This is a genomic window from Pseudomonas gingeri, from assembly GCF_013386165.1.
Lineage (GTDB): Bacteria > Pseudomonadota > Gammaproteobacteria > Pseudomonadales > Pseudomonadaceae > Aquipseudomonas > Aquipseudomonas gingeri_C.
Genome location: NZ_JACAOS010000015.1, coordinates 440512 through 498182, shown reverse-complemented (window position 1 = coordinate 498182; position 57671 = coordinate 440512). Strand labels below are relative to the sequence as shown.

The 57671-nt window shown below is 59.3% G+C and carries 46 protein-coding genes, 1 other RNA gene and 1 pseudogene (2 of these 48 only partly in view); 25 read left to right on the top strand and 23 right to left on the bottom strand.

The window, feature by feature from the left end:
* The 3 genes from wecB to HX866_RS14880 form a co-directional block, all read right to left on the bottom strand.
* Positions 1 to 480: the beginning of a non-hydrolyzing UDP-N-acetylglucosamine 2-epimerase gene (gene wecB, locus HX866_RS14890; RefSeq protein WP_177140047.1), read on the bottom strand. 630 nt of this gene lie to the left of the window's left edge; only the first 480 of its 1110 coding nucleotides appear in the window; its start codon is at positions 478 to 480; its stop codon lies off the left edge, out of view.
* A gap of 30 nt (positions 481 to 510) precedes the next feature.
* Positions 511 to 2970, bottom strand: a complete 2460-nt coding sequence (locus tag HX866_RS14885; protein WP_177140046.1) for a glycosyltransferase — start codon at positions 2968 to 2970, stop codon at positions 511 to 513.
* Positions 2971 to 3155: 185 nt separating this feature from the next.
* Positions 3156 to 3974, bottom strand: coding sequence for an ABC transporter permease (locus HX866_RS14880; RefSeq protein ID WP_177092490.1), 819 nt, complete (start codon positions 3972 to 3974; stop codon positions 3156 to 3158).
* Positions 3975 to 4216: 242 nt separating this feature from the next.
* On the opposite strand from HX866_RS14880, the gene HX866_RS14875 reads away from it, so the two are divergent.
* The 4 genes from HX866_RS14875 to HX866_RS14860 all read left to right on the top strand — a co-directional run bounded on the left by HX866_RS14875 (position 4217) and on the right by HX866_RS14860 (position 9300).
* Entirely contained in the window at positions 4217 to 5212 is a 996-nt protein-coding gene (locus HX866_RS14875) for a glycosyltransferase family 2 protein (protein ID WP_177140045.1), read from the top strand.
* Between the two features lies 1 nt (position 5213).
* Complete coding sequence (locus HX866_RS14870; protein WP_177140044.1) at positions 5214 to 6059, top strand: NAD-dependent epimerase/dehydratase family protein; 846 nt, start codon at positions 5214 to 5216, stop codon at positions 6057 to 6059.
* A gap of 148 nt (positions 6060 to 6207) precedes the next feature.
* On the top strand, positions 6208 to 7227 hold the full coding sequence (locus tag HX866_RS14865) for an MraY family glycosyltransferase (protein WP_177140043.1): 1020 nt from the start codon (positions 6208 to 6210) through the stop codon (positions 7225 to 7227).
* Positions 7228 to 7305: 78 nt separating this feature from the next.
* Positions 7306 to 9300 carry a polysaccharide biosynthesis protein gene (locus HX866_RS14860; RefSeq protein ID WP_177140042.1) on the top strand — a complete coding sequence of 665 codons (1995 nt, stop codon included), beginning with the start codon at positions 7306 to 7308 and terminating at the stop codon, positions 9298 to 9300.
* 37 nt (positions 9301 to 9337) lie between these two features.
* Here HX866_RS14860 and HX866_RS14855 read toward each other — a convergent pair whose 3' ends face one another.
* Complete coding sequence (locus tag HX866_RS14855; protein WP_177140041.1) at positions 9338 to 10798, bottom strand: hypothetical protein; 1461 nt, start codon at positions 10796 to 10798, stop codon at positions 9338 to 9340.
* Positions 10799 to 11070: 272 nt separating this feature from the next.
* Here HX866_RS14855 and HX866_RS14850 point away from each other — a divergent pair, with 272 nt between their 5' ends.
* A complete protein-coding gene (locus HX866_RS14850; RefSeq protein WP_177092484.1) occupies positions 11071 to 11409 on the top strand; it encodes a ComEA family DNA-binding protein in 339 nt (112 codons plus the stop codon).
* 65 nt (positions 11410 to 11474) lie between these two features.
* Here the strand turns inward: HX866_RS14850 and HX866_RS14845 are convergent, their stop codons facing one another.
* The 3 genes from HX866_RS14845 to eat form a co-directional block, all read right to left on the bottom strand.
* Positions 11475 to 12035 (bottom strand): TetR/AcrR family transcriptional regulator, encoded by a 561-nt coding sequence (locus tag HX866_RS14845; protein ID WP_177092483.1) that lies wholly within the window; start codon positions 12033 to 12035, stop codon positions 11475 to 11477.
* 307 nt (positions 12036 to 12342) lie between these two features.
* Positions 12343 to 12510 carry a DUF2897 family protein gene (locus tag HX866_RS14840; RefSeq protein WP_177092482.1) on the bottom strand — a complete coding sequence of 56 codons (168 nt, stop codon included), beginning with the start codon at positions 12508 to 12510 and terminating at the stop codon, positions 12343 to 12345.
* Between the two features lie 121 nt (positions 12511 to 12631).
* Positions 12632 to 13996, bottom strand: coding sequence for an ethanolamine permease (eat, locus tag HX866_RS14835; protein WP_177140040.1), 1365 nt, complete (start codon positions 13994 to 13996; stop codon positions 12632 to 12634).
* A 262-nt stretch (positions 13997 to 14258) separates the two neighbouring features.
* Between eat and pyrF the strand changes: the two genes are divergently transcribed.
* Entirely contained in the window at positions 14259 to 14957 is a 699-nt protein-coding gene (gene pyrF, locus HX866_RS14830; RefSeq protein ID WP_164886152.1) for an orotidine-5'-phosphate decarboxylase, read from the top strand.
* An 83-nt stretch (positions 14958 to 15040) separates the two neighbouring features.
* On the opposite strand, the gene HX866_RS14825 is transcribed toward pyrF, so the two are convergent.
* On the bottom strand, positions 15041 to 16045 hold the full coding sequence (locus HX866_RS14825; protein WP_177140039.1) for an NADP-dependent oxidoreductase: 1005 nt from the start codon (positions 16043 to 16045) through the stop codon (positions 15041 to 15043).
* A 235-nt stretch (positions 16046 to 16280) separates the two neighbouring features.
* Between HX866_RS14825 and HX866_RS14820 the strand changes: the two genes are divergently transcribed.
* The 4 genes and pseudogenes from HX866_RS14820 to HX866_RS34790 all read left to right on the top strand — a co-directional run bounded on the left by HX866_RS14820 (position 16281) and on the right by HX866_RS34790 (position 20802).
* Positions 16281 to 17042: an SDR family oxidoreductase gene (locus HX866_RS14820; RefSeq protein ID WP_177100263.1), complete on the top strand. Its 762-nt coding sequence runs from the start codon at positions 16281 to 16283 to the stop codon at positions 17040 to 17042.
* Between the two features lie 250 nt (positions 17043 to 17292).
* Positions 17293 to 18717 carry an aminotransferase-like domain-containing protein gene (locus HX866_RS14815; RefSeq protein WP_177092478.1) on the top strand — a complete coding sequence of 475 codons (1425 nt, stop codon included), beginning with the start codon at positions 17293 to 17295 and terminating at the stop codon, positions 18715 to 18717.
* 117 nt (positions 18718 to 18834) lie between these two features.
* Positions 18835 to 19941: pseudogene (locus HX866_RS34795) on the top strand (HAMP domain-containing protein); the annotation flags it as partial.
* A complete protein-coding gene (locus HX866_RS34790) occupies positions 19921 to 20802 on the top strand; it encodes a methyl-accepting chemotaxis protein (protein WP_371318796.1) in 882 nt (293 codons plus the stop codon). The pseudogene HX866_RS34795 and the gene HX866_RS34790, both read left to right, overlap by 21 nt.
* Positions 20803 to 20938: 136 nt before the next feature.
* Here the strand turns inward: HX866_RS34790 and HX866_RS14805 are convergent, their stop codons facing one another.
* On the bottom strand, positions 20939 to 22129 hold the full coding sequence (locus HX866_RS14805; RefSeq protein WP_177092476.1) for a benzoate/H(+) symporter BenE family transporter: 1191 nt from the start codon (positions 22127 to 22129) through the stop codon (positions 20939 to 20941).
* A gap of 227 nt (positions 22130 to 22356) precedes the next feature.
* Between HX866_RS14805 and HX866_RS14800 the strand changes: the two genes are divergently transcribed.
* Positions 22357 to 23121, top strand: a complete 765-nt coding sequence (locus HX866_RS14800) for a GntR family transcriptional regulator (RefSeq protein WP_177140038.1) — start codon at positions 22357 to 22359, stop codon at positions 23119 to 23121.
* Positions 23122 to 23285: 164 nt separating this feature from the next.
* Here the strand turns inward: HX866_RS14800 and guaD are convergent, their stop codons facing one another.
* The 4 genes from guaD to xdhA form a co-directional block, all read right to left on the bottom strand.
* Positions 23286 to 24593 (bottom strand): guanine deaminase, encoded by a 1308-nt coding sequence (gene guaD, locus HX866_RS14795; RefSeq protein WP_177092474.1) that lies wholly within the window; start codon positions 24591 to 24593, stop codon positions 23286 to 23288.
* Positions 24594 to 24601: 8 nt separating this feature from the next.
* Positions 24602 to 25444, bottom strand: a complete 843-nt coding sequence (gene xdhC / locus HX866_RS14790) for a xanthine dehydrogenase accessory protein XdhC (protein ID WP_177125800.1) — start codon at positions 25442 to 25444, stop codon at positions 24602 to 24604.
* Positions 25445 to 25613: 169 nt separating this feature from the next.
* Entirely contained in the window at positions 25614 to 28013 is a 2400-nt protein-coding gene (gene xdhB / locus HX866_RS14785) for a xanthine dehydrogenase molybdopterin binding subunit (RefSeq protein WP_177140037.1), read from the bottom strand.
* Positions 28006 to 29460, bottom strand: coding sequence for a xanthine dehydrogenase small subunit (gene xdhA / locus HX866_RS14780; protein WP_177140036.1), 1455 nt, complete (start codon positions 29458 to 29460; stop codon positions 28006 to 28008). The genes xdhB and xdhA overlap by 8 nt, the downstream gene beginning before the upstream one ends.
* Before the next feature lie 256 nt (positions 29461 to 29716).
* On the opposite strand from xdhA, the gene HX866_RS14775 reads away from it, so the two are divergent.
* The 5 genes from HX866_RS14775 to HX866_RS14755 all read left to right on the top strand — a co-directional run bounded on the left by HX866_RS14775 (position 29717) and on the right by HX866_RS14755 (position 38967).
* The gene (locus HX866_RS14775; RefSeq protein WP_177092470.1) at positions 29717 to 30376 is read left to right on the top strand and encodes a GntR family transcriptional regulator; all 660 of its coding nucleotides are present in this window, start codon (positions 29717 to 29719) and stop codon (positions 30374 to 30376) included.
* Between the two features lie 2 nt (positions 30377 to 30378).
* Positions 30379 to 33867 carry a chromosome segregation protein SMC gene (smc, locus tag HX866_RS14770; protein ID WP_177140035.1) on the top strand — a complete coding sequence of 1163 codons (3489 nt, stop codon included), beginning with the start codon at positions 30379 to 30381 and terminating at the stop codon, positions 33865 to 33867.
* A 262-nt stretch (positions 33868 to 34129) separates the two neighbouring features.
* On the top strand, positions 34130 to 34981 hold the full coding sequence (gene zipA, locus HX866_RS14765) for a cell division protein ZipA (RefSeq protein ID WP_177092468.1): 852 nt from the start codon (positions 34130 to 34132) through the stop codon (positions 34979 to 34981).
* Positions 34982 to 35165: 184 nt separating this feature from the next.
* Complete coding sequence (gene ligA / locus HX866_RS14760; RefSeq protein WP_177140034.1) at positions 35166 to 37523, top strand: NAD-dependent DNA ligase LigA; 2358 nt, start codon at positions 35166 to 35168, stop codon at positions 37521 to 37523.
* Positions 37524 to 37797: 274 nt separating this feature from the next.
* The gene (locus tag HX866_RS14755) at positions 37798 to 38967 is read left to right on the top strand and encodes a zinc-binding metallopeptidase family protein (RefSeq protein ID WP_177140033.1); all 1170 of its coding nucleotides are present in this window, start codon (positions 37798 to 37800) and stop codon (positions 38965 to 38967) included.
* Positions 38968 to 39061: 94 nt separating this feature from the next.
* Here the strand turns inward: HX866_RS14755 and HX866_RS14750 are convergent, their stop codons facing one another.
* Positions 39062 to 39460 (bottom strand): type VI secretion system amidase immunity protein Tai4, encoded by a 399-nt coding sequence (locus HX866_RS14750; RefSeq protein ID WP_177093339.1) that lies wholly within the window; start codon positions 39458 to 39460, stop codon positions 39062 to 39064.
* 38 nt (positions 39461 to 39498) lie between these two features.
* A complete protein-coding gene (locus HX866_RS14745) occupies positions 39499 to 39999 on the bottom strand; it encodes a type VI secretion system amidase effector protein Tae4 (protein WP_177125794.1) in 501 nt (166 codons plus the stop codon).
* A 621-nt stretch (positions 40000 to 40620) separates the two neighbouring features.
* On the opposite strand from HX866_RS14745, the gene HX866_RS14740 reads away from it, so the two are divergent.
* The 4 genes from HX866_RS14740 to ffs all read left to right on the top strand — a co-directional run bounded on the left by HX866_RS14740 (position 40621) and on the right by ffs (position 43221).
* Positions 40621 to 40941: a DUF6124 family protein gene (locus HX866_RS14740; RefSeq protein WP_177092464.1), complete on the top strand. Its 321-nt coding sequence runs from the start codon at positions 40621 to 40623 to the stop codon at positions 40939 to 40941.
* A gap of 318 nt (positions 40942 to 41259) precedes the next feature.
* Positions 41260 to 42306: an N-acetylmuramidase family protein gene (locus tag HX866_RS14735; RefSeq protein ID WP_177092463.1), complete on the top strand. Its 1047-nt coding sequence runs from the start codon at positions 41260 to 41262 to the stop codon at positions 42304 to 42306.
* 1 nt (position 42307) lies between these two features.
* On the top strand, positions 42308 to 42931 hold the full coding sequence (locus HX866_RS14730) for a hypothetical protein (protein WP_177092462.1): 624 nt from the start codon (positions 42308 to 42310) through the stop codon (positions 42929 to 42931).
* Between the two features lie 193 nt (positions 42932 to 43124).
* Positions 43125 to 43221: signal recognition particle sRNA small type (gene ffs / locus HX866_RS14725), an RNA gene on the top strand.
* 714 nt (positions 43222 to 43935) lie between these two features.
* On the opposite strand, the gene HX866_RS14720 is transcribed toward ffs, so the two are convergent.
* The 6 genes from HX866_RS14720 to HX866_RS14695 all read right to left on the bottom strand — a co-directional run bounded on the left by HX866_RS14720 (position 43936) and on the right by HX866_RS14695 (position 50198).
* Entirely contained in the window at positions 43936 to 44577 is a 642-nt protein-coding gene (locus HX866_RS14720; protein ID WP_177125791.1) for a hypothetical protein, read from the bottom strand.
* 201 nt (positions 44578 to 44778) lie between these two features.
* Positions 44779 to 45600 (bottom strand): helix-turn-helix transcriptional regulator, encoded by an 822-nt coding sequence (locus HX866_RS14715; protein WP_177125790.1) that lies wholly within the window; start codon positions 45598 to 45600, stop codon positions 44779 to 44781.
* A gap of 5 nt (positions 45601 to 45605) precedes the next feature.
* Entirely contained in the window at positions 45606 to 46157 is a 552-nt protein-coding gene (locus HX866_RS14710) for a kinase inhibitor (RefSeq protein ID WP_177125789.1), read from the bottom strand.
* A 1043-nt stretch (positions 46158 to 47200) separates the two neighbouring features.
* Positions 47201 to 48145 (bottom strand): hypothetical protein, encoded by a 945-nt coding sequence (locus tag HX866_RS14705; protein ID WP_177092458.1) that lies wholly within the window; start codon positions 48143 to 48145, stop codon positions 47201 to 47203.
* Between the two features lie 172 nt (positions 48146 to 48317).
* A complete protein-coding gene (locus HX866_RS14700) occupies positions 48318 to 49223 on the bottom strand; it encodes a DUF2167 domain-containing protein (protein ID WP_177125788.1) in 906 nt (301 codons plus the stop codon).
* Between the two features lie 84 nt (positions 49224 to 49307).
* A complete protein-coding gene (locus tag HX866_RS14695; RefSeq protein ID WP_177140032.1) occupies positions 49308 to 50198 on the bottom strand; it encodes a LysR family transcriptional regulator in 891 nt (296 codons plus the stop codon).
* Positions 50199 to 50304: 106 nt separating this feature from the next.
* Here HX866_RS14695 and HX866_RS14690 point away from each other — a divergent pair, with 106 nt between their 5' ends.
* Complete coding sequence (locus HX866_RS14690; RefSeq protein ID WP_177140031.1) at positions 50305 to 51237, top strand: DMT family transporter; 933 nt, start codon at positions 50305 to 50307, stop codon at positions 51235 to 51237.
* Between the two features lie 135 nt (positions 51238 to 51372).
* On the opposite strand, the gene HX866_RS14685 is transcribed toward HX866_RS14690, so the two are convergent.
* The gene (locus tag HX866_RS14685; protein ID WP_100939143.1) at positions 51373 to 51687 is read right to left on the bottom strand and encodes a helix-turn-helix domain-containing protein; all 315 of its coding nucleotides are present in this window, start codon (positions 51685 to 51687) and stop codon (positions 51373 to 51375) included.
* A gap of 374 nt (positions 51688 to 52061) precedes the next feature.
* On the opposite strand from HX866_RS14685, the gene HX866_RS14680 reads away from it, so the two are divergent.
* Entirely contained in the window at positions 52062 to 53753 is a 1692-nt protein-coding gene (locus tag HX866_RS14680) for a putative bifunctional diguanylate cyclase/phosphodiesterase (RefSeq protein ID WP_177092454.1), read from the top strand.
* A 13-nt stretch (positions 53754 to 53766) separates the two neighbouring features.
* Here the strand turns inward: HX866_RS14680 and HX866_RS14675 are convergent, their stop codons facing one another.
* Positions 53767 to 54507, bottom strand: a complete 741-nt coding sequence (locus HX866_RS14675) for a substrate-binding periplasmic protein (RefSeq protein WP_177092453.1) — start codon at positions 54505 to 54507, stop codon at positions 53767 to 53769.
* A 144-nt stretch (positions 54508 to 54651) separates the two neighbouring features.
* Here HX866_RS14675 and dnaX point away from each other — a divergent pair, with 144 nt between their 5' ends.
* From dnaX to recR, 3 genes are all read left to right on the top strand, one after another.
* Positions 54652 to 56796 carry a DNA polymerase III subunit gamma/tau gene (dnaX, locus tag HX866_RS14670; protein WP_177092452.1) on the top strand — a complete coding sequence of 715 codons (2145 nt, stop codon included), beginning with the start codon at positions 54652 to 54654 and terminating at the stop codon, positions 56794 to 56796.
* A 70-nt stretch (positions 56797 to 56866) separates the two neighbouring features.
* Entirely contained in the window at positions 56867 to 57193 is a 327-nt protein-coding gene (locus tag HX866_RS14665; RefSeq protein WP_177092451.1) for a YbaB/EbfC family nucleoid-associated protein, read from the top strand.
* A 148-nt stretch (positions 57194 to 57341) separates the two neighbouring features.
* Positions 57342 to 57671: the 5' portion of a recombination mediator RecR gene (recR, locus tag HX866_RS14660; RefSeq protein ID WP_177092450.1), read on the top strand. The gene runs 273 nt beyond the window's last position; only the first 330 of its 603 coding nucleotides appear in the window; it begins with the start codon at positions 57342 to 57344; its stop codon lies off the right edge, out of view.

Below are 57671 nucleotides of genomic sequence, written 5' to 3'. Positions count from 1 at the left end.
CTGCAACAGGTTTTCCATGGCACCTCGGGTTGGAGCAAAATGCCAGCGTGCCAGCCTGCCGACGATGACTCGATTCGCCTCCTCGGGGAATGGGTTATAAATATCGGCAGTACGCAATCCGGCTTCAATATGCCCAAATGGAATACGTTGGTAGAAGCAAGCCAGTGCGGCACCCATGACCGTTGTGGTATCGCCTTGAGCCAGTACGACATCCGGTTTTTCGGCAAGCAGTACTTCGTCGAGCCCTTCCAGCAGGCGTGCGGTCAAGGTCGCCAGGGACTGGTTGGGGCGCATGATGTCCAGATCGATATCTGGGGTGATATCAAAAAAATCAAGGACCTGGTCCAGCATATGGCGATGCTGGGCGGTGGCCAGGACTCGGCAGTCGATACTGCCGTCTGCTTGCAACGCCTTGATCACGGGAGCCATTTTGATGGCTTCGGGGCGTGTGCCGATAATGCAGAGCACCTTCTGGGTCATTCCGTTATAGATCCTGTTCTCTGTCTGTTTTCAGGCGTCGCGGTATCGGTGGGGGGTCCAGGCTCCCCACTTGCGCTCATAAATGGCTCTGTTTTTTTCGAAAAGCGCTTGTTTTTTTTCTGCGCCAAGCTTGTTGAAGGACGCTGACAGGTGATGATGCACAAAGACGTCTTCGGCACAGGCCGCGCGCAGACCGTGATGTTGAACACGGCGGCAGTAGTCATCGTCCTCGAAAAAGCCTAATCCATAGTCTTCACACAGACCGCCGATTTGCTCGTAGCATGAGCGCGGTATCATCACGCAGAAAAATGCCAGCGTATTGATTTCGAACCACTGTCCCATTTGTTTGCGGGTAATGCTCGAGGCTTCAGCGTGCATGGCCGCCAGATGGCTATAGCGCGTGGTGATGCGCGCCTCATTGCCAATGTTGTTGGTGACGGGGCCGATAATGCCAATATCATCATTATCGATCAGATGGCGCATCAGGCCTTTGATCCAGCCAGCCGTGACAATCGTGTCATTGTTCAATACGACCAGGTAGTCGCCGCTGGCGGCCGCCAACCCCTGGTTGTTGCCGGCGGCGAAGCCTTTGTTGTCCTGGTTGAGAATGATGATGCGGTCTGGGCCTGCTTCGGCCCACTCGGCCAGAAAGGCTGGTGTATCGTCGGTGGAGTGGTTGTCAACGACGACAATCTCGAGATTTGCATAGTCGCTTTCATTTAACAGGCTATCGAGGCAGGCCTTGGTCAACTCCAGGTTGTTATAGGTCAGGACTACGACGCTGACTTTTGGCACTGGCAGGCTGTCGATCGCTTGGCGCAAGGCGATGGCCCGATGTTTCCATGTCTGGGTTTTCGCGAACTGCTGGCGAGCCAGGCTTGCCGACTCGGGTTCGGGGAGTTGTTCCAGAATGCCCTGAACGGCGGCGATAAACTCCGTCGGGTTTTCAGCGGTATTGGCCAGGCTGCCGAACTGATCCAGTTCAGGTAGCTTGACCGAGACCACGGGCTTACCGGCACTCAGGTACTCATACACTTTCACCGGGTTGGTCGCCAGTGTCAGCGGTATCACTTTGAACGGCAGCAGGCACACATCCATTGCATGGAGATAATACGGCAGGGACGTGTACGGAACCTCTCCGTGCATGACAATGTTCGGGCAGCCCTTGAAGTATTTTTTTGCATTGACCGTATCGTTGCCTATGAGCAAGACCAGGTGTTGGGGAAAGGCCTGGGCAAGTTGCTTGACGAGTTGAAGGTCGAACCACTCCGCGATCGCGCCGTAGTAACCGATGATTTTCCTGTTTTGGGTATCCCGATAGATTTGTTCGGGTACTTGGCAGAAGGCGCTGTATTCTGCGGCGTTGCGTATCACGCAGACATTCGGGTTTTCACGTTTGCCGTGCTGTTCGATCCAACTTGAGGTGGCAACCAGCAGGTCTGCTCGACGCATCAGTGCTTTTTCCAGGTCCAGTAGCTCCTGGGCGACGTTGCCAAACCCCTCGTGATGGTCCATACAGTCATAGATCAGGGTGGAGTTGGGAACGCACCTGGCGAGTGGGAACCAATAGGCATGCTGGACAATACAGTGCACTGTCCCGGTGTTTGCCCATTGCATCAGCTCTGACAGACTCAGGCGCAACTGTTTTATCGCGGCGCTGGTGGGGGGGGCGTGATAGATGGCTGGTGCCCCCGATACATTCAATCTGATCTGGAACAATCCACTCGCGCCTTCAAGGGGTTCAACGTTGAAGCCGGGGCTATCGTTATCAATGAAGTGGTTGGAAATGTAGAACGTCACCTGGCCGGTTCGTGCCAGCTCTTTGGCCAGGTTCTGTGGGCGCTGGATGCGGAAGTGCCAGTCAATGACCGCAAAGATAAAGGTGGCATTCTGCTTTTCGGAAAGCGCCGCTTCGATGCTGTCCGTGGATATCGTCATCAGGGTTGAAAGTGGCTGGTTTTGAGTCGCTGCCACGCCAGCGCCTTTCAACCAGCGACGTGCCCTATGAGCCAACCTGCTCTTCTGGCTGGGAGCAAGTGGCAAGTGGGCGTACACATAACGAGCCGAATGAAACAGTATCTTGCGTACCAGATGGCGCAAGGGGGCGCGATCCATGGTTGTTGCCCAGTCCGAAAGATTCAGTAGTTCGGTTTGTTTTGATGTCAGTTGCTGATGCAACTGAGCGACTTGCTCTGACAGTGTCCCGGCCGCAGCTTTTTGCTCCTGAAGCCGGGCCTCGGTTTCCTTGAGCTTTTGCGACATCGCGTGCATCTGTTGGCGGTTGTGCCGCATTTGCCCCACCAGGCGCCCTAATTCGGACGTTCGTGTCGACAGGCCATCCTTGAGCCGTTTTTTCTCGGCGCATAGCTGGTCAATGGCCTGGTCTCTGCTCTCGATGTCCCTGAGCAATTGCGCGCTTTCGCCTGACTTGCGCTCCACCGCGCAGGTCAGTTTGTCCATGCGCTCGAGAAGGCGATCAATCTGTTCCATGCTTTTATCTTCCTGTGGGCAAAACGGCCGGCCTGAGGGGATGTTATTAGGTAGGCAGTGCAACGCTTTTTTTTATCTGTGCTTTCTACTGTCTGCCCCGACCGGTAAACATTTGAAGCAAACGCTGAAGGGGCCTTTCATAGCGGTGATAGTGCTTTGACATCCCCTCAACACTAATCGCCATTTCAGATGACATCGGCAAATCCCTTGCGTGTTTTTTGAAACCAGATGAAGCCTAGCCAAGCCACCAGGGACGTGACGATATAATAGATTGCCAGACCTTTCCAGTGTGGCCAGGATCCCCAGAATAGAACGTCGCGGGCCATTTCTACCGGGAAGGTCAGGGGGTTGGATTTAAGGAAAATATGATAGCTATCGGGAAGTGCTGATACAGGATAAAAAATGGGTGACATGAAAAGCAGGGCGGTGGTCAGAATACCGATCAGCTGGCTAATATCACGCAGGTATACGCTCAGGGCTGCGAGAAACCAACTGATCCCAAGTATCAGTAAGGTCAGCGGTAGAACGATCAATGGCAGTGAAAGGGCCGTCACCGGTGGAATGCCAAACAGCACGATATAAAAAAGCAGCCATACCATAAGGCTGATAGCGCTATGAAATAACGCGGCGCCGAGCGATACGACCGGGAGGATCTCCAGGGGGAAGACAATTTTCTTCACGTAATTGGGGTTGCTCAAAATCAGGCCGGGTGCACGGTTGACGCATTCGGAGAACAGGTTGAAGAGTAATAGTCCGGCAAACAATACCAGTGCAAATTCGCTCTTCGAGTCACTGCCTCCTGACCAGCGGGCTTTGAAGACAACACTAAAAAAAAACGTATAGACCAATAACATGAAGAGAGGCGTGATGAAAGACCAGAAAAGGCCAAATATTGAACCTTTATAGCGGCCTGTGATCTCCCGGAGGATGAGGGCGCGGATCAGGCTCTTGTTGTTCAGGATGCTGCTCAGCATTGAGGAGGGAGATGAGTTGAACGGCTGCATCAGGCTAGCGTCTCGAAATAATCAGGCATCTACTCATGCGTGACGTGTTTATTAGTAGATATTGAGTGTTTTTTTTTAATCGGCGTCATTCTTGCGGCGTCATTCTTGTGACGTTGTGCGGATCGATGATGGGCTATTCTCTCGACGCGCGAGTACTATATATTGCACTGTGGTGGTAGGGAAGCGTTCGCATTGATCGTCGCTTTGAAGATTGTAGCGTTAGGTATCAGGGTTGTTACCAAATGATTCGCGGATTGGAAGCTGGTTTGAACTCTATATCGATCTGCAGTGAACAGGTTTCGTTTGCGCAGTGCTCTTCAGGTACATCGCCTGCGCATTCAGATGGTGCTTGCGATATTGTTATTGTTAACTACAATGCAGGCGGATTTCTGTCTGAAAGTGTATTGTCCTCATGGGCGGCCGGTGCGTCTCGTGTCATTGTCGTGGACAATGCTTCAAGGGACGACAGTCTGGAGAGCTTGATGCTGCTTCAAGGAGGAGAATTGTGCATCGTGCGCAACGCGTCCAACCTTGGATTTTCTGCGGCGTGCAATATTGGCGCGCACCATACATCGGCCCCTTATGTCTTATTTCTCAACCCGGATTGCGTGCTGGCTGCCGATGCGTTGAGTCGGATGATTCAGGCTTTGGTGACTTATCCGCGTACAGGGATGGTAGGGGGGTTCCTCTGTAATCCTGACGGCACCGAGCAGCCGGGCGGTCGGCGAGTTTTTCCGACACCCAAGAGGGCTTTTTTGCGAGCATTCGGGCTCTCTCGGCTTTCGAAGTTCCTGCCGGCTTCATTTTCAGACTTCTTGCTGCATGAACAACCGTTGCCACGTGAACCTATGCTGGTGGAAGCCATTTCCGGTGCCTGCATGCTTGTCCGGCGTGAAGCCATCGAGGATGTCGGGCTGTGGGATGAGGGGTATTTTCTCCATTGCGAGGATCTGGATTGGTGCATGCGTTTTCGTCAGGCGGGTTGGGATGTCTTGTATGTGCCGGGCGCCAGGGTCAGTCATCAGTTTGGTGCGTGTAGTCGTAGTCGCCCCTATTTCGTGGCGTGGCACAAGCACCGCGGCATGTTGCGGTTTTATCAAAAGTTCTTTCGTCACCAATATCCCGGGGTTTTGTGGGGCTGCGTAATGATTGGGGTCTGGCTGCGCTTCAGCCTGGTGGTTGTTCGCCGTTCGATGATGGACGTGGTCGCCTTTTTTAAACAGAAAAGAGGTGGGTGACATGCATATCGCGATCTTGGGGGGCGCGAGCTTTCTCGGGGAGCGGCTGATCCCCCTGTTGCGGGAGTCCGGTTTTCAGGTGACCGCCTTTACGCGTGATCGGTCTCGACTTTCCTCCTTCCCGGCGGCGTGGCGGCACATTGATGACTGGTCATCCCTGGAATTTGATGCCGTGGTTTCCCTGGCGCCGATCTGGGCCTTTCCCGAATACCTGGAGTGCTTGGCGCAAAGCAAGGTCAAGCGTATCGTCGCCCTCTCCTCAACCAGTCGATATACCAAGTGCGAGTCGCCGGACCTGGCGGAGCGAGTGCTGGCTGAGCGGCTGGCAGCGAGCGAGACTCTGCTGGCGCGTTGGGCCGAGGAGCGTGGGGTCGAGTGGGTCGTATTGCGTCCAACGATGATCTATGGCTTGGGGCGGGATAAGAATGTCTTTGAGGTCGCTCGTTTCATCCGTAGATTTGGCTTTTTCCCGTTAGCGGGCGGTGGTACGGGATTGCGACAACCCATACATGCCGACGACGTTGTCCAGATTTGCCTGCGGGCATTGACGGCACCTGCTGTCGTAGCGGGAGGCTACAACCTGTCCGGGGGAGAAGTGCTTTCCTATCGGGCCATGGTGATACGTATATTTGAAGCGCAGCGGTTGCCTGTACGTGTTGTCAGCATTCCGGTGGTTTTCCTGAACCTGATCATTTCAGTGGCGCGTTGTCTGCCTCGTTATCGACATCTGTCTGCTGCCATGGCCTCGCGAATGGCGGAGGACCTGGTGTTTGATCATTGCGCGGCTCAACGCCAATTCGATTTCCTGCCCCGCCCCTTTGAGCTGGGTGAGGCCGATTTACCTTGAGGCTTGGCATCTGACAACCAGCGCCTGTTGATGGCAGGCAGAGCCTGACGCGCTATTGCGATGTTGCGTAGAATAGTGGATTGGGTTCGTGGGCTTCGCTCTTTGCCTTGGCTTGTTTGTGGCCAATGTTTCAGGAAATTTGAACTAGATGATGATTTTGCTGCTGTGTGCGTTCGTACTGGTCTCCTCGATAGTGTTGACCGGTGCGTTACGTCGATATGCGTTGGCTCGCAGTTTGATGGATGTCCCGAATGGGCGTAGTTCGCATTCCGTTGCAACACCACGGGGTGGTGGTGTGGCAATCGTGCTCGGTTTCTTGATCGCTCTGCCGGTTCTAGCCTGGGCAGGCATGATTTCCGGGATGGTATTTTTGGCACTTTTTGCGGCCGGCGCGGTTGTTGCTGTCGTCGGCTTTCTTGATGACCATGGGCATATAGCCGCCCGCTGGCGTTTATTGGCGCACTTTTCTGCTTCTATTTGGATACTGCTTTGTCTGGGCGGTGCGCCAACCCTCAGTCTGTTCGGGGAAACGGTCAATTTGGGTTGGCTGGGCCACATCCTCGCGGCCTTTTACCTGGTGTGGATGCTCAACCTCTATAATTTCATGGACGGAATAGACGGGATTGCCAGCGTCGAGGCCATTTTTGTCTGCCTCGGTGCTTGCCTTGTCTATAAGTTGGGAGGGTACGAAAGCTTGGTCTGGGCTCCGCTGTGCCTGGCAATGGCCGTTGCTGGCTTTCTGTACTGGAATTTTCCGCCTGCGCGTATTTTCATGGGCGATGCGGGTAGTGGTTTTCTAGGCATCATGCTGGGCGGGCTTTCTCTCCAGGCCGCTTGGCATGCGCCGAATTTGCTGTGGGTGTGGCTGATTTTTCTGGGCGTGTTTGTCGTGGACGCCACCTTTACCCTGGGGCGGCGGTTGCTCCGTGGGGACAAGGTGTATGAGGCTCACCGCAGCCACGCCTATCAATTTGCCTCGCGCCAAGTGGGGCGTCATTTGCCCGTGACCCTGGCTGTGCTGGCAATCAATGTGCTCTGGTTGTTGCCTATCGGCCTGTGTGTCGGCTTGTCTGTATTGGATGGTCTCACTGGCATGCTGCTGGCTTACGTTCCTTTGGTGTTTATCGCGGTCAGATTTCATGCAGGCGAGTTGGAGAAGGTTGTTTAATCTGTCGTGGGCTGGAGCAGGGACGTTTGATTGTCGATCCAGGATGTTGGCGTTTTGCAGGTAAGCTTTAGAGGGGTTATGGATAAGATACGAGCCTATTTGGTAGGTCTTCCGCGTCGTAAGAAGCGTGTTTTACAGGTGCTCACCGATATCATCATGGTCTGGGCGGCTCTGTGGATGGCGTTTGTCGTACGTTTGGGGGTGGGTGACCTGATCAATCCATTTACCCAGCACCGCTGGCTGTTTATTGCTGCTCCGGTTGTCGCGATACCTCTTTTCATTCGATTTGGCCTTTATCGGGCGGTGATGCGGTATTTCGGTAACGACGCGCTGATCACCATTGTCAAGGCGGTGAGTCTTTCGGCGCTGATCCTGGGAGTGGTCGTCTATGTCTATAGCAACCATCAGGCGGTTGTTCCTCGTTCGATCATCTTCAACTATTGGTGGCTAAGTCTTGTCATGGTGGGGGGGCTACGGCTGGCGATGCGTCAATACTTCCTCGGTGACTGGTTTGGTACCGCGCAGCATATGCCGTTCACCAATCGTGATGATGGGCTGCCCAAGGTCGCTATTTACGGAGCCGGCTCGGCGGGGAATCAACTGGTTGCGGCGTTGCGCATGGGGCGTGCCATGCGGCCGGTTGCTTTTATCGATGACGACAGCGGTATTGCCGATCGCAATATCGCCGGTTTGCAGGTGTACAAGCCCAAGCATATCCAGCAGATGATCGATGTCACGGGGGCTCAGGAGATACTGCTGGCGATCCCGTCGTCTTCACGTGGGCGGCGCCGTGAAATACTCGCCCTGTTGGAAGGCTATCCACTTCATGTGCGAAGTGTGCCGGGCTTCATGGACCTTGCCAGTGGGCGGGTCAAGGTCGACGATATTCAGGAAGTCGACATCGCCGATTTGCTCGGGCGCGATACTGTCCCCGCTCAAGAGGAGCTGCTTGAGCGCTGTATCACGGGACGTTCGGTCCTGGTGACGGGAGCTGGAGGCTCGATCGGTTCCGAGCTGTGCCGACAGATTCTGGCGCTTCGCCCTACGACTCTTCTGCTTTACGAGCACAGTGAGTTCAATCTCTACAGCATCCTCTGCGAGCTTGAGCAGCGTCTTGAGCGAGAGTCGCTGTCGGTGCGCTTGTTGCCAATCCTGGGTTCCGTACGTAACCAGGACAAGCTCCTGTCGGTCATGAAAACCTGGCATGTCGAAACGGTCTACCATGCGGCGGCCTACAAGCACGTCCCGATGGTTGAGCACAATATTGCCGAGGGCGTACTCAACAATGTGATAGGGACCTTGAATACCGCACAAGCCGCCTTGAAGGCGGGTGTCGCAAACTTTGTGCTGATTTCCACCGACAAGGCCGTGCGTCCAACCAATGTCATGGGTAGCACCAAACGTCTGGCTGAAATGACGCTTCAGGCCCTCAGTCGTGAACTTGCCCCTGCACTGTTTGGCGATAAGGCCAATGTTTCGAGTGTGAACAAGACCCGCTTCACCATGGTTCGTTTCGGCAACGTGCTGGGGTCTTCGGGCTCTGTTATTCCCCTGTTCCACAAGCAAATAAAAACAGGTGGGCCGCTGACCGTTACCCACCCGAAGATCACGCGTTACTTCATGACCATCCCAGAAGCGGCCCAGTTGGTTATTCAGGCCGGTTCAATGGGGCAGGGCGGCGACGTTTTTGTCCTGGATATGGGGGAGCCGGTCAGAATCGTCGAACTGGCTGAGAAGATGATCCACCTCTCCGGATTGAGTGTGCGCACGGAGAAGAATCCTCATGGTGATATCGCGATCGAGTTCACCGGGTTGCGGCCCGGTGAAAAACTTTATGAAGAGTTGCTGATCGGTGACAACGTCGCAGCGACCCAGCACCCGATGATCATGAGTGCCCACGAAGATATGCTTTCGTGGGAGGCGCTCAAGTCTCGGCTGCATGAGTTGATGTTTGCCGTTGAGAGCGATGATTATGTGCGTGTACGGCAAGTCCTGCGTGACACCGTCAGCGGTTATGCGCCCGATGGTGAGATCGTCGACTGGGTTTACCAGCAGCGTCGTATGGACACCTGATCGTTATATGTTTGGCAATAATCCGCCAGTGTCGGCACTACTCGGCCCCTGTGATCGACAATTTCAGGCAGTTTGTATTAGCGTCGGATGGATCTATTACAACAATCCGGCCTTTGGAGGATGCTGCGCCTATCTGAAAGCCCGGGTAGAGCGGAGAGCTTTTGTCGATGACGATCTTCCAGGCAGTGTGCAGGTCCATCACGGTTTCCAGATACTGGCCGCGGTGCATGTACCAGGGTGAAAAGCTATCGGCTCCATACACGCAGACCGATGAAGCTGTGTTGATAGCGGCTTTGTTGTCTTCGAGGCGCTTGAACACCTTGATGTTGTTCGACTCCTGGGTGTCATACCAGCGGGCGACATTGAAGCGTCTCGGCGTATCGGTGAGGTACAACGGAATGGCGAAGGCGGCAAGCGCGGCACAGACCAGGTAAGTGCGCAGGCGTGTCACGGTGTTCATGTTTAGCAGTTCTGTCAGCGCAACATAAACAGAAGTGATAATGAACGGCAGCCAAATCAGCTCGTAGTACGGGTTTACGTGATTCGGTAGCACTGAATAGGGCGCAATCAGCGTCAGTATCGCACCTACGATATAGAGGGTTTTAGGTATTGTTCTATCACGCAGCAGCACAATCATTGCCACGACGCTTGAAAAAATCAGGGCCATGGAAATGATCCGGCCGTGCACCGCCATCACCGGGTGCTCGTCCCACCTCAGATAACGCCAGACGGTGGCCGCCACTCCACTCGGTGAAATATCAACGAGGTACGGGGATTGTGCGTCGCTGATTCCCAGGAAGGGAGACGCCGCAAAGAACTTCGAGCCCGCCACGATCAGCAGGGAAATAACCAGGCCGACCAAGCCAACCAAGGGGCGTTTCTTGAGTGCTTTTTTCGATTTGAGCAGGATGTAGGCGAAAGAGAACGCGTAGAAAAGGATGAAGTCTTCCTTGGCCAGTGTGGATAGCAGCAGTAGTGCCACGGAAACATACAGCCAGTTGTCGTTCTCTTCGCGATCATCCTTGAACAGGCAATAGACCGCTGCAAGCCCCAGGCAGCCCGACATCATGTGGGTCACCATGCCGGTATAACGGGCGTACTCGGCTACGATCGGACTTGAGAGCGAGGCCATCGCGAACAGCGCCAGGGTGATCCAGTATTGGCGGGGCTGCACAACCTCGATCAGGATCTTCCAGCACAGGAACACGTAAGTGGCGGTGAGGATCCGTACGGTCCAGATCAGCCAATCTGGCCCAAGGGATGACAATAGGTAGATCAGCCATGTCGACAGCGGACGGATCCACGACCAGGCAACGCCATTGGCCAGAAGCGAATAGTTGCTGTAATCGTCGTGGTGGATGGGAATGGAGTTCGGCAGAAGACCTGAAACGGAGTAATAAGCCATCCAGTAGAAGACGACTGAAACCAATACAAACGAAAGAATATTCAGATGCCTTGAAAAAAGTGGCTTGGGCATCAGGCTGATGGACTTGCTCATTTCTTCTCAATCTTCCTTTGGGTATGCGTTGTCCATGTGCCGCCTTTGGCTTCCTGGGGGGCTTTGTTCTGTTTGGACGGTGCTTGAGGGTCAGTGCCTTTGCGTTTTTTGAGCGGGACCAGACTAATTTAGTGGTTTGTAGGCGCTCCGTTGCATTTATTGTTTCATATCCTGTAACGAACACACTTTTGACAGCGCCATCCCATCACCTAAGTTTGGGGGGTAGCTTCGGAAAAGCTGCTTCTACCCATCGATGTCATGGAGTGTCACCTATGCGTACCCGCTTTCTCTCTGCCCTCGCTTTCGCCCTGCTGTTGGGGGCCACTGGCGTCGTCAATGCCGCACCGACCGTGCCCGCCAAGACCGACTCGTCGGCACCCGCATCAAGCCCGGCGGCGGCAACGGCCAAGCCCGGCAAACTCAACCTCAACACCGCCGATGTCCAAACCATCCAGATCGAGCTCTCCGGCATCGGTGAAGCCAAGGCCCAGGCCATTGTCGCCTATCGTGAGGCGAACGGTCCTTTCTCTTCGGTGGATGAGTTGCTTGAAGTAAAAGGCATCGGTAAATCGTTGCTCGACAAAAACCGCGACAAGCTTGATATCAACTGATATGTGTTGAACGGGGGAAGAGGCCTTTCCAGTGATCGGCCTCTGCTCAACGCCAGGACAGGGTCCTACTCCACCTGATCCTTCAAATGCGCTTTTGTCACCGCCAATATCTTCTGCGCCAACGACTCATCTTCGGCACTCCTGGACAACACCAGCGCTCCCACCAGTGTCGCCAGCATGATAATGCTCTGATCCTGGGCGTCCGGTCCTGACCCCAGTGCGTCCTCAACCTGTTTGAGTCGCGACTCGATCACCGTATCCGTCGTCGGGCTCGGCTCCCCGCGCTGTCCCAACTCCAGGCACATGGTCGGTAGCGGGCAACCCTGATCCGGGCTGGTCAGGTGCCACTCGGACAGATAGCTGTCGATAAAGGCCTGCAATGGCTTGTCCTGGCTGAACAATGTGTCGCAGTGCACATCCAGCTCGGCCGCGGCTTCCTGCAACGCCCTTTCCACCAATTCATCCTTGGATTTGAAGTGCGCGTAGAAGCCACCATGGGTCAACCCTAGCGCCTTCATCAGGGGTTGCAGGCCCGTCGCGCCAATACCGTCGCGTCGGAAGCGTGCGGCGGCCTCCTTGATGATGCGTTCGTGTGTTTGGGCTTTGTGGTCTTGTGAATACCGCATGGCGGGCTCTCCAAATCGTTAAGCCATGATAACCGTGACGTGTAGGCGATTTGTCATGTTTTTTCAAGGACGTGCCGAGTCAATGAAAAAAAACGTATTTGCGAGGCGCTCCATTCGGAACTGATGCTGCTCGACTGTTTAAGCCGTCCTTCCCACTACTGATCGAGGATCTTGAGCATGTATAAAGATTATCCAGCGGCCTATGAGGTCAGCAAAGGTTCGGTGTTGCAGGTGGGCAGCGCCTTGGTCGGCATGGTTTGCCTATCGCCAAGGCTGCCTGGGAGAAATAACCGGCGGGTATGGACGCTCAGCGATCCTTGGCGTCCTGGGCGTCCATCTCGGCATTGCGTTCCTGGATGCGCCGACGTTGCTCGTCGGTCAGTTCCACTTTGCTCGCGGTGTCGCGCAACATCATCAGTCCACCGACGATGGAGCCGATGGCGACGACGATGATCAACCAGGCATACCAGGGCATAAGGTTCTCCTTGAGGGGCCGTTTGCGGATGAGTATTTCATCCGCAAAGTAGGCCCTTACCACTTTGAGTCAAAAGATTTCTCAGTGGTTCCATTGTAAGCCCGATCGGCCCGAATAGCCCTTAAAGCCCGGTCAGCATCGTGTCGGCCGGCGCGGCGGCGCGCAGTTGCCCGGTCAGCAGGAAGTAGAGGAAGCCAGCGGCCATGAAGCCCAGGAAGATCATGCCGATCACGGTGTTGAACCAGGCCATCGCGATCAGGCAAACCACAGCCAGCACTAGCGCGATCCCTGGGACAATCGGGTAGCCCGGCGCGCGGAAGCTGCGCTCCAGGTTCGGCTCGGTTTTACGCAGTTTGAACAGGCTCAGCATGCTGATGATGTACATCACGATGGCGCCGAATACCGACATGGTGATCATCGCTGCCGTCAGGCTCATGCCCTGCAGGTTGACCAGGCCATCGCTGTAGATCGCCGCGATACCGATCAGGCCGCCGGCAATGATGGCCCGATGCGGAGTCTGGAAACGTGACAGCTTGGCCAGGTAGGTCGGCAGGTAACCGGCCCGGGCCAGGGCGAAGAACTGCCGCGAGTAGCCGAGGATGATCCCGTGGAAGCTCGCCACCAGGCCGAACAGGCCGATCCACACCAGCATGTGCATCCAGCTGGAGTTGCTACCCACCACCGCTTTCATTGCCTGGGGCAATGGGTCGTTGATGTTCGACAGCTGGCGCCAGTCGCCGACGCCGCCGGCCATCACCATCACGCCGAGGGCCAGGAATACCAGGGTCAGGATGCCGCCGACGTAGGCTTTGGGAATGGTGCGCTTGGGGTCCTTGGCTTCTTCGGCGGCCATGGCTGCGCCTTCGATGGCAAGGAAGAACCAGATTGCAAAGGGAATCGCCGCGAAGATGCCGGGGATCGAGTCGATGCTGAAGGTGCTCGCCCCGGACCAGCCGTTGAGCACGAAATTGCTGAAGCTGAAGCCCGGCGCGACCACACCCATGAACACCAGCAACTCGGCGACCGCGAGCACCGTCACCACCAGTTCGAAGGTGGCGGCGATACTGACACCAAGGATATTCAGGCCCATGAACACCACATAGGCGCCGACGGCGGCGAGGCGCGGGTCGAGGTCCGGGTACTGGACATTGAGGTAGGCACCGATGGCCATGGCGATGGCGGGCGGGGCGAAAACGAATTCGATCAGGGTGGCGATCCCGGCGATCAGGCCGCCACGCTCACCAAAGGCCCGGCGGCTGTAGGCAAAGGGCCCGCCGGCGTGGGGAATCGCGGTAGTGAGTTCAGTGAAGCTGAAGATAAAGCAGGTGTACATGGTCGCCACCAGCAGGGTGGTGACGAGAAAGCCCAGGGTCCCGGCGGTGCCCCAGCCATAGCTCCAGCCAAAATATTCCCCGGAAATCACCAGTCCTACCGCGATTCCCCAAAGATGCAGCGTGCCCAGCGTGGGCTTGAGTTGTGTGTTCATGCGTTTCTCCCTGAACGATTTGGATACTGCTCGTGTCGGGTAATTGCAGTGGACGTGCCAGTCCTCGGGGTCCCGTCGTTATCTGCGAAAAGCTGTCGTATCGAGGACGTTTCGCCGATGTTCGCCTGGGTTTCGACTTGGTTTGGTGCGCAGGCGAGCGTTTATGGCGCATCGGGACTAGATTTACCGATCACCCGGTCCCGGTCCACCCCTGGGTTGCGCTACAATGCGCGCCGATTTCGACTTGCCAGAGAGCCCACCCATGTCCGCCTGCCAGACGCCTATCATCGTCGCCCTGGATTTCCCTTCCCGTGACGCCGCCCTGAAGCTGGCCGATCAATTGGACCCTAAGTTGTGCCGGGTCAAGGTCGGCAAGGAGCTGTTCACCAGCTGCGCGGCGGAAATTGTCGGCACCTTGCGGGACAAGGGCTTCGAGGTGTTCCTCGACCTGAAATTCCACGATATCCCCAACACCACGGCCATGGCGGTCAAGGCGGCGGCGGAGATGGGCGTGTGGATGGTCAATGTGCATTGCTCCGGCGGCCTGCGCATGATGGCGGCGTGCCGTGAGGTGCTGGATCAGCGCAGCGGCCCGCAGCCGTTGTTGATCGGCGTGACCGTGCTGACCAGCATGGAGCGCGAGGACCTGGCCGGGATCGGCCTGGATGTCGACCCGCAGGTGCAGGTATTGCGTCTGGCGGCATTGGCGGAAAAAGCCGGGATGGACGGCCTGGTCTGTTCGGCCCTGGAAGCCACGGCACTCAAGGCGGCCCACCCTGGCCTGCAACTGGTGACCCCGGGGATTCGTCCGGCGGGCAGCGCCCAGGATGATCAACGCCGTATCCTGACCCCGCGTCAGGCCCTGGATGCCGGGTCCGACTACCTGGTGATCGGTCGTCCGATCAGCCAGGCGGCCGATCCGGCCCAGGCGTTGGCGGCGGTGGTGGCCGAGTTGGCGTAAGGCGCGTTTTATTGCGAGCAAGCGGGCCCCTAAATGTAGGAGCGAGCTTGCTCGCGATGGGATCTAGCAGCCAATAAAGCTCGTCAGACCTTCAACACCAACTTGCCGAAATTCTCCCCGCTGAACAGCTTCATCAGCGTCTCCGGAAAGGTCTCCAGGCCTTCGACGATATCTTCCTTGCTCTTGAGCTGGCCCTTGGCGATCCAGCCGGCCATTTCCTGTCCGGCCGCCGTGAATCGACTGGCGTAGTCCATCACCACGAAGCCTTCCATGCGCGCGCGATTGACCAGCAGTGCCAGGTAATTGGCCGGGCCTTTCACCGCTTCCTTGTTGTTGTACTGGCTGATGGCTCCGCAGATCACCACCCGTGCCTTGAAGTTCAGGCGGGTGAGCACTGCGTCGAGAATATCGCCGCCGACGTTATCGAAATATACGTCCACACCTTTCGGACATTCGCGTTTCAGCCCAGCGCCAACGTCCTCGCTCTTGTAGTCGATAGCCCCGTCAAAGCCCAGTTCGTCGATCAGGAACTTGCATTTCTCGGCGCCGCCGGCAATCCCGACCACGCGGCAACCCTTGAGCTTGGCAATCTGCCCGGCGATGCTGCCGACCGCGCCCGCCGCGCCGGAGATCACCACGGTTTCGCCGTCTTTCGGCGTACCGACATCCAGCAAGGCGAAGTAGGCGGTCATGCCGGTCATGCCCAGGGCAGATAGATAGCGCGGCAGCGGGGCCAGTTTCGGATCGACCTTGTAGAAGCCTTTCGGCTCACCGAGGAAATAGTCCTGTACCCCCAGGGCGCCGTTGACATACTCGCCGACGGCAAAGCCCGGGTGATTGGATGCCACGACTTGTCCGACGCCCAGGGCGCGCATCACTTCGCCAATGCCCACCGGCGGGATGTAGGATTTCCCTTCGTTCATCCAGCCGCGCATGGCCGGGTCCAGGGACAGGTATTCGTTCTTGACCAGGATCTGGCCCGCTCCCGGCTCGCCCACCGGCACTTGCTGGTAGGTGAAGGTCTCGCGGGTCGCAGGGCCGACGGGGCGCTTGGCCAGCAGGAATTGGCGGTTGTTCTGGGTGGTCATGGCAGGCACTCGAAGATCAATGAAGCCTTGTTGATAGACCCTCATGGCGCAGACGGCAAGTTTTGCCGGTGAGGCGAATAGGCGGCGATCCACTTCAATGATGAAAGGTCCTGTGAACTTATCACTGCAATGCATAAGCCATTAACCGGGCTTCTGATAGTGCTGCCGCAGTGGCGGGTCCGCTGGCTAGACTGAAGGCACAGCAGCCCTATCGTATTGCATTGAGGACATAACCATGAGCATGACGTTTTCCGGCCAGGTAGCCCTGGTGACTGGCGCGGCGGCCGGCATTGGCCGTGCGACTGCCCAGGCGTTTGCGGCCGAAGGCCTGAAGGTGGTCGTTGCCGACCTCGATGTTGCCGGTGGTGAAGGCACCGTCGAACTGATCCGCGGCGCTGGCGGTGACGCGGTATTCGTGCGCTGCAACGTTACCCAGGAAGCCGATGTGCAGAACCTCATGGCACAGGCCGTGAGTGCCTACGGTCGGATTGATTACGCGTTCAACAACGCCGGTATCGAGATCGAGAAAGGCAAGCTGGCCGACGGCACCCTGGACGAGTTCGACGCGATCATGGGCGTCAACGTCAAAGGCGTCTGGTTGTGCATGAAGTACCAGTTGCCGTTGATGTTGGCCCAGGGCGGCGGCGCCATCGTCAATACCGCTTCGGTGGCGGGCCTGGGCGCGGCACCGAAGATGAGTATCTACGCGGCGTCCAAGCACGCTGTCATCGGCCTGACCAAATCGGCGGCCATCGAGTACGCGAAGAAGAAAATCCGCGTCAATGCCGTCTGCCCTGCGGTGATCGATACCGATATGTTCCGTCGTGCCTATGAGGCCGATCCGAAGAAGGCCGAGTTCGCCGCGGCCATGCATCCGGTCGGGCGCATTGGCAAGGTCGAGGAGATTGCCAGCGCGGTGCTTTATCTGTGCAGTGACGGTGCCGCCTTCACCACCGGCCATGCCCTGGCGGTGGACGGCGGAGCCACCGCAATTTGAGCTGTCGCTCGCTTCGCCCGGAGCCGTAGCCCCTTTGCAAGGAACCCGCCTAATGGCGGGTTTTTTTATGTCCGTTGCTGTTGGAAATACGGTCGGTGCATTCGTCTTGGTGTGTCATCCGGTGTCTCCAGGGCCCGGCGGGCGGGCCTTCCAGGGCGAGGGCGAGAGGCTTTTTGTGCAAGCAAGGCCCCCAGGCTTTTGTGTTTAACTGTTTAACGAGAAATAACAATGGGTTGGAGCGTCAAACAGAATGGATTTGGAAATTGATCGGCAGGCGCTGGTCCCCGTCGTGCAGCAAATCGTCAATGCCGTGATCGAGTGGATTCGCTGTCAGCGCGCGGGCCCGGGGACTCGCCTGCCATCCGTTCGACAGTTGGCCAAGGACAACCTGCTCAGCCAGGCGAATGTCCTCGAAGCCTGCCAACGCCTGGTCGCACAAGGCGTGCTGGCGCCACGCAACGGCTCGGCCTTTATTGTCTCGGATGCCCACGGCGACGCCCGCGACAACGGCGAGTCGCAGTGGTACGAAGGCTTGGAAGCGGAGTGGGGCGCTTTCAGCGAACATCCCCTGGGCGAGCTGAAGTTGGGCTGTGGTTGGGTGCCCGAAAGTTGGCGCGAGAGTGATGACATCGCCTATGCCATTCGCCAGGTCAGCCGTACGCAGATGCATGGGATGTTCAGCTACAGCACGCCCCTGGGTCTATTGGCATTGCGCCAACAGATCCAGAAGCGCCTGACGCAAAAGGGCATCTCCTGCGCACCCGAGCAGATACTGACGACCCACGGCGTCACCCAGGCGCTGGACCTGTTGGTGCGTCACCTGCTCAAGCCGGGTGACTGTGTACTGGTGGAAACGCCGGGTTACGCCAACCTGTACAAGCTGCTTGCGCTGCAGGGGGTCAAGCTGCTTGAGGTGGAGCGGACACATTCCGGGCCGGACATGGAACAACTGTCCAAGCTGTTGCAGCAGTACCGCCCGCGCTGCCTGTTCATCAACAGCCTCTACCACAACCCGACCGGCACCAGCCTGACCCTGGCGGCGGCGACGCAATTGTTGCAACTGGCCCAGGCCCATGACTTCCTGATCGTCGAAGACGGTATCTACAGCGATCTGCAAAGCGGGCCCGGCGTACAGTTGGCCGCGCTGGACAGCGCCCAACGGGTGATCTACGTGGGTGGCTTTTCGAAAACCCTGAGCAGCTCGTTGCGGATCGGTTTTGTCCGCGCCCGGGGCGAACTGATCCAGCGCCTGGCGCAAGTGAAGATGATCACCAGCCTCGGTGCCTCGCGTTTTGCCGAATGTGTGGTCGCCATGCTGCTGGCCAATGGCACCTACCGCAAGTTGGTGCAGCGATTGCGCCAGCGTCTGAACGTCGAGCGGGTCACCACCCTGGACACCCTGGAGAGGGCGGGTTGGGAGGTGTTCGCCGAGCCTGTCGGTGGTATGTTCATCTGGGCCCGCAGCCCGGGTTATCCGCTGGCGCAAGTCCTGGCCCAGGCGCGCAAGCTGGGGGTGCTGCTGGCTCCGGGCGAGGCCTTTATGCCGCAAGGCACAACCAGCGACTGGCTACGGATAAATGTGTCCTATGCTTCGGATCTGCGTGCGCAGAAGCTCTTCCGTTTACTGGGAGGCGCCGAATCGACCTCGACCATTCTGAAAGCGACGCGGATGTAGCTTTTGGCCATTATTCCGGCGCCATAGGCTTGTGCTTTACCCGTCCCGGTTGCCAATCTGCATGAATCTTGAACGGGCGTGTGTACCTTCAGCATTCTAAATCGGGGATTAAGCGCCATGATTTCTGCCGTGCAAGGACGTTTCGCCAACCTCGGTATGGCGAAGAAACTGGGTATCGGGTTTTTCCTGGTATTGCTGCTGACCGGCCTGGTGGCGGCGATCGGTGTCTGGTCCTTGCAAACCATCAGCTTGCGCTTCGATGGACTCAAGCAGATGTCGTCGCTCAACAGCCAACTGCTCAGGGTGCGTTTGCTGGAGCAGGAATACGCACTGCATTCGGACCCCAAGACCGTTGATGCCCTGCATCAGGGCGTTGACGGCCTGTTGGCGCAGGCGCAGGTCCTCAAGACGCAATCGGTGGCCAATGTGCCGGTCATGACCGATGTCGAGCAGGCCCTGGGCGCTTATCGCAAGGCCTTCGATGAATTCGTCGAGTTGACCCAGACCAAGGACCTGGCGCTGGAAATGGCCACTTGGTCGGTGGCCAGCGTGGCCAACAACCTGGATGTGCTGCAGTCCGGCCTGTCCGACGATGGCACCTATGCCCTCAAGGATTCCCAAGGCAAGGACGGCAAGGAGTTTGTCGAGCAGGCCGGCCAGGTCAGCCATGTCTCGCAGTTGATGTTGCAGGCGATGAACGAGGCCCGGGTGCGCCTCGACCAGAGCCGCAAAGGCGATGAAGAGAACGAGAACAAGGGCAAGATCGAGCAGGCCGACCAGGCCTTGGCCCAGGTGGAACAACTCAAGACCGCGGTCAAGGACCCGGGCTACCAGACGGTGCTGACCGAGGTCAGTGGCCACATCGCCAGCTTCGGCGAAAAGTTGACTGAATATACCGGCTTGCTGGAACAGGAGAAAAAGGTCTCCCAGCAGTTGCATGAGCGCGCGGCCCAGGTGACGGAGCGGGTCAACCAGGCTTATGCCGCCGAGGACCAGTCGATGCAGGCCGAGCTGAAGAAGAACTCAATGCTGATCATCGGCTCCTCCGCGCTGGCCTTGCTGGTTGGTCTGGTGGCGGCGTTTGTGATTACCCGCCTGATCGTCGCGCCGCTGCGCAGTGTCATCCTGGTCGCTCAGCAGATTGCCGCTGGTGACCTGACCGGCAAGGTGGAGGTCAAGCGCCGCGACGAAATCGGCCAACTGATGCAGGCCATGCAGCAGATGGGCGCGGGGTTGAGCGGTATCGTCAGCGGCCTGCAGGCGGGGATCGAGCAACTGGCGACTTCGGCGCATTCGTTGTCGGCGGTGACCGAGCAGACCAACCTGGAAGTCAGCACCCAGAAGGAAGAAACCGAACAGGTCGCCACCGCGATGAACCAGATGACGGCCACGGTGCACGATGTCGCCCGCAACGCCGAAGAGGCCGCCCAGGCGGCGCAAACCGCCGACGACAAGGTCGACAGCGGCCAGCAGGTGGTACGTCAGAGCATGCAGCGCATCGAGCAACTGGCGGATTCGGCCAGTTCGGCGAGCCATAGCATCGAAAGCCTCAGCGCGGAAATCCAGAATATCGGCACGGTGCTCGGCGTGATCAAGAGCGTGGCCGAGCAGACCAACCTGCTGGCCCTCAATGCCGCCATCGAGGCGGCCCGCGCCGGCGAGCAGGGCCGTGGTTTTGCCGTGGTGGCCGATGAGGTCCGGGCCCTGGCCAAACGCACCCAGCAATCCACCGAAGAGATCGAACGCCTGGTCAGTGCCTTGCGCACCGCGGCGCAGGCTTCGGTACATCAGATCCAGAGCAGTGGTGAGTTGGTCAAGCTGGCGGTCAGTGATGCATTGCAGACCGAGAGCGCGCTGGGCAGCATCGCTGCGGCGGTGTCGCTGATCCAGCAGATGAACCAGCAGATTGCGGCGGCGGCCGAGGAACAGAGTTCGGTGGCCGAAGAGATCAACCGTAGCGTGACCAGCATTCGCGCCAGTGCCGATCAGTCGGCGCTGGCGATGCAGGGCAACGCGGCGTCAAGCATCGAACTGGCGCAGTTGGGGATGGAATTGAAGGGGATGGTCGGGCATTTCCGGATCTGACTTTTCAGCCCCGGCTGAACTCATTCCTTGTAGGAGCCCGGCTTGCCGGCGATGAGGCCAGCAAGTCTTGCATCCATATTGCCGACGCCATCGCCGGCAAGCCGGGCTCCTACAGGTTTTGTGCGGTCTTCAGGATCTAGGCCTTGCGCCAATTGAGGATCAGCAGCGTCAACACCCCCGCCACAATCCCCCAGAACGCCGAGCCCACCGAAAACAGCGTGAACCCCGACGCCGTCACCATAAAGGTGATCAGTGCCGCTTCCCGCTCCTTGGGCTCGGTCATGGCCAGGTTCAAACCGTTCATGATCGAACCGAACAGGGCCAACGCCGCGATCGACAGCACCAGCTCCTTGGGCAGGGCGGCAAACAGGGCCGCAAGCGTCGCCCCGAAGGTCCCGGCAATCCCGTAGAAAATCCCGCACCAGACGGCGGCCGTGTAGCGCTTGCTCTTGTCCTCATGGGCATGGGGCCCGGTGCAGATGGCCGCGCTGATGGCCGCCAGGTTGATCCCGTGGGAACCGAAGGGCGCCAGCAGCAGCGAGGCGATCCCGGTCACGCTGATCAAGGGCGAGGCCGGCACGTTATAGCCGTCGGCGCGCAGCACGGCGATGCCGGGCATGTTCTGCGAGGTCATGGCCACCACGAACAGCGGAATGCCGATGCTGATGGTCGCGGCCAGGGAGAACGACGGCGTGGTCCACACCGGCGTCGCTACCTCCAGGTGGAAGCCGCTGAAATCCAGCAACCCCAGCAGCCCCGAAAGGGCAGTGCCGACCAGCAGGGCGGCGAGCACGGCATAACGCGGCGACAGGCGCTTGATGATCAGGTAGCTGAAGAACATCCCCAGCACCAGCCCGGTGCGATGCTGCGCGGCGACGAAGATCTCGCTGCCGATCTTGAACAGAATGCCCGCCAGCAACGCCGCCGCCAGTGACGACGGCAGGCGTTTGACCAGCTTCTCGAAACTGCCGGTCAGGCCGCAAATCGTCACCAGCACCGCGCAGGTGATGTAGGCACCGATGGCCTCGCCGTAGGTCACCCCGGACAGGCTGGTGATCAGCAGCGCCGCCCCGGGCGTCGACCAGGCAATGGTGATTGGTGTGCGATAACGCAGGGACAGGCCGATACTGCAAATCGCCATGCCGATGGACAGGGCCCAGATCCACGAAGAGATCTGTCCGCTGCTCAGCCCGGCGGCTTGCCCGGCCTGGAACATCAGCACCAGGGAACTGGTGTAGCCGGTCATCATCGCGATAAAACCGGCGACCACGGCGGAAGGCGAAGTGTCGGCCAATGGGCGCAGGCGTGCCTGGGTCAGGTCGGTCATGGAACGGCATTCCTTGTACAGGGAAAACGGGCGGTAACGCTTTAGGTAGACTAAACGTAAAGGTAACTGCTGATTGCAATACAGCCGGCGCGACAAACAGCCGTACAGTCGTGTTGGCACCCGGCTTTGTGTACAATGTGCCATGCTTTTACGCGCTACTTGTCAGTGACCCGCTGTGCCGTTCGCCAGTCAGGGTCCATTCGCCGCCGTTTCCGATCCGAGTGCCCATGAACGAACAGTTGCAGCCCCTCAAGAAACAACCGCGCGCTGGCAAGGCCGGCCGCACCGGGACCCAGGACGATATCGTCTACGCACATATCTTCGAGGCCATTCTCGAACAACGGCTGGCGCCCGGTACCAAGTTGAGCGAAGAAGCGCTGGGGGAAATTTTCGGGGTCAGTCGCACCATCATTCGCCGTGCCCTGTCGCGCCTGGCCCATGAAGGCGTGGTGTTGTTGCGTCCGAATCGTGGCGCGGTCGTCGCCAGTCCCAGTGTCGAGGAAGCTCGCCAGGTGTTCCTGGCCCGGCGCATGGTGGAGAAGGCGATTACCGAGCTGGCGGTATTGCACGCCACGACCGAGGACCTGGCCCAGTTGCGGCAGATGGTCAACGACGAGCGCGACAGTTTTTCCCGTGGTGATCGTGGGGCGGGCATCCGTCTTTCCGGCGAGTTCCACCTCAAGCTCGCAGAAGCGGCGAAGAATGCCCCGCTGATCAGCTTCCAGCGCAGCCTGGTGTCGCAGACTTCGTTGATCATCGCCCAGTACGAGAGCGGTAATCGCTCCCACTGTTCCTATGATGAACACACCCAGTTGATCGATGCCATCGAGGCGCGGGATGCGGTGTTGGCGGTGGATTTGATGATGCACCACATGGACCATATCGACAGCAAGCTCAACCTCGATGAGGAGAGTGCGTCGGATGACCTGCATGCGGTGTTCTCGCATTTGTTGCTGGCCAAGAAGCCGGGGCGCTCGGGGGCAAAGCTGTAGGGCGGACCTTTGGGACCGTCTTGACCTTAACTCGTAACTGCGGTTGTAGGAGCCGGCTTGCTGGCGATACGAACGGATGGCCGACATCGCCGTCGCCTGAGAGATTGCTATCGCCAGCAAGCCGGCTCCTACAGGTCATCTGTTGTTGATGAGATCGAGTGGCCTTAGCGCTGATGTACCAGATTCCCCGCCGCATAGGTCTGCTTCACCGTCCGGTCATCCCCCAGGGTCATCAGCACGAACAGGGTCTCGGCAATGTTCCTGGCCTGCTTCAGGCGATAACTGAGCAGCGGCGTGGCGTGGTAATCCAGCACCAGGAAGTCAGCGTCGCTGCCCGGCTGCAGGCTGCCGATCCGGTCTTCCAGGCGCAACGCCCGGGCGCCACCCAGGGTCGCCAGATACAGTGACTTGAACGGGCTCAACCGCGCCCCTTGCAGTTGCATCACCTTGTAGGCTTCGTTCAGCGTCTGCAGGATCGAGAAGCTGGTGCCGCCGCCCACGTCCGTGCCCACCCCGACATTCAACTTGTGCTTCTCCGCCATCGGCAGGTTGAACAAGCCGCTGCCGAGGAAGAAGTTCGACGTCGGGCAGAACGCCACCGCCGAACCGGTCTGCGCCAGCCGCGCGCATTCGTCGTCACACAGGTGCACCCCGTGGGCGAACACCGAGCGTTCACCCAGCAGCTTGTAGTGGTCATAGACATCCAGATAGCCCTTGCGCTCCGGGAACAGCTCCTTGACCCATTGCACTTCCTGCAGGTTCTCACTGATGTGGGTCTGCATGTACAGGTCCGGGTATTCGCCCAGCAGTTGGCCGGCCAGGGTCAATTGCTCCGGGGTTGAGGTCGGCGCGAAACGCGGCGTCACCGCATAGTGCAGGCGACCCTTGCCATGCCAGCGTTCGATCAGCGCCTTGCTCTCCAGGTAACCGGACTCGGCGGTGTCGGTCAGGTCGTCCGGCGCGTTGCGGTCCATCATCACCTTGCCGGCGATCATCCGCAGGTCGAGTTTCTCGGCGGCCTCGAAGAACGCCTCCACCGATTGCGGATGCACGCTGCCGAAGACCAGGGCGGTGGTGGTGCCGTTGCGCAGCAACTCCTTGATGAAGATATCCGCGACTTCCTCGGCATGGGCCCGGTCGGCGAACTGGCTTTCGCAGGGAAAGGTGTAGGTGTTCAACCAGTCCAGCAACTGCTCGCCATAGGCACCGACCATGCCGGTTTGCGGCAGGTGGATATGGGTGTCGATAAAGCCCGGAGTGATCAGTGCGTCGGTGTAGTGGATGACTTCAACATCGGCAGGCAGGGTTGGCAGCAATTCGCTGGCCGCGCCGAGGGCACTGATGCGGCCGTTCTCGACCACCAGCAGGCCATCTTCGAAATATTCATAGGACGCCTCGATGCCGACCTCGGCCGGATCGGCGAGGCTGTGCAGGAGGGCGGCGCGGTAGGCAGTGCGGGTAGAAGAAGGCATGGTTTCTCTCAGTTTGTGGCCTGGCTGCGGCGTGAAGCCGGCAGCAGTTTGGCAATAGGTTCGGCGCTCGCGCTGTGCTGGCCGAAATTCGCGTTATAGGTGGCAATGATTTCGCCGGCGATGGAGATGGCGATTTCCACAGGCAGCTTGCCTTTGACTTCGGCCAACCCCAGCGGGCAGCGCATGCGTTGCAGCACGCTGCCCTCGAAACCGCGCTCGCGCAGGCGGTGTTCGAACTTGACCCGTTTGGTCTTCGAGCCGATCAGGCCGAAGTAGGCGAAGTCGTTGCGCTTGAGGATCGCGGCGCTGAGCTCCAGGTCGAGCGGGTGGTTATGGGTCATGACGATGCAGTAGCTGCCGGCGGGCAGGTTGTCGATTTCATCCACCGGCTCTTCACTGACAATCTTGCGCACACCGCTGGGCAGCTGCGCCGGAAATTCCTGTTCACGGGAATCGATCCAGCGCACCCGGCAGGGTAGGCTGGCGAGCAGCGGGACCAGGGCGCGGCCGACATGGCCGGCGCCGAATACCGCGATTTCCGCCTGGACCTGACCCATGGGTTCGAACAACAGCACGGTGACTCCGCCGCAGCACTGGCCGAGGCTAGCGCCCAGGCTGAAACGCTCGAGATGGGTGTTCTGCTGGCCGCGGGCGAGCATGTCCCGGGCGATCTGCATCGCCTTGTATTCCAGGTGACCGCCGCCAATGGTATCGAAGGTGCTGGCGGCGCTGATGACCATTTTCGAACCGGCATTGCGCGGCGTCGAGCCGAGCTCTTCGATGATGGTCACCAGCACGCAGGGTTCACCCTGGTTCTGCAGGTCGGCGAGGGCGCTGATCCAGTAGTTCATAGACACCTCTGTGTCGTCTGTTCGATCGCTATCGCGAGCAAGCTCGCTCCTACAGGTTTTGTGCCGTGCGCGGGCGGCGAGCAGGCATCAGGTTTTGTGTCGGGTGCGGCTGGTAAGCAGGCAGCTTGTGGGAGCCGGCTTGCTGGCGATCCGGGGGCGCAGCGCCCGGTCATGACGACACCGTTTCCCGGCCGGCTACCAACGCCTGTTCCGCTTTGACCCGACGCATCTGTTCACAGCCCCACAACACCCGCTCCGGCGTCGCCGGTGCATCGATCTTCGGCTGAACCCGATAATCCGCCAGGCTCGCCACCGCATCCTTGAGCGCGCACCACACCGCGATCCCGAGCATGAACGGCGGCTCGCCGACGGCCTTGGAATGGAACACCGTGTCTTCCGGGTTCTTGCGGTTCTCCACCAGCTTGACCCGCAGGTCCAGCGGCATGTCGGCCACCGCCGGGATCTTGTAGCTGGCCGGGCCATTGGTCATCAACTTGCCCTTGGCGTTCCACACCAGCTCTTCCATGGTCAGCCAGCCCATGCCCTGGACAAAGCCGCCTTCGACCTGGCCGATATCGATGGCCGGGTTCAGCGAGGCGCCGACATCATGCAGGATGTCGGTGCGCAGCATCTTGTACTCGCCGGTCAGGGTGTCGACGATCACCTCGGCACAGGCCGCGCCATAGGCGAAGTAATAGAACGGCCGACCCCGGGCCTGGCTGCGGTCGTAGTAGATTTTCGGCGTCTTGTAGAAACCGGTACTCGACAACGATACCTGGGCGAAGTACGCCTGCTGAATCAGTGTCTCGAAAGTCAGGATCTGATCCCGTACCCGCACATGGCCGTTGCGGAATTCCACGTCCGCCTCACTGACCTTGTAGTGCCGCGCGGCAAATTCCACCAAGCGCTGCTTGATGATTTCGGCGGCGTTCTGCGCCGCCTTGCCATTCAGGTCGGCACCGCTGGAGGCCGCGGTGGGCGAGGTGTTCGGCACCTTGTCGGTATTGGTGGCGGTAATCTGTACCCGGTCGATTTCCACCTGGAACACTTCGGCCACCACCTGGGCGACCTTGGTGTTCAAGCCCTGGCCCATTTCCGTGCCGCCATGGTTCAGATGGATGCTGCCGTCGGTGTAGACATGCACCAGCGCACCGGCCTGGTTGAGGAAACTGGCAGTGAACGAGATGCCGAATTTCACCGGCGTCAGCGCCAGGCCTTTTTTCAGCACCGGGCTGTGGGCGTTGTAGCGGCGAATGGTTTCCCGGCGCTCGGCGTACTGGCTGCTGGCTTCCAGTTCGGCGGTCATCTCCTCGAGCATATTGTGCTCGACGGTCTGGTAGTAGTGAGTGACGTTGCGCTCGGTCTTGCCGTAATAGTTGGCCTTGCGCACTGCCAGCGGATCGAGGCCCAGGTGCCGGGCGATGCTATCCATCACCTCTTCGATGGCGACCATGCCCTGGGGTCCGCCGAAGCCACGGTAGGCAGTGTTGGAGGCGGTGTGGGTCTTGCAGCGGTGGCCGTTGACGGTGACGTCGCCCAGGTAATAGGCATTGTCGGCATGGAACATCGCCCGGTCGACAATCGACGCCGAGAGGTCCGGTGAACAGCCGCAGTTGCCCGCCAGTTCCAGGTTGATCCCGTGCAGGCGCCCGGTGCTGTCGAAGCCGACGTCGTACTCGATATAGAAGGGGTGGCGCTTGCCGGTCATCAGCATGTCTTCGACCCGGGGCAGGCGCATCTTGGTCGGTTGCCCGGTCAGGCGCGCGACCACCGCGCACAGGCAGGCGGGACTGGCGGCCTGGGTTTCCTTGCCGCCGAAACCGCCGCCCATGCGCCGCATGTCGACCACGATCTTGTTCATCGACACGTCCAGCACCTCGGCCACCAGCTTCTGCACTTCGGTGGGGTTCTGGGTCGAGCAGTAGACAATCATCCCGCCATCTTCGGTGGGCATCACCGAGGAAATCTGGGTTTCCAGGTAGAAGTGTTCCTGCCCGCCGATATGCAGGTTGCCCTGGATTCGCTGTTCGGCAGTGGCCAGGGCTGCGACCGAATCACCGCGTTTGTGGGTATGGCTGTCGAGCACGAAATGGCGTTTGCGCAGGGCCTCGACCACATCCAGGACTGGTTCCAGGTCTTCGTATTCGATAACCGCGGCCATGGCCGCCTGGCGTGCGGTGTCCAGGTCGCGGGCGGCCACGGCCAGCACCGGCTGACCGACGAACTCGACGATATCGATGGCCAGCAACGGGTCGCCCGGCAGCAGCGGGCCGATGTCCTTGAGGCCGGGAATGTCTTCATGGGTAATGGCGATGCGCACACCTTCGAAGGCGTAGCACGGCGCGGTGTCGATGCTGAGGATGCGCGCGTGGGCGCGGTCGGACATCCGGGCATAGACGTGCAACTGGTTGGGGAACTCCAGGCGGTCGTCGATATACACCGCCTCGCCGGACACGTGCTTGTCGGCGCTGTCGTGCTTGACGCTGCGGCCGACGCCGGTGCTCAGGTCCCGGGCGAACAGTTCGGCCATCTCGGCCTGGGTTTTTTCCACGGCGTGAGGGTTAGACATAAGCGGTCACCCGAGTCTCGATGTGCGGTGTTTGCAGCTCGATGAAGTACTTGCGCAACAGGTTGCGGGCACTGAGCAGGCGATATTCCTTGCTGGCGCGGAAGTCCGACAGCGGGGTGAAATCATCGCCCAGCGCCGCGCAGGCACGCTCCAGGCTGTCCTGGTTCCAGGGTTTGCCGACCAGTGCGTGTTCGCAGTTCCTGGCCCGTTTGGGAATCGCCGCCATACCGCCGAAAGCAATCCGTGCCTCGGCAACAACACCGTTTTCGAGGCGCAGGTTGAAGGCCGCACAGACCGCCGAGATATCGTCGTCCAGGCGCTTGGACACCTTGTAGGCGCGGAACTGCCACGCGGGATTGGCCCGGGGCACTATGATGCTTTCGATAAACTCGCAGTCCTGGCGGGCAGTGACCCGGTAATCGATGAAATAGTCCTCCAGCGCCAGGGTGCGGGTGCTGTCGCCCTTGCGCAGGCGCAGCTGTGCGTCCAGCGCGATCAGCAGCGGCGGCGTGTCGCCGATGGGCGAGGCGTTGCCGATATTGCCGCCGAGGGTGCCCTGGTTGCGGATCTGCAGCGAGGCGAAGCGTTGCAGCAGTTCGCCGAAGTCCGGGTACTCGGCCTTGAGGGCTCCATAACAATCGGAGAGCGGGGTGGCCGCGCCGATTTCCAGGTGATCGTCGAAGGTCTCGATGCGCTTGAGTTCGGCCACGTTGCCGACATAGATCATCACCGGCAAGGTGCGGTGGAACTGGGTGACTTCCAGGGCCAGGTCGGTGCCACCGGCCAGCAGCCGGGCTTGCGGATAGGAATCGTAGAGCGCGGCCAGGTCGGCCACGGTCAAAGGCACCAGGCAGCGTTTGTCGCCGCTGTTCAGTTCCGCGGTTTCGCTCGGCGCAATGGCTTTGAGGCGGGCGATGGTTTCGGCTTCGCGGGCATCGAACTGGTCGACCGGCTTGTTACAGCAGGCGCGCTCGGCGGCGGCCAGGATCGGCCGGTAGCCGGTGCAGCGGCAGAGGTTGCCGGCCAGGGCTTCATGGGCCTTGTGGCTGTCCGGTGCAGCGCTGTTCTTTTGCAGGGCGAACAACGACATCACAAAGCCTGGCGTACAGAAACCGCACTGCGAGCCATGGCAGTCGACCATGGCTTGTTGCACGCTGTGCAGCTGGCCCTGATGCTTGAGGTCTTCAACGCTGATCAGTTGCTTGCCGTGCAGCGACGAGACAAAGGTCAGGCAGGAATTGAGGCTGCGGTAGCGGATCTGATCCTGGCCCGAATCATCACAGTGCAACTCGCCGACCACCACGGTGCAGGCGCCGCAGTCGCCGCTGGCGCAGCCTTCCTTGGTACCGGGTTTGCCCAAGTGCTCGCGCAAATACTCGAGTACCGTCAGATTCGGGTCCAGGGCGTGCTCACGACGGAGTTCCTGGTTGAGTAAAAACTGGATCACGGAAGGCCTCGCAGACTCATTATTGTTGTTGACCGATGAGCAGAATCTAGTGATATCTGACTTTTTGGTCAACAAATATCTGACCCAAGGGTCAGGAAAATCTCGCGATTGAAAGCGCAGAGCGCTTTCTCCCAGTCTAGCTGCTGAAATAATTGCTGGATTCGTGCCAAATTCCCCACCGGCAGCCCTGCGCCAGCGGGTATCAAGTGCGCTACACTGCGCCGCTTGCACTGATCGAAGATTTTGAAGGAAAACCATGACGTTCAAGGCGCCGGACAGCCTCGCCGAGCAAATTGCTCACCACCTCGCCGAACGCATCATTCGCGGCGATCTCAAACCCGGAGAGCGCATCCAGGAACAGAAGGTCACGTTAGCGCTCAATGTCAGCCGTGGCTCCGTACGCGAAGCGCTGCTGATTCTCGAGCGCCGCCATCTGATCGCTATCCTGCCCAGGCGCGGTGCCCATGTCACCGAGCTCACCGCGCACAAGGTACAGAGCCTGTGCACCCTGATGAGCGAGTTGTACATCCTGCTGGGCAATGCCGTGGCGCAACGCTGGAAGGAGCAGGCCGACCTCGCGCCGTTCCTGCAATTGCAGCAGCGCCTGAGCGCCAGCTTTGCGCACGAGGATATCCGTACCTTCGTCGAAGACAGCTTCAACGTGATGCGCGCGGCCTTTCCGTTTGCCGACAACCCGTACCTGCAGGAAACCGTCGAGAACCTGCAACCGGCCATGAGTCGTGCCTATTACCTGGCGCTGGAGCGGCGCAAGGCGGAAATGAGCGAGTACCTGAACCTGTTCTCGCAATTGCTGGCTGCCGTCATGGCCCGCGACCTGGCGCTGATCCGCACGGTCCTGGCCAACTACGCCCAGCGTAGCTGCGACATCGTCCTGTCTGCCCTGGCGGTCGACTAAGCGTGCGGCTCAAGTGCATCAAGTTGGCGGGGTTCAAATCCTTCGTCGACCCAACCACGGTGAACTTCCCCAGTAACATGGCGGCGGTGGTCGGTCCCAACGGTTGCGGCAAGTCGAACATCATCGACGCCGTCCGTTGGGTGATGGGCGAGAGCTCGGCGAAGAACCTGCGCGGCGAGTCGATGACCGACGTCATCTTCAACGGCTCCACCAGCCGCAAGCCGGTGAGCCAGGCGAGCATCGAACTGGTGTTCGACAACTCCGACGGGACCCTGATCGGCGAGTACGCCGCCTACGCGGAAATCTCCATCCGCCGCAAGGTCACCCGCGACAGCCAGAACAGCTACTTCCTCAACGGCACCAAATGCCGGCGCCGGGACATTACCGATATCTTCCTCGGTACCGGCCTCGGCCCGCGCAGCTACTCGATCATCGAACAGGGGATGATCTCCAAGCTGATCGAGGCCAAGCCCGAGGACCTGCGCAACTTCATCGAAGAAGCGGCGGGCATCTCCAAGTACAAGGAGCGCCGTCGCGAGACCGAAAACCGCATTCGTCGCACCCATGAAAACCTGGCGCGCCTGACCGACCTGCGTGAAGAGCTGGAGCGTCAACTCGAACGCCTGCACCGTCAGGCCCAGGCAGCCGAGAAATACCAGGAATACAAGGGCGAGGAGCGTCAGCTCAAGGCCCAGCTGTCGGCCCTGCGCTGGCAGGCCTTGAACGAACAGGTCGGCCAGCGCGAAGCGATTATCGGCAACCAGGAAATCAGCTTCGAAGCCCTGGTGGCCGAGCAGCGCAACGCCGATGCGAGCATCGAGCGCCTGCGTGACGGGCACCATGAGCTGTCCGAGCGCTTCAATCTGGTGCAAGGGCGTTTCTATTCGGTCGGCGGCGATATCGCCCGGGTCGAACAGAGCATCCAGCACGGCCAACAGCGTCTGCGCCAGTTGCAGGACGACCTGCGTGAAGCCGAGCGCGCCCGCCTGGAAACCGAATCGCACCTGGGGCACGACCGCACCTTGCTGGCGACCCTCGGGGAAGAGTTGGCCATGCTCGAACCCGAGCAGGAGCTGACCAGCGCCGCCGCCGAAGAAGCCGCCGCCGCGCTGGAAGAATCGGAAACCACCATGCACGGCTGGCAGGAGCAGTGGGACAACTTCAACCTGAGCTCCGCCGAGCCGCAGCGTCAGGCCGAAGTCCAGCAGTCGCGTATCCAGCAGTTGGAAACCAGCATGGAGCGTCTGGCCGAGCGCCAGCGCCGTCTGGCCGAAGAGCGTGCCTTGCTGTCCGCGGACCCGGAAGACGCGGCGATCCTCGAACTCAGCGAGCAGTTGGCCGAGAGCGAGCAGACCCTGGAAGACTTGCAGGCCAGCGAAGAAGGGCAGGTCGAGCGCCTGGAGCAACTGCGCCAGGATTTGCAGCAGGCCATGCAAGACCAGCAACAGGCCCAGGGCGACTTGCAGCGCCTCAACGGCCGCCTGGCCTCCCTGGAAGCCTTGCAGCAGGCGGCGCTCGATCCGGGCACCGGCACGGCCGAGTGGCTGCGTGAACAGCAACTGGCGCAGCATCCGCGTCTGGCCGAAGGTTTGAAGGTCGAGGCGGGTTGGGAGCTGGCGGTGGAAACCGTGCTCGGCGCCGACCTCCAGGCCGTACTCGTGGATGATTTCGCCGGCCTCGACCTGGGCGGTTTCCAGCAGGGCGACCTGCGCCTGCTCAGCCCGGCGGCCGACGGTGCCCGGGTGCCGGGCAGCCTGCTGGAGAAGGTCGAGGCGCAGATCGATCTGTCGCCGTGGCTGGGGCAGGTCAAACCGGTCGAAAGCCTGGAGCAGGCCTTGTCCCTGCGTGGCCAGTTGGCGGCCGGGGAAAGCCTGATCAGCCGCGACGGCTTCTGGGTCGGTCGGCATTTCCTGCGGGTGCGTCGGGCCAGCGAGGCCGAGAGTGGCGTGCTGGCTCGCGGCCAGGAAATCCAGCGCCTGGGCCAGGAGCGTGAAGAGCGCGAAGAAACCCTGGCCAGCCTGGAAACCCGTTTGCAAACCCTGCGCGCCACCCAGCGTCAACAGGAAACCGGGCGCGAACACCTGCGCCGTCTGCTGCAGGATGAAGCCCGCCAGCAAGGTGAGCTCAAGGCCAAGCTGTCCGCCAGCAAGGCCAAGGCCGAGCAGTTGCAGTTACGCCGTACCCGTCTGGATGAAGAGCAGGGTGAACTGGGCGAGCAGCGCGCACAAGAACACGAAGAAGTCGGTGAGGCGCGCCTGCAATTGCAGGAAGCCCTCGACACCATGGCCCTCGATACCGAGCAACGTGAGTTGCTGCTGGCCCAGCGCGACAGTCTGCGCGAGCGCCTCGACCGGGTTCGCCAGGAAGCCCGCCAGCACAAGGACCATGCCCATCAACTGGCGGTGCGTCTTGGCTCCCTCAAGGCCCAGCACGACTCCACCCGTCAGGCCCTTGAGCGCCTGGAGCTGCAGTCCGAGCGCCTGAGCGAAAAACGCGAGCAACTGGGCCTGAACCTGGAAGAGGGCGAGGCGCCGCTGGAAGAGCTGCGCCTCAAGCTCGAAGAGTTGCTCGACAAACGCCTGAGCGTCGATGTCGAACTCAAGACCGCACAGATCGCCCTGGAAGACGCCGACCGCGAACTGCGTGATGCCGAAAAGCGCCGCAGCCAGGCCGAACAACAGTCACAACTGATCCGTGGCCAGCTCGAACAGCAGCGGATGGAATGGCAGGCGCTCAACGTCCGCCGCAAGACCTTGCAGGACCAGTTGCTGGAAGACGGCTACGACCTCCACGGCGTGCTCGCCACCTTGACCGCCGAGGCCAGCGAGAAGGAAGCCGAGGAAGAACTCGAGCGCATCGCCGCACGCATCCAGCGCCTGGGCGCGATCAACCTCGCGGCCATCGACGAATACCAGCAGCAATCCGAGCGCAAACGTTACCTGGATGCCCAGAACGCCGACCTGGTGGAAGCCCTCGATACCCTGGAAAACGTTATTCGCAAGATCGACAAGGAAACCCGTAATCGCTTCAAGGACACCTTCGATCAGATCAACGCCGGGATACAAGCTTTGTTTCCAAAAGTGTTCGGTGGCGGCAGCGCTTACCTGGAACTCACCGGCGATGATTTGCTCGATACCGGGGTCACCATCATGGCGCGGCCCCCGGGTAAGAAGAACAGCACCATCCATTTGCTCTCCGGTGGCGAAAAGGCCCTCACTGCCCTGGCCCTGGTGTTTGCCATCTTCAAATTGAATCCGGCACCGTTTTGTATGCTCGACGAAGTTGACGCACCGCTGGATGACGCTAACGTTGGACGGTATGCCCGGCTTGTCAAAGAGATGTCACAAACGGTGCAGTTCATCTATATCACCCACAACAAGATCGCCATGGAAATGGCCGATCAACTGATGGGGGTGACCATGCATGAGCCGGGTTGCTCACGTCTGGTGGCGGTGGATGTGGAGGAGGCCATGGCCTTGGTGGATGCCTGAGTTGTCCGCCGCTGAGGCAAAGATATTCGGGCCGTGAGGGGATTTCCTTGGGCGTTGTGGGAACTAGCACTCATCCTTGGGGACTTATAAATGCAAGCCTGTACGACAGACGGTGTAAAGTTTTCTTGGGTCGTGTTAATTTAATGTCAAGTTTTCTTGTGCGTGGAAAAAAATGCCTGTCAGAACATAGAGTTGGCGCCACGCTTTAAAGGGTTTTCAGCCCTTTCTTCATAGAACCATTTATTTAGAGGCACGGGATTACATGGAAATCGGTCTGCGCGAGTGGCTGATCGTCATCGGCATCATAGTGATTGCCGGTATTCTTTTCGATGGCTGGCGCCGGATGCGCGGTGGCAAGGGCAAGCTCAAGTTCCGTTTGGACCGGAGTCTGTCGAACCTGCCGGACGAGGACACCAGCGCCGAATTGCTGGGCCCGGCCCGTGTGCTGGATACCCATAAGGAACCTGAGCTGGACGAGCATGATTTGCCGTCCATCAGCATGCCTGCGCGTGAAGGTCGGGAAAAACCGTCCAAGCGCGGCAAGCGTGGTGGCGAGCCGAGCCAGGGCGATTTGAACCTGAACCTGGACCTGGATGAAGGCCCGAGCTTCAGCAGCCGCGACAATGACTTCCCCGAGGAAGGCAACAAGCCGACGGCGCGTCAGGAAAAGGAACAGCCAGCGGCGGAAGAAGTGCTGGTGATCAGTGTGATCAGTCGCGACACCAACGGTTTCAAAGGCCCGGCGCTGTTGCAGAACATCCTGGAAAGCGGCCTGCGTTTTGGTGAGATGGATATTTTCCACCGTCACGAAAGCATGGCGGGCAATGGCGAAGTGTTGTTCTCCATGGCCAACGCGGTGAAACCGGGTGTGTTCGATCTCGACGATATTGACCACTTCAGCACCCCGGCGGTGAGTTTCTTCCTTGGCCTGCCGGGCCCGCGTCATCCGAAGCAGGCATTTGACGTGATGGTCGCTGCGGCTCGCAAATTGTCACAAGAGCTCAATGGCGAACTGAAGGATGACCAGCGTAGTGTGCTGACCGCCCAGACCATCGAGCACTACCGTCAGCGCATCGTCGAGTTCGAACGCCGCGCCCTGACCCAGAAGCGTTGAATGGCTGAGCGCTTTGCGCTCATCGCCAGCAAGCCGGCTCCTACAGGGCCGGGTAAGCATGAATACTGCGAATACCGCAGACCTGTAGGAGCCGGCTTGCTGGCGATAGGGCAGCAGGCCCGCCCCAACCGCACTAACATATTTGAGCAGCCTAGGCTGCTCTTTTGCTTTACGAGAGAACTCCATGACCGCCGCCCACACCCGGATTCTAGAGCTGCGCGCTGAACTGGATCAGCACAACTACCGTTATCACGTCCTCGACGAACCGAGTATTCCGGACGCTGAGTACGACCGCCTGTTCCGCGAACTCAAGGCCCTGGAAGCCGAGCACCCGGAACTGGTCAGCGCCGACTCACCGACCCAGCGTGTCGGTAGCGCAGCGCTGTCGGCGTTCACCCAGGTCCGTCATGAAATCCCCATGCTGAGCCTCGGTAACGCCTTCGAAGAAACCGACATGCGCGAGTTCGATCGCCGGGTCAGCGAAGGCCTCGACCTGCCGGCCGGCGACCTGTTCGGCGGCGGTGCCGAGGTTGAATACAGTTGTGAGCCGAAACTCGACGGCCTGGCGGTCAGCCTGTTGTATCAGGACGGCGCCCTGGTTCGTGGCGCCACCCGTGGCGACGGCACCACCGGCGAAGACATCAGCGTCAACGTCCGCACCGTGCGCAATATCCCCCTCAAGCTCCACGGCAGCGGCTGGCCGACGACGCTTGAAGTGCGCGGTGAAGTCTTCATGTCCAAGGCCGGCTTCGAGCGCCTTAATGCCTCGCAGTTGGAAGTCGCTGGCAAGACCTTCGCCAACCCGCGCAACGCCGCCGCCGGCAGCCTGCGCCAGTTGGACTCGAAGATCACCGCCAGTCGCCCGCTGGAGTTCTGCTGCTACGGCCTGGGCCAGGTGTCCGCCGAGATTGCCGACACCCATATCGGTAACCTGACGCAACTCCGTGAGTGGGGCATGCCGGTCAGTCGCGAACTCAAGCTGGCGAAAGGGATCGGCGAGTGCCTGGATTATTACCGCGATATCGGTGAGCGGCGTAACGCACTGCCGTACGAAATCGACGGCGTGGTGTTCAAGGTCAACAGCCTGGCGTCCCAGCGTGAACTGGGTTTCCGTGCCCGTGAACCGCGTTGGGCGATTGCCCACAAATTCCCGGCCATGGAAGAACTCACCGAATTGCTCGACGTGGAATTCCAGGTCGGTCGTACCGGTGCCGTCACCCCCGTGGCTCGGCTCAAGCCGGTCAAGGTTGCGGGCGTGACCGTGTCCAACGCCACCTTGCACAATATGGACGAAGTGGCCCGCCTGGGGCTGATGATCGGCGACACCGTGATCATTCGCCGGGCCGGTGATGTGATTCCGCAAGTGGTGCAGGTAGTCACCGAACGCCGTCCGGAAAATGCCCGGGCCGTACAGATCCCGGAAAGCTGCCCGGTATGTGGCTCCCATGTCGAGCGCACGCAGTTGGTCAAGCGCAGCAAGGGCCGCGAGACGGTCAGCGAAGGTGCGGTGTATCGCTGCGTCGGCCGGTTGGCCTGCGGCGCGCAGCTCAAGCAGGCGATCATCCACTTTGTCTCCCGTCGAGCCATGGACATCGAAGGCCTGGGCGACAAGACCATTGAGCAGTTGGTGGATGAAAAGCTGATCGCCTCGCCGGCGGATCTCTACACCTTGGCGTATGAGCAGATCGTCGACCTGGAGGGCTTTGCCGAGCTGTCGACGCGCAACCTGCTGGAGGCGATTGCCGACAGCAAGAAGCCGAGCCTGGCGCGGTTTATCTATGCCCTGGGCATTCCCGACGTGGGCGAGGAAACGGCCAAGGTCCTGGCGCGTACCCTGGGTTCGCTGGAGCGGGTCATGCAGGCGTTGCCATCGGTGCTGACCTATCTGCCGGAGGTCGGCATGGAAGTGGCCTACGAGATCCACAGCTTTTTTGAAGATGAACACAACCGCACGGTGATCGCGCAATTGCTGGAGCGCGGTCTGGAGCTGCAGGACCAGGGCGAGCTGGGGGCAGAATTTGCCGCCAGCACCACCTTGGGTGGGTTGATCGCCAAGCTGGATATCAGCTCGGTGGGGCCGACGGCGGCGGAAAAGCTGGCGACCAAGTTCGGTTCGGTCGAAGGCGTTATCGCGGCGGACTGGTTGGATTTGCGCCAGACGTTGAGTGAAAAGCCGGCCAACGCCGTGCGTGAATTCTTCGCTCAACCGGAGAACGCGCAGCGCGCCTTGGCGATTGAGGCGCAGTTGCGTGATTTCGGCATGCACTGGCAGAGCGAGAAAAAGGCGGTGGAAGGTTTGCCGCTGACGGGGCAGACCTGGGTGCTGACCGGCTCGCTGGAACTGATGAGCCGCGACGTGGCCAAGGACAAGCTGGAAAGCCTGGGAGCCAAGGTGGCGGGTTCGGTCTCGGCCAAGACCCATTGCGTGGTGGCGGGTCCGGGGGCTGGCTCGAAACTGGCGAAGGCCAATGAGCTGGGGCTCAAGGTGCTGGATGAAGAGGCGTTCGTGGTGTTCCTGAAGGGCCGAGGTATCGAGGTCTAATCCCGCGTCGGCCACGATCACGCGGCGGCATCTGGCGCACTGCAGCGTCCTCAGGCCCATCACGGTCTTGCAAGCAGCCCCACTCCCTGTAGGAGCGAGCTTGCTCGCGATGGACCTGAGAGCACTGCGTTGCGTCAGAGGCCCCGCGTTATCGTTGACGACCATCGCGAGCAAGCTCGCTCCTACAGGGAGCGGCCCGTGTTTCTTCCCTGCATCAGGGAACCCGCCAGCGCGCCCAATGATCTAGTCTAGGCAGGCCCCTGGAGAGATCGCCATGTACCGGTTCTTCGAACAACTCAGCTCACGCATCGCCGCACCCTTCATCAGCGAGCCTTCGCGCAACAGCAAGGTCTGGCAATGCCGCTGTGGTCAGTCGGTATTCTTTCGCAACAGCCAGTGCCTGGCCTGTGCTGCGGCCTTGGGCTACGAGCCGCAGGGCAGTGTACTGTCATCCCTCCAGCCCGGCCCCTACCCAGAGAGCTGGCAACTGGACACTGGCCCCGATGCCGGCCTGTTCCGCCGTTGCACCAACCTCGACACGGCGGCGGCCTGCAACTGGTTGATTCCCTACGCTCACGGCAGCAGCCTGTGCACTGCCTGTGCCCTCAATCGCACCATCCCCGACCTGTCTGTCCCGGACAACCCCGAGCGTTGGTGCAAGGTCGAAACCGCCAAGCGTCGCCTGGTCGCCCAACTGATCACCTTGGGTCTGCAAGTGATCCCGAAAACCTGGGACGAAGACAACGGCCTGGCCTTCGACTTCGTCGGTGTCGACCTGGAAGGCAAGGCCCCCATGACCGGCCACGCCAACGGCCTGATCACCCTCGACATCAAGGAAGCCGACGACGCCCACCGGGAAAAAGTCCGCGTGCAGATGCGCGAACCGTACCGCACCTTGCTCGGCCATTTCCGCCATGAAGTCGGGCATTACTACTGGGACCGGTTGATTGCCAACAGCCATTGGCTGGAAGCGTTTCGTGGCCTGTTCGGCGACGAGCGCGCCAGTTATGCCGATGCTCTGGAGCGTCACTACCAACAAGGCGCGCCACAGGACTGGGCGCAACACTTCGTCAGCGCCTACGCCACCATGCATCCCTGGGAAGACTGGGCGGAAACCTGGGCGCATTACCTGCACATGATGGATGCGGTGGACACGGCGCTGGGCTTTGGCATGAGTGCCAAGGAATCGGATTTTGACTACCCGGCGTTTCCACTGAGCGCGCTCTATGACGTAGAGCATCCGGAGGGGCCGGCGTTCCTGTCGTTCGTCAACGCCTGGATCGAACTGGCGGGCATGCTCAACGAGCTGTCCCGTAGCATGGGGCAACCGGACTTCTATCCCTTTGTGCTACCGCCGGCGACCATCGCCAAGCTGCACTTCATCCACCTGGTGATCCAGGAGGAGGGTGGTCGGGCGGATGAGGTGTTGCAGGTGCCGTCGTAGTCGGGGTCTCCCGACTCACCCTGTAGGAGCGAGCTTGCTGGCGATGGCCGAGACAGCGCCGCGCAGTTCCGGATACTCCGCGTTAGAACTGGGATCACTTCTCCTGCCTGTCAGTACGCTTGGGGTTGATGACCAGGCGTTTGACCTGCGCATCCAGCTCCTTGCTGTGATACAGGTCCAGACATTTCAGCAGATCGAAGCGCACCCCTTGGACTTCTGATTCCGCCAGCGGATTGTGATAGTCGCGCGCCAGATAACGATTCACCAGGGTCTTGATCGAGTCGGGGGCCTTCTCCAGGTCGTATTCGGTCCAGTCCCGCAAGGCGCTGACGCTGCTGCCCGCATCAATGGCTGCCGATTTGTCGTCTCTGTAGGCGTTCGCGATGCAAGTGGCGAGCACCATGTCCTTGTAATTCTGCCCATAGCTCCGTGCGTTGGCCTCCGGAGAGGTGCCGATATCGTCCTTTGCATAGCCGACGGATGCCAGCAGCATCAGGATGGAAGCGGACAGGGTGCCTTGTAGAACCTTCTTCACAGCAAGCTCCAGAAATTTGCACGGTCGGTGCGATAGCTCGCGCCGGGTTCGTTGAAATAGCAGTGGTCGTAGCAAGTGCTGCCGTTGAACAGCGTGGCGTGTCCCTGGGCATCCGACCAGCCCTGCACTTCAAACAGGATCACGCCTTTCTTGCCTCTTAGTGTGCCGCCACCCGAGGGCGGGTACTGCACAACTTCAGCTTTGCCCCAGCGCTGTTCCAGAAAGGCAATAAGGTTTTTGACACGAAAGAAGTACTGGGATTTGTCGGCGCCGGACACGGTCTGTCCCGGTATGTTCGGAATTTTCAGACCGGCCTGATTCAGGATATAGCTCATCCGTACGGCGCAGGTGTTGCTCCAGCGCTGTTCCGGAGCAGGGTTGTTGATGTTCTTCTCGACGTATCCCCCAATGACTTCGGCGACCTTGGCGCCCGAGTTGGAGGGATCATAAATTTGCTGCGATGCCGTCCAGGCGGCCAGGAAAGGCACTCTTTTCATGTGTACGTCCTTGTTTTGAACCGTCGGCGGAATCGCTGTGTCCATGTGACGATCAGGCTGGAACCAGGCATCCGGTGCGGTAAAGCCGAGATCGAGCGTAGGAGATATTGGTCATTCTGCTGACGTGGCTGGTTCCCCGCGATGGGTCTTTTGATTCGCTTTCAGTAAGAAGATTCCTTTAGTTGGAGTGGATTATGTTGCCTGGCAACCGCGCTTGGCGTCGTGATCCTTCGAAAGGGACGTTGAGCGCGATAGTGGCATCGATATGACCGTTCTCCAGGTCCTGATTATCGAAAGATCCCTTTAACTTGAGTGAAATTTCCTAGAAAATCCCATCCCGTTGCGCCTGTTCGAACTGGCGGCTAGTCTGCGTTTGTCACCGCCAATCGGTGATGTGGACGTGCAAGTCCGGTTCGCAACACAGGCGCACTGTCGCTCTTCGCCTTCAGGCATTTTCTGAGTCTGAAATCTGGCGTTATGGTGGCTGTGCGTGGGAGATCTTCGGGATCTGCCGGGTTTCCTATGTTGCCCCGGTCTTGCACACCTGCGTACAGCTGCCACCCTAATTCGCGTGCAAGCGAACGGGTGATGGCCTCCATTCAGCAACTTAGGACCATCACTATGTTCAAGATCACCCCCAACCCACCGACCGAAGACCTGTCATCTGTTGCCAGTCAGCTCGCCATCGAACGGGCTTTCGCCCACTACGAGCTGCCAGCGGGCAACAGCCGAGATTGTCGATGTGAGCATGAGCAACTGAATACCGAAGACGTTCTTGCCCAGATCGACGAAATTCTCCAGTCAGCCTCGGCCACTGCCTACGAGTGCGCAGACAACCTGCAGGGTTCCAATCGTAAATTGGCCCTGGGTGTGGTGCACCTGGTCGACCTGGCCCTGAGCCGTGTGGATAACCTGCTGGACAAACAGGTACCCCTTGCCTGACCCACAACTGTAGGAGCGAGCTTGCTCGCGATAATCGTCAGCAATAATGCGGGGTATCTGGCACGCCGCAGTATTTCCCGATTGATCGCGAGCAATCGAGCATGGGCCGGTTATCAGGCCAGTACGCCGAAGCACTCGCCTCGTTCTGACTTTCCAAGCGATAGCCATTTCACAACTTTCCAAACACCCTCTGGACAACGCCAAAACAGCTTGTTAGTTTCCGCCGGTCACCTGCTTAGAGTCTAAGGGTGATGCAGGGATGATATTGAAATGATGGCACTTCTCTGCCATTATTTATAACTAACAAGGATGTCCGTGATGAAAAGCCTGCAGGGTTTGCCCTGTCTTATCAGTGCTTCGGTCGGTGCGCCTGGCAAGGCTCGAAACTTGCCTGCTGATGTTCAGTGCATTCAATACTTGTTTAACCTGATCATTCCCAAGTTGGGTTTTCCGCTGCCCGAAAATGGCAAGTGTGATGGCCAATTGCTGCAGTGCATCAGTCAATATCAATTCCGCTATCTCAAGTATGCCCATCCCGATGGGGTCATCGATCCGACCGGCCGTACCTTCAACAGCCTGATCGAAGAAGCGATCAAGGTGCCGGTCAAGCCTCATCCGACCCTGCGCCTGCCGACCTTCCTCAATGTGTTCGGCAACGCCAATAGCGACATGGTCCAGGCCACCGTCAATCACTACCTGGACCGCATGCGGGCGATGATCGAAGCCGAGCGGCGCAACCGGCAGATGGTGCTCCAGGCCACGTGCGACGGTGGCATGAGCCTGACCGATAGCGACTTCCAGAACGCCGCAACACAGCTGGGTGGTGGTGTCTCGGTCAATATCATCAAGGCTTTTGCCACGGTGGAATCCGGTGGACGCTCCGGTTTCGGTCCGGCCAAGTTGCCGGTGATTGCCTTTGAAGGGCATCTGTTTCGCAAGTACACCAAGCGTAAATATGACCAGACGCATCCGCTGCTGTCTTACCCCTATGTGAAAAAGGCCGGGCCCCAGTGGCAGGCCAATAACAAGGATCAGACCAAGGCCTGGGACACCATGGCGACCGCTTTCGGCCTGGATCAGGAAGCAGCCTTGATGTCGGCGTCGTGGGGCATGTTTCAGATCATGGGCTTCAACTTTTCCGCGTGTGGCTACAAGACCGTTTTTGAATTCACTGCCGCCCTGAAGATTAACGCCGGTAACCAGTTAAAGGCCTTCCTGGGTTTTTGCAGTGCAAGCCCTGCGTTGGTCAAGGCGATGAAAAACAAGGATTACGTCGGTATGGCGATGAACTATAACGGCAAGGATTATGGCGACTATGACTCGCGCATCAAGAAGGCCTACGAAGCACTTGAAGGGAAAAAATAACATGCTGGGCAAACTTTCCATTTCCCATTGGCTGGTGGCGGGAGCTATCTCTTTTGGCGTCGGTGCACCGGCCTTCGCTGCGGATTCGGCGCTGCATTCCGGCAAGTACGAGCAGTTGATGCTGGCGGTGACGCCTGAGCATCAGGTCGAGGGGTTCTATGCGGAAGAGCGGGGCGAGGGCACGACTTTCAGTTGCGCGTTCTACCTGCAAGGCGAGGTCGAGGCCGGGAAAGACGCCTCGGTGTCTACCTGGCTCGATGAGGTTTATCCGGGAACCGTGAAGCCCTCAAGTGATGGCGTGACCCTGACGGTCGAGCAAGGCCGGCAGCATCCGGGCTGCATGAATGTGCTGATGCCGGATATCGCCACTGGCCTGGAGCTGTCCCAGACCGCGAACAAGAAGTGGATTGCCCTGGTGACGGTTTCGGCTGACAAGGCCTTGTTGCAGAAAACGCCGGACGCCAAGGCGACTCAAGGTGCCTATATCGTCAAGGGTGATGTGGTCGGGGTGCTGGCGTTCAAGAATGGCGCGGCCCAGGTCGAGTTCACCAATGCCAAGGACCGTTCCTTCACCGGGTGGATCAGCCAGGACCAGTATGCCCGGCTGAGCGTGCCCAAGCAGTGATTCTGCCGGTTTATCCAATCGAGTGCGTGAGCGGGCAGGTCCGCTCCTGCGGGAAATGGGCGAATAGGCCGAAGGCCGTGGGCAAGTGCTTGAGCACCCTCATATTTTTTATCTGGAACCAACGGTTGTAACTTCCGACGAGATCGGTACAATGGCGCGGCTTGCCGAGAGGCAGGCGTCGTTATGGTGACCCCATCGGTCCCCCCGCAACGATTACCCGTGAACCTGGTCAGAGCCGGAAGGCAGCAGCCACAGCGGGAACATTGTGTGCCGGGGTGTGGCTGGTGGGGTTGCCTCCATAACGCTCTCCATCAAGCTGAATCCCCCTCGAATGCCAGTCAAAGTGCAAGATTATCATCAGCGCTTCGTTTGCCTGCGTCTGAAATTCAAGGGTCGACCTTGGGCCTTGGTGCTCTGATCGCGATGCCGATAACCTTCCGGTTCTCTTGATCCTTGATCTACCTCCGTATCCACTTCGATAATTTGTATCTGGTCGGTTACAAAAATGATATCGTTGAGCCATTATTGATGCTCGCAAAATCGATGTTATAGGGAGATGGCATGATGGGAAAAATACTGGCTTTGGCTGCTTTAGCGACTGCCCTGGTTCTTTCGGGGAATGTCTATGCTCGTGGTGGTGGTGTTGGTGGGCATTCATCATCCCATTCCAGCTATTCCACGAGTAGCCGTTCGGATCACACTATTAGTGGGTACACTAGGAGTAACGGGACTTATGTCCGTCCCTCCCATGCTACAAACCCGGATGCCACTCGGAACAATAACTACAGTACGAAAGGCAATGTGAACCCGTACACCGGTAAGGAAGGTACAAAAAGTCGCGATGGCAGATAGCCTCTCAGTCGTTTTATATCACTAGAGTATCTGACGGGCCGCTGTTTTTACTAAAGGGTGGCCTGCAACTATTGAAACACCATCCCTGGCTTGGTGTTCTATGAGATCATCTTCCTCGCTTTACAGGCACTTGGCAGATATTGGATTTAGTGTCAGACATCCACTACCTTGGATTGCATGGCAGGATTCAATGTCACTTCATGAGTCAGCATGTTAAATGTCTGCGGTTGCACGACATATTTCCATTTGCCCTCTTTGTAGAACAGGAAGTTGAACGCGTTAGGGGCTGGGTATTTCTGATCGCTACGGCAGTAGTCGATGGCTTCGATGCAGGAAAGAATCGTTTGCCCCTGGGCCTGGATCAGTTGGTTGATATGCGGGCTATTCGGGTGTTGGTGGTGGTAAATCCTGAGCATGTTGCCGCCAGCTGGAGAGGTTGTCGCGACCAGCGCACACCCATTCATGGCAGCGGTAAAGACAAAGTTATGCTGTGGATTATGCCGTGGTATATCGACAAATCCGGGCAGTACATTGCCTTGAATAAAGGGGCACCAGTAGGCGGTGATCAAGGCGTCGGTGTGGAGCGGGTTACCGGTCGGTGCCAGTATGACTTCTTTCGCCTGCCCGTCACCCAGCAGGTCGAAGGCGCCTGATTTGGCGGTGTTAAGGATTCGGTTTCGTTGTTGGTTGATGCTGTTTGCTTGGTCCTTCATGAACCACGACACATTGTTTATCGCTCGCTGGGCGACATACCATATCGGATTATTCCTAAAAGTCAGATTGTGGCCGTTCATAATTTTCTCCAAATATTAAATGGATGCTTGGCGGTAGGTAAGGCACCGTCCAGTGCAAGGCATTTCGTTATCGGAGAAAATGGTATTTTATTGGTAGGAGAATGGACAAGTTATCAAACATGATGAAATATTTCCGCGCTCAAACAGTACGCGTGGAAATATGGGATCTGTTGGTTTGATTTGAACAACTTGCGAAAGCGCCTATAGCGCCGCCCGCAACTCCCTTGGTGCCAACCCGTAGTGCTTGCGAAAGCGCACCGCAAACCGTGAGGCCGAGGCATAGCCGCTGGCCGCCGCGATTTCCCCAATTGGCCGTGGCGTCGTCTGTAACCACTGCAACGCCATCCCCAGCCGGACGTTCTCGAGGATATTGCTGAAGCTGTCATCCTCGTTCGCCAATTGCCGTCGCAAGGTCGAAGCACCGAGGTTCAAGCGCTCGGCGACGCTGGCAACGGTCCAGTCCCGCGCCGGGTCGCCCATGACAATCTGTTGCACGCGCTCGCACAGCGGATCGTGGCGATCCAGCAGCAAGGGGCCGGCCCAGCCGCCAATGGCCAACGCCAGTAGCACGGCTTCGGCGTAATGGTTGCGCAGAGCGTCCGGCGAGTCGGCGTTGATGCAGTCCAGCAGGTTTTCCCAGGCCTGGGTTGTGTGCCGATCCAGCGGGATACAGAGATCCCGCGTCAGCGCTCGCCCGGGAGGCGTGGTGATCTGCTGGCTGTAGCGAACGCTGAACGCCCGCAGCAACTCGGTGGGAAAGGTCACCGCATCGGCGATGTAGTAACCCTGCGCACCGGGATAATTGCTGATCTCCACTTCGCACCCCGCCGGCATCAGGATCAGATGCCGTGAACCCACGCGAATTTCCCGATCATCCCAGCCCATCAGCTTTTCGCCCTGACGGACACGGCACAATGTGCTGACGAAAATCGGCACCCGTTGCAAGGCGTGGGGCTGACGCGCCTGTATGACACTGGCGCCGATGCGGCGTTCGCGATGCTGGATGCCGACGGGGGCGTTCATGGTTCCTAGCGTCCGTAAGGGGCGGTGAGTGTGGCCTTTGCCAGCACGTTGGCGTTGAGCATGTAACCCACCATGGCGCCGCTGGCTTGTTCGTTGACCGGTAGTTTATCCACCTTCAGCGCCCAGACGGTGAATTGATAACGATGCGGTTTGTCGCCAGCCGGTGGGCAGGCGCCGCCGAAGCCTGGCTGACCATAGTCGGTACGGCCCTGAACGGCGCCCGCGGGCAGTTGGCTGGCAGTGGGGTTGCCTGCGCCGGAAGGCAGTTCGTGGGTGGAAGTCGGGAGATTGACGACGGTCCAGTGCCACCAGCCGCTGCCGGTCGGGGCATCGGGATCGTAGACAGTGATGGCGAAGCTTTTGGTGCCGGCCGGGGCGTTCTGCCAGGACAGTTCAGGCGAGGTGTTGCCACCTTCGCAGCCGAAGCCCTGGAAGACTTCACGGCTGGTCAGGGGCTTGCCGTTGGCAATGTCGCGGCTGCTGAGGGTGAAGTCGGCGGCTTGGGCGGTGAGGCTCAGGCCGAGGGTGAGGGCGGTGAGGAGAAATCGGGTTTTCATGGTGATCTCGTCGGTGTGGAAGAGGAGAGACGAGTGTATTGGGAGGGCAAAGGGGCCGTTGTGCCGCTGCGCTCGACCATTGTGCCGAAACGCTCAGCCTGCTTCCGGGTGGCTTGTTACGTTCTGAAATATTGTTTTTATTGAGTGAAATTGACCGTTTTTTGAACAGTTTTGAGTTTTTCTAAGTCTGAAGGGTAGCAATCACAGCGCCGGTATCGTGTGTCAGATTATTGTTGAGTGGGAGTTGTTGGTTTTTAACTCTTTGAAGTTCTGAAGAATTATTAGGGAGGTGACATTAAATCAAATAACGATTGAACCGTGCTTTCCAGTGATGATTTTAATGTGGCGTCAATATTTTGATTTTTATGTTTTGTTCTGATTGGTGGGGTTTTCTACGGGGTTGAATTGTTGTGCTAGTGTTCTGTACGGCATTTTGCCGTTAAGTACTCTTTGAAAAGGGATGTAGAGCAATGGCTACTGATGCTTACGTTGAATACAGGCCAAAATCAAGCGAACAAACACATGGTGTTACCCATCATGTTGTCATCGTTGATGAAAAGGTAATTGGGTCTGAGCATAAAACGCAGCTCGCAGCTGAGAAATGGGCTTGCGCGCAGGGTTATACCGTTCACGTTGCAAGGGAACGGCATCGCCAAGATCGACCTAGCCCTGCACACTGGCGGAGGTCGGATTGCAAGCCATAGGTAAATCGGCGGTTCAGATGGTTGCTGTTAGGCTTGGCTCTCCATTCAGGGCTGAAAAAACGATTTAATAAAAACTGAATTTATGAGGAAGAATATGTTGACTCACATCAATCCCGGGCCAAAGCCCAAAAAAGATGATGGCAAGGATGATAGAAGGCATCACGTAAACCCAGAGAACAAACCGAAACACCCAACGCTACCCACGCATAAACCCTCGAAATAAGTAATAGATTTATTTTGGTTGTAGGGTGGGTGACAGGTTGATTCGAAAGAAATAAGGCGGGTTTATTATTGAAAATAAATCCGCCTTTTTTGTATTTTTATGAAGCCTTGTTGCGATCAGGCGAGCTCGATATTGACCTTTGACATGGGAATGGCGGTTTCCATCACGATGATGAAGGCCATGCGTGGGTCGATAACAGTTTTTGCCTGGCTGATGGCTTCCTGGATGGCGACTCCATAGAGGATGGGCCAATCCGAAGGCTTGAGGCAGTAGCATTCGGCCGTGGGGTGGATGGCCGGCCAGAAAGCCTTCAGGAAGTTGATTGGCAGACCGGCCGCCCGATGCTCTACGGGGACTCGAGGAATTCCGAAATCAGTGCCTTTAAGATTTTTTGCGGTGTGTTCGAATATATCGCCGATATCAGGTAGAGAGTCGCAACCTGCCGCTTGGGCCGCCGCCGCCGTCAGGCCCCAGACCGAGTACTCCGTTTCCGACATGGGCTTGTTGAGAGGGTCTCCGTAGAAATAGTCGATGCCATCCGTGCTTGTGATCCGCATAAACAGGGCGTTTTCCGGCAGTCCGCGGGCGATGGCGTCAGCCCGCACGCTGGCTTGGCATGCATAACCGGCCAAGGCTCCCAGGATGCAGAGCAGCGTTTCGACGTGAACCCCGCGTGTATCGTTAGCTTTCATGCCATTGAAAATGCGTTGGTAGACTTCTTTTCCGCCCAGCGCTGGCCCGAGCCGAGGGTTCTCTTCGTGTTTGGCTTCGATAATTTCTCTCAAGGTCCTGGTGGCAGGGTGGGCCATAAACGCTTTTTGTGTTTCGCTCCGGGTGTCGGATATGGGCTCGGCGGCCGGGACTTGAGTGGCGGGTTTGTTTTTGACCTTCGGTTTTTTTGCTCGGGAAAACAGTCGTGTCATGGACAGCGCCATAAACACTAAACCGATGGTCAGTGGTGCAATGTAATGGGTAAAGACCGGATTGTTGAAAAAGACCACGAGACAGGTGAGCCCGCTAAATACAGCAACGCCAACGAGGATGCGCAGTACGCTTTTCATATGAGGGTCCATATATTTGCGGTGCTTTTGGTCAGGCGGCTTTTTGTAGGAGCAGCCGGTCGACGCTCGATTGCTCGCGATGGCGGCGGTGAATCTTGCATCGTCATCGCGAGCAAGCTCGCTCCTACAAAGGTTCGGGGTTAGCAGGCTCTATTTGGGTGGGCGCTGGGAGTTACTGACGCTTGAACAACTTACGGAAGAACCCGGCCACCACCACCAGTCCCACGACGATGAATTTCTTCAGCGCCAACAACATCACGCCGATCTTGGCGAACAGTCCGGCCTTGGCTGCAATGCCGCCCGCCACCAGCGCCGCCAGCCCGTAAGGGGCGAGCTTGTCGGTCTTGGAGTCGTAGTCGGCGTAGCGGTTACCGTCGGTGAAGTTGGTGAACGCGAGGATCTTCGGTGTTTCCAGCTTGATGGTCTGCAAGTCAGCCATCGCCGCCACCGCGTTGAGTTCCAGTACACCTTCGCGACCCAGGACGCGGATGCTGTAGTTCAGGGTGGTCTGTTGTGCATCGTCGGCCTTCAGTTCGCGAGCCCAATACATCTTGTGGCTGCCCTGGTCGTAGCTCGGTGGCTCGGCCCAACCCAGCAGCGACAGGCCGGCATAACCCTGTTTGCGCCGTTCCTGGTTGTTCTCTTCGTCACCGGCCTGCATCTGCTTGAGCAGGTCGGTGTAGTTGATCTTGGCGGCCTCATCGTCGGAAATGTGTCCGTCGTTCTTGTAACTGACGATTACGCCCCAGCCATTGTTCGCCAGTGGACTGGTCGACGTGGGAATGATCATGCCCAAGGTCTTGTGACCGGGCGGGTTGCCCCAGCCCTCGGTCAGCAGGCGCTCGGTGTCAGCTGGCGACAGATAGTAGAAATCGTCATTGAGTTGCAGGGTGGCAATGCCGCTGGGCAGGGTGATGGTGCCGTGCTGCTGCTTGAGAGTGGCCAACCATTGCTCGGTGGTTTGGTGAGGTTGGGTGCTGGCGGTCGGCGCCGGAGCGGGAGAGCTGGTGGCCATGGCAGGCAACATGAGGCTGCTGAGCGCCACCGCGGCCAGCAGCTGGCGCAGATGCTGTTTCATCGTAGTCCCTTACAATTGGTAATAATTTTGCCGGCAGGATAACGGAAGTGACTTTGTATTACCAAGCTTGGTTATTACCCGGTTTCAGGCGGTCTCGCCTCCGTCTGGCTGGGGTGCGAGGCGTTCGCGAAGCAAGTTCGCAAACGCCTCGCGGGCTGGATGGCGGGTGGTTTCCTTGCGCCAGATAAAGCAGTTTTCCACCGTGGCCAATTCGGCGAAACGGTGGGTTTCAAGCCCGGCGGACTGCTCGTAGCGTTGCAGGATCCCCTCGGGCACCAGGGACACGCCGGCACCGGCATGCACGCTGCCGATGATGGTGCCCCAGCTGGCGTAGCTGGCAATGGCCGGCTCTGGATCATGGGGCTGGACCCAGTTTTTCAGGGCGGCGCGATAAGGGCAGCCGTTGGGCCACATGACCAGGGTCTTGCCACGCAGGTCGCTGGCGTCCCGGATCGGGCCACTGTCGGCGGCGCTGATCAGCACCAGCTGTTCACGATAGAGCGCGCTGCTGGCGATTTTCGGATGCTGGATGTCGGCGGCCACCAGGGCGCCATCGAGGCGCCGTTGGCGGACATCTTCCAGCAGTTGTGACCAGGTGCCGGTGATCAGCTCCAGGGTGACGCCGGGGTAAGCCTGCTGGTACTCGGCCAGCAACGCGGGCAGGTGCACCGTGGCGCAGGACTCGATGGCGCCGATGCGCAGGAGGCCCGACGGTTGGGTATTGGCATCGACGGCACGCTTGGCCTCGTCCACCAGGCCGAGGATTTTCGTGCAGTAATCGAGGAACACCGTGCCGGCCGGACTCAGGTTCAGGCCACGTCCGGCGCGGATAAACAGGTCGGTGCCCAGCTCGCTTTCCAGCTGCTTGATCCGCGTGGTGATGTTCGACGGCACGCAGTGCAGCCGCTGCGCAGCCTGGGCGATGCTGCCGGTTTCGGCGACGGCTTTCACCATGCGCATTTGCGCCAGTTCCATGATTCACTCCTGGTGAATTCTCGACTCAATATTGATCAATTGTTCTGGCTGACAGGTCGCTCGAGACTGTGCGCACACCTCCGATCATCTTGGATATCGCACGCTCGTGAAAGCCCTGTCCGCTCTAAAAGTGCCTCTCGCCACTGCTTTCGTCATTCTCTGTTGGGCCTACTCCCCGGTGGGTATCCATATCGGCCTGGAAAGCTACAGCCCGGTGCACCTGGCGTTGCTGCGGTTTTTGATCGCGTCGCTGTTCATGGCGCTGATCGCGCTGGTGAAAGGCATTGCCCTGCCGCGCCTGCGGGATCTGCCCTGGCTGTTTGTCTTGGGTTTTTTCGCGATTTTCCTCCATCACATCAGCCTCAATTACGGTCAGCAGTGGTTGAGCCCGGGGGCGGGGAGTGTGCTGTCGCAGTCCACGCCGTTGTTCAGTACGTTGATCGCGTTTTTCTGGTTGAAGGAGTCGGTGTCGCTTTGGCGTTGGCTCGGCGTTTTGTCAGGATTGGTCGGCGCTCTGGTGGTGGTCTGGGGCGATCATGGGCTGGGGGCTTTCGACCCCCGGGCGCTGCTGATTCTGTTCGCGGCGCTGTCCTGGAGTATTTATTTCGCCCTGCAAAAACACTATTCCCGGCATTACAGCGGACTGACCACGGTGTGCTACATGGTCTGGGCGGGGACCTTGTTGCTCTGCGTCTACGCGCCGGGGTTGGCGGGGGAAGTGGCGGCAGCGCCGCTGCGGGTCAATGTCGCGGTGCTGTTGCTGGGGCTTTTTCCCAGTGCCCTGGCTTATCTGGCCTGGGCCTATGTGTTGGCCCGTTCGCTGGTCAGTCGCTCGTCCATTGCCTTGTACCTGATTCCACCCGTGGCGATGCTGATCGCGGCGCTGGTTCTGGGCGTGGGGGTTTCAGGGGGAGTGATGGTTGGCGGCGCCATTGTCCTGGGCAGTGTGCTGGCGCTTAATCTGGAAGGGCGGCGCCAGCCCGTGACGGTGTCAGCCCTTTGTAGGCGCGAGCTTGCTCGCGAGGGTGTTCAGCGATGACGTGGGGTGCCTGAAAAAGGCGCGGTGCTCGGACGTTTATCGCGAGCAAGCTCGCTCCTACAAGGGAGAGCGGGGGTGTTTCCGGCTGCGTTTGCCTGGCCACGCTCTGGTGGCCGGCAAGTCGCAGGCATGGGACTAAGGCTTGGACAAGGCTAGATCGACCGCCGCGATCAGCTTTCCCAGGTCCTTCGGGGGAGCGTTGTGGATGACGCCGAACAAGTAGGCTCGCTGCTCGTCTTCGTCACCCAGATCTGTGAAAAAGGCTTTTAGCTTCACACCCAGCACGTCGGCAAACAGGAACAAGGCCTCGACGCTGGGTGTGTAACTGCCGGTTTCGAAGCGGCTGATGGTTTTGGGGTCAAAACCGGTTTTCTCTCCGAGTTCAGCCTGAGTTAGCCCCGCTACCTTGCGATAGCGCCTGATGGCTGCACCCAAACTTGAAATTTTCATCGCTCAATTCCCATTTAGAATCAAGAACTTAACGATAAATCTTTACATTAGACAACGCCATGGATCATCACCTTCTGTTGCATAATGTGATGTAATTCGTAGAATCGGCATTTAGGACAGGTATTTGGTGATCCCGTTTCAGGTGAAATATCTGTGAAACGGGAAAACCGCGCATTTCTTTGGTGCTCATGCCATGACGGTCATCAGCCTTGAGCAACGCATTGTCTCAGGACGTTCTCGAACACCTGTCCCGGCTAATGATGACCTTCATTTAATCCTAGTTGATCTTCGTCGAAGTACGGCCAGGCGATACCGCCAGGCGCGTTTGTGCTGCGAATTCGAGACAACCTCTAGCTGCCCGGGTGAGTTGACTCATGGATGAGACGTATCGCAGGGTCGTGGACGTCGCCGCCATTTTCTCCGAGACCGACCTTGATGGGCGGATCACCTACGTCAACGATCCATTCTGTGTGATTTCCGGTTATAGCCGTGATGAACTGCTGGGGCAGAATCACCGGATCCTGAATTCCGGCTACCACCCATCCGAGTTCTTTGTCGACATGTGGCGCACCATCGCCCTGGGCCGGGTCTGGAAGGGCGAAGTCTGTAACCGCGCCAAGGACGGTTCCCTGTACTGGGTCGACAGTACCATGGTGCCGTTGCTGGATGAGGCCACCGGGCGGGTACGCAAATATGTGTCGATTCGTTTCGACGTCAGCGAAAAGTTGCGCCTGCTGCATACCCTGCAGTGGCGGGTCGGGCACGATGTGCTGACCGGCTTGCCCAATCGGGCGTTTCTGTCGGACCTGCTGAACCAGGCCCTGGATTTTTCCCGGCGCGAAGCCATTCCGTTGGCGGTGTGCATGCTCGACCTGGACGGCTTCAAGGCGGTCAACGATGGCTACGGGCACGCCAGTGGCGACTCGCTGTTGGTGGAAGTGGCGACGCGCCTGCGCAGTATCATGCGCGGCGAGGATGTGGTGGCCCGGTTGGCCGGTGACGAGTTCGTGCTGATCCTGCGTTATGTGCACGATGCCGAGGAACTGCAGGCCGCCTTGCAACGGGTGCTCGGTGCCATTTCCGCGCCCTATTCGATACTCGGCCAGACCATCCATGTGGATGCCAGCATTGGCGTGACGCTGTTTCCCGCCGACGACGAAGACGCCGATACCCTGTTGCGCCATGCCGACCAGGCGATGTACCTGGCCAAGCAGGGTGGGCGTAATCGTTTCCATTTGTTCGACGTGTCCCTGGACCAGGAGGTCAAGGCCACCCACCAGACCGTGGCCTTGATGCGCCAGGCCCTGGTCAATGGTGAGTTCCGCCTGGTCTATCAGCCCAAGGTCAATATGCGCACCGGCCGAGTGGTCGGGTTCGAGGCGCTGATGCGCTGGCAGCATCCCCACGAGGGCCTGCTCCAGCCCCAGGCATTTCTGCCGCTGGTGGCACAGACCGACGTGATCATCGATATCGGCGAATGGGTCATCGACCGGGTTATGGCACAGATGCAGGCCTGGCGTCAGGCCGGCCACCACTGGCCGGTCAGCCTCAATATCGCCGCCCGGCATTTCCAGCGCGGCGATTTCGTCGAGCGCCTGCGCGCCTTGCTGGTGCGCCACCCCGAAGTACCGCCGCAGATGCTGGATCTGGAAATCATCGAGTCGATGGCCATCGAGAATATCCAGCGGGTCAGCCAGTGCCTGCAGGACTGCCAGACGCTGGGGGTGCGTTTTTCCCTGGATGACTTCGGCACCGGCTACTCGTCCCTGAGTTACCTCAAGCGCTTGCCCAGCCAGACGATCAAGATCGATCGATCGTTCGTGCGCGACATTCTCCATGACCAGGATGACCTGGCCTTGACCACGGCGGTCATCGGCCTGGCCCGGGCCTTTGGCCGGGAAGTGATTGCCGAAGGCCTGGAGTCCGCGGAGCATGGTCGGTTGTTGATGAGCCTGGGCTGCGACGTGGCACAGGGCTATTTCATTGCCCGGCCGATGTCGGCGGACGCGGTGCCGGCTTGGGTCGAGACGTTCGAGCCGCCGGCTCTATGGCGCAGCGCGGTCTGACGGAGTGGGGGCGTCAGTCGTGATGCCCGGTATAGAGCTGGATGGTCCGATCCACTTCCCCGGACATTTTCATCCGCAGCAAGGTCCTGAGTATCCGTTGCACCGGCAGGTCGGGGTCATCGCGCACGAAGCAGCCCACGGCTTGCTCTTGCACATCCATCACGACGTGCAACTGTTGATCCGGCATGCGTGTCTGGTTGAACCAGTCCAGTGACCACTGGTCGGTGATCGCGTAGGCGTAGCGGCCCACCTCGAGCTTTTGCAGAACCTGTTCCTGGTTGCGTGCATCGTCGCGAATGAGTAGACCACTTTCGAACTGCGCACTCAGGGTCGGGTACGAGTAGCCCAGAACGGTACCGAGCCTTTGTGCTTGAAGATTTTGCAGCGTCAATTCGGCGGGAGGTTGGGTCCTGCTGACCAGGATGTTGCGCTGTGTGAGGAAGGGGATGCTCCAGATATAGTCGCCGGACAGGTTCGGCAGCCAGGATTGCGCGGTGTAGCAGCGTATGTCGATGTCGCCGCGCTCCATGGCACTTTGCACCCGGGCACGGGGCAGTACCCGAAACTGGGCCGGACTGCCGACCTGGTGTGCCAGGCTGGTCATCAGGTCATACAAAATGCCCTGGGTCGGTTGTCCGTGCTCGATCTGGATGATCGGCATGCTCCAACTGTCGACCACGGCAAAGCGCAAGGGCGGCGGTGCGGCGAAAACAGGGGAGGACATCAAGGCCAGGGCGTAAAGAACTGCACGCATCAAACTCTCCGGCGGGAGCACAACGGGCCGCCAATTTTCGCACAAAGTGCAGCTTAGCCAGATTAGCATCCCATGCCGGATGCATTTTTACCCCTGCTCCGCTAGCATTAGCGGTCTTCCGCTTCCCCGACGCGATGGTTATCGATGAGTTATCAGGTTCTTGCACGTAAATGGCGTCCGCGCTCGTTCCGCGAAATGGTCGGCCAGACCCATGTGCTCAAGGCCCTGATCAATGCCCTGGACAGCCAGCGGCTGCATCACGCCTACCTGTTCACCGGGACCCGCGGTGTTGGCAAGACTACCATCGCGCGGATCATTGCCAAGTGCCTGAACTGTGAAACCGGTATTACTTCGACCCCCTGCGGGACTTGCTCGGTCTGCCGGGAGATCGATGAGGGGCGCTTCGTCGACCTGATCGAGATCGACGCCGCGAGCCGGACCAAGGTCGAGGACACCCGCGAGCTGCTCGACAACGTGCAGTACGCGCCGAGCCGCGGACGCTTCAAGGTCTACCTGATCGACGAAGTGCACATGCTTTCCAGCCACTCCTTCAACGCGTTGTTGAAGACCCTGGAAGAGCCGCCTCCCTACGTCAAGTTCATCCTGGCGACCACGGACCCGCAGAAGCTGCCGGCGACGATTTTGTCGCGCTGCCTGCAATTCTCCCTGAAGAACATGACCCCCGAGCGGGTGGTCGAGCACCTGACCCATGTACTCGGGGTCGAGAACGTGCCGTTCGAAGACGACGCCCTGTGGCTGCTCGGGCGTGCCGCCGACGGTTCGATGCGCGATGCCATGAGCCTGACCGACCAGGCGATTGCCTTCGGTGAAGGCAAGGTCATGGCCGCCGATGTGCGGGCGATGCTCGGAACCCTCGACCATGGTCAGGTCTTCGACGTGTTGCACGCGTTGATCGACGGCGATGCCAAGGCCTTGCTCGAAGCGGTGCGGCATCTGGCCGAACAGGGCCCGGACTGGAATGGCGTGTTGTCGGAAATCCTCAATGTGCTGCACCGGGTGGCGATTGCCCAGGCATTGCCGGAGGGTGTCGACAATGGTCATGGCGACCGCGACCGCGTGTTGGCCCTGGCCCAGGCCTTGCCGGCCGAAGATGTGCAGTTTTATTACCAGATGGGTTTGATCGGCCGCCGCGACCTGCCGCTGGCGCCGGACCCGCGAGGCGGTTTCGAGATGGTGCTGCTGCGGATGCTGGCGTTCCGTCCAGCCGACAGCACGGCGCCGCCGAGACCGCCGCTAAAGCCAGTGGGGATCAGCCAGGCCACAGTTGATTCCGCACGGAGCGTGGCTGGTGCAGCTGTTGCCGCACCAGTCGCCCCTGTGGCGCCCGTGGTCGTTCCTGTTGTCGAGACGCCGGCGGTAGCCGTGGCGCCGGCCGAAGTGGCGCCGCCGATCGTTGCGCCACCCGCTCCCGTGATTGCGCCGGTTGCAGCCGCGCCCGTGGTGGCTCCTGTCGTGATGGCCGAGGTTGCGCCGCCGGCCGAATCCGCGCCCCCGGTGGCGGAGGTCGTGGACCTGCCGTGGAATGATCCGGTCGAACCCGAAGAAATACGCCAGGAGCCGGCAGTCGAACCGGTGCTGGAAACTGTCGCCGAACAGCCGGAGCTGGCGGCCATGCCGCTGCCGACGCCGGACAGCGTGGTCCCGGATGCGCCCGAATGGGTTGCCGCGACCCTGCCCGAGCCGACGCTCGCCCAGGTGGAGGCCGCAACGCCGGGGCTGGACCCGGACGACGAGCCGCCGCTGGATGAAGACTATATCGAGCCGGACATGGACTCGGCCTACAGCTATCTCGATGAGCTGGCCAGCGAGCATGCCGCCGACCCGGCACCGGAGCCCGAGCCGCTACCGGCTGCGGCCCCGGCCACCGGCCTGGCGCTGGAGTGGCTGGAACTGTTCCCGAAACTGCCGGTCTCTGGCATGACCGGCAGCATTGCGGCCAACTGCACCCTGATGGCGGTGACCGGTGACGATTGGCTGCTGCACCTGGACCCGGCCCATAGCGCCTTGTTCAACAGCACGCAGCAGCGTCGCCTCAACGACGCCCTGAACCAGTATCACGGGCGCCCTCTGAAACTGACCATCGAGCTGATCAAGCCCGAGCAGGAAACCCCGGCCCAGGCGGCTTCCCGTCGGCGTCACGAACGTCAGGACGAAGCGGTGGCGTCGATTCATGGCGATCCGCTCATCCAGCAGATGATGCAACAGTTCGGCGCGGTGATCCGAGGCGATACAATCGAACCTGTCGATGCCCTGGTGGTCCAGGCTTAATCAATAACTGAACGACGCCAGGCCCTGGGCCTTGCGTCTCCTTGTACATGTAACTCTTGAGGTGATTCCCATGATGAAAGGTGGCATGGCCGGCCTGATGAAGCAGGCGCAGCAGATGCAGGAAAAAATGGCCAAGATGCAGGAAGAGCTGGCCAACGCCGAAGTGACTGGCCAATCCGGCGCCGGCCTGGTGTCCGTGGTGATGACCGGTCGTCATGACGTCAAGCGCGTCAGCATCGACCCGAGCCTGAAGGACGAAGACCTGGAAGTACTGGAAGACCTGATCGCCGCAGCGTTCAACGATGCGACACGCAAGATTGAAAGTAACAGCCAGGACAAGATGTCCGGCATGACCTCCGGCATGCAACTGCCGCCAGGTTTCAAGATGCCGTTCTAAGGCGCTCTGTCGTATGGCTTGCCGCGAAGGGTAAAGGCTTCGCGGGCAAGCCACACGCCTGTAGGGAATTGTGTTCCAACGTCGCCTCTGGACGTTGGCTGCAGGCGCGGGTATAAACCGCGTCTCGTGTTTTGTCGGACCCTTTGCCATGAGCTTCAGCCCCCTGATTCGCCAACTGATCGACGCCTTGCGGGTACTCCCCGGTGTCGGCCAGAAAACCGCCCAGCGCATGGCCCTGCAACTGCTCGAGCGTGATCGCAGTGGCGGTTCGCGCCTGGCCCAGGCCCTTGGCCAGGCCATGGAAGGTGTCGGCCACTGTCGTCAGTGCCGAACCCTTACCGAAGATGATCTTTGCCCGCAGTGCTCCGACTCTCGGCGTGATGACACCTTGTTGTGCGTGGTCGAAGGCCCCATGGATGTCTACGCGGTAGAACAGACGGGTTACCGTGGCCGCTACTTCGTGCTCAAGGGACACCTG

What these genes read in the sequence shown, in the direction of transcription:
- HX866_RS14885 (WP_177140046.1), bottom strand. Translation starts at nt 2,970, where the DNA reads ATGGAACAGATTGATCGCCTTCTCGAGCGCATGGACAAACTGACCTGC.
- HX866_RS14880 (WP_177092490.1), bottom strand. Translation starts at nt 3,974, where the DNA reads ATGCAGCCGTTCAACTCATCTCCCTCCTCAATGCTGAGCAGCATCCTG.
- HX866_RS14875 (WP_177140045.1), top strand. Translation starts at nt 4,217, where the DNA reads ATGATTCGCGGATTGGAAGCTGGTTTGAACTCTATATCGATCTGCAGT.
- HX866_RS14870 (WP_177140044.1), top strand. Translation starts at nt 5,214, where the DNA reads ATGCATATCGCGATCTTGGGGGGCGCGAGCTTTCTCGGGGAGCGGCTG.
- HX866_RS14865 (WP_177140043.1), top strand. Translation starts at nt 6,208, where the DNA reads ATGATGATTTTGCTGCTGTGTGCGTTCGTACTGGTCTCCTCGATAGTG.
- HX866_RS14860 (WP_177140042.1), top strand. Translation starts at nt 7,306, where the DNA reads ATGGATAAGATACGAGCCTATTTGGTAGGTCTTCCGCGTCGTAAGAAG.
- HX866_RS14855 (WP_177140041.1), bottom strand. Translation starts at nt 10,798, where the DNA reads ATGAGCAAGTCCATCAGCCTGATGCCCAAGCCACTTTTTTCAAGGCAT.
- HX866_RS14850 (WP_177092484.1), top strand. Translation starts at nt 11,071, where the DNA reads ATGCGTACCCGCTTTCTCTCTGCCCTCGCTTTCGCCCTGCTGTTGGGG.
- HX866_RS14845 (WP_177092483.1), bottom strand. Translation starts at nt 12,035, where the DNA reads ATGCGGTATTCACAAGACCACAAAGCCCAAACACACGAACGCATCATC.
- HX866_RS14840 (WP_177092482.1), bottom strand. Translation starts at nt 12,510, where the DNA reads ATGCCCTGGTATGCCTGGTTGATCATCGTCGTCGCCATCGGCTCCATC.
- eat (WP_177140040.1), bottom strand. Translation starts at nt 13,996, where the DNA reads ATGAACACACAACTCAAGCCCACGCTGGGCACGCTGCATCTTTGGGGA.
- pyrF (WP_164886152.1), top strand. Translation starts at nt 14,259, where the DNA reads ATGTCCGCCTGCCAGACGCCTATCATCGTCGCCCTGGATTTCCCTTCC.
- HX866_RS14825 (WP_177140039.1), bottom strand. Translation starts at nt 16,045, where the DNA reads ATGACCACCCAGAACAACCGCCAATTCCTGCTGGCCAAGCGCCCCGTC.
- HX866_RS14820 (WP_177100263.1), top strand. Translation starts at nt 16,281, where the DNA reads ATGAGCATGACGTTTTCCGGCCAGGTAGCCCTGGTGACTGGCGCGGCG.
- HX866_RS14815 (WP_177092478.1), top strand. Translation starts at nt 17,293, where the DNA reads ATGGATTTGGAAATTGATCGGCAGGCGCTGGTCCCCGTCGTGCAGCAA.
- HX866_RS34790 (WP_371318796.1), top strand. Translation starts at nt 19,921, where the DNA reads ATGCAGGCCATGCAGCAGATGGGCGCGGGGTTGAGCGGTATCGTCAGC.
- HX866_RS14805 (WP_177092476.1), bottom strand. Translation starts at nt 22,129, where the DNA reads ATGACCGACCTGACCCAGGCACGCCTGCGCCCATTGGCCGACACTTCG.
- HX866_RS14800 (WP_177140038.1), top strand. Translation starts at nt 22,357, where the DNA reads ATGAACGAACAGTTGCAGCCCCTCAAGAAACAACCGCGCGCTGGCAAG.
- guaD (WP_177092474.1), bottom strand. Translation starts at nt 24,593, where the DNA reads ATGCCTTCTTCTACCCGCACTGCCTACCGCGCCGCCCTCCTGCACAGC.
- xdhC (WP_177125800.1), bottom strand. Translation starts at nt 25,444, where the DNA reads ATGAACTACTGGATCAGCGCCCTCGCCGACCTGCAGAACCAGGGTGAA.
- xdhB (WP_177140037.1), bottom strand. Translation starts at nt 28,013, where the DNA reads ATGTCTAACCCTCACGCCGTGGAAAAAACCCAGGCCGAGATGGCCGAA.
- HX866_RS14775 (WP_177092470.1), top strand. Translation starts at nt 29,717, where the DNA reads ATGACGTTCAAGGCGCCGGACAGCCTCGCCGAGCAAATTGCTCACCAC.
- zipA (WP_177092468.1), top strand. Translation starts at nt 34,130, where the DNA reads ATGGAAATCGGTCTGCGCGAGTGGCTGATCGTCATCGGCATCATAGTG.
- ligA (WP_177140034.1), top strand. Translation starts at nt 35,166, where the DNA reads ATGACCGCCGCCCACACCCGGATTCTAGAGCTGCGCGCTGAACTGGAT.
- HX866_RS14755 (WP_177140033.1), top strand. Translation starts at nt 37,798, where the DNA reads ATGTACCGGTTCTTCGAACAACTCAGCTCACGCATCGCCGCACCCTTC.
- HX866_RS14750 (WP_177093339.1), bottom strand. Translation starts at nt 39,460, where the DNA reads ATGCTGCTGGCATCCGTCGGCTATGCAAAGGACGATATCGGCACCTCT.
- HX866_RS14745 (WP_177125794.1), bottom strand. Translation starts at nt 39,999, where the DNA reads ATGAAAAGAGTGCCTTTCCTGGCCGCCTGGACGGCATCGCAGCAAATT.
- HX866_RS14740 (WP_177092464.1), top strand. Translation starts at nt 40,621, where the DNA reads ATGTTCAAGATCACCCCCAACCCACCGACCGAAGACCTGTCATCTGTT.
- HX866_RS14735 (WP_177092463.1), top strand. Translation starts at nt 41,260, where the DNA reads ATGAAAAGCCTGCAGGGTTTGCCCTGTCTTATCAGTGCTTCGGTCGGT.
- HX866_RS14730 (WP_177092462.1), top strand. Translation starts at nt 42,308, where the DNA reads ATGCTGGGCAAACTTTCCATTTCCCATTGGCTGGTGGCGGGAGCTATC.
- HX866_RS14720 (WP_177125791.1), bottom strand. Translation starts at nt 44,577, where the DNA reads ATGAACGGCCACAATCTGACTTTTAGGAATAATCCGATATGGTATGTC.
- HX866_RS14715 (WP_177125790.1), bottom strand. Translation starts at nt 45,600, where the DNA reads ATGAACGCCCCCGTCGGCATCCAGCATCGCGAACGCCGCATCGGCGCC.
- HX866_RS14710 (WP_177125789.1), bottom strand. Translation starts at nt 46,157, where the DNA reads ATGAAAACCCGATTTCTCCTCACCGCCCTCACCCTCGGCCTGAGCCTC.
- HX866_RS14705 (WP_177092458.1), bottom strand. Translation starts at nt 48,145, where the DNA reads ATGAAAAGCGTACTGCGCATCCTCGTTGGCGTTGCTGTATTTAGCGGG.
- HX866_RS14700 (WP_177125788.1), bottom strand. Translation starts at nt 49,223, where the DNA reads ATGAAACAGCATCTGCGCCAGCTGCTGGCCGCGGTGGCGCTCAGCAGC.
- HX866_RS14695 (WP_177140032.1), bottom strand. Translation starts at nt 50,198, where the DNA reads ATGGAACTGGCGCAAATGCGCATGGTGAAAGCCGTCGCCGAAACCGGC.
- HX866_RS14685 (WP_100939143.1), bottom strand. Translation starts at nt 51,687, where the DNA reads ATGAAAATTTCAAGTTTGGGTGCAGCCATCAGGCGCTATCGCAAGGTA.
- HX866_RS14680 (WP_177092454.1), top strand. Translation starts at nt 52,062, where the DNA reads ATGGATGAGACGTATCGCAGGGTCGTGGACGTCGCCGCCATTTTCTCC.
- HX866_RS14675 (WP_177092453.1), bottom strand. Translation starts at nt 54,507, where the DNA reads ATGCGTGCAGTTCTTTACGCCCTGGCCTTGATGTCCTCCCCTGTTTTC.
- dnaX (WP_177092452.1), top strand. Translation starts at nt 54,652, where the DNA reads ATGAGTTATCAGGTTCTTGCACGTAAATGGCGTCCGCGCTCGTTCCGC.
- HX866_RS14665 (WP_177092451.1), top strand. Translation starts at nt 56,867, where the DNA reads ATGATGAAAGGTGGCATGGCCGGCCTGATGAAGCAGGCGCAGCAGATG.